This window comes from Primorskyibacter flagellatus (genome assembly GCF_900176485.1).
Taxonomy (GTDB): Bacteria; Pseudomonadota; Alphaproteobacteria; order Rhodobacterales; family Rhodobacteraceae; genus Primorskyibacter; species Primorskyibacter flagellatus.
Genome location: NZ_FWYD01000024.1, coordinates 1 through 51,487 on the forward strand (window position 1 = coordinate 1; position 51,487 = coordinate 51,487).

Consider the following 51,487-nt stretch of genomic DNA (forward strand, 5'->3'; position numbering starts at 1 on the left):
CTCATTCTGAGCGTTCACGAAGGCAAAAACGTCAGCAGAATGAGCCGAGCACCCCACCGCAAGCGAAACACCAATGGGGCCGAGACGGCGCATACCGAGTTCGCGATGCTGCCAAGCGGATCTAGCGCGTGTATGTCGAAAGTACTCGCGCCTATCCACGCGGGCAGTTGGTACTCAGTGGTAAGGAAAAGTCCCTCGCTTGCGCCGCCGTCCGCTTCGGCAACTAGGCGATGATCGACCACATCGAGGCTCCGGCTGATGCAGCTTCCCGCTTCATGCCACGGGGCGTCAGGCAAAGCATCGCATGCCAAGAACGGTTGATGCAGGGCGTATGGGCCAACCGATATTTCCCGATGATCTGGGTTCAGAAATGAGCGCGGTGCAGGTCTCGGACCAATTGCCATAGCCGAGCGCCGGCCAACCCTTGTTTTGCCGGAGCGGCACTCATCCGATCGGCTCCATGTTCTGACGTCTCAGGGCAATCTGCACACCTGGGTCCGCTTCCATCCGCGACATATGCTGTTTCAGCGCCGGATAATCATCATAGGACAGCGGCGTCTGGTCGATCCAGCGGGTCAGGACGTAAAGGAAGGAATCGGCAAAGCTGCGCTTTCCCAGATACCAGTCGCCGCCGTTCTCGCTCAGAATGTCGTTCATGCGCTTGTAGTGGCCATCGAGCTTTTCATAGGTCTTGCGCTTGACCTCTTCGATGGCCGCATCCGTCTCGGCAAAGTTCTGCGGGCCGAAATGGCCGCCATAGGCTGCGTGCACCTCGGAGGTCATGTAAGACAGCGCCTCGGCTTCCTTGCGGCCCAGCGCCGTATCGCGGCCATAGCCTTCGCTGCCATGTTTCGCCCCCAGCCAGGCAAGGATCGCTGCCGCCTCGGTCAGCACGTCACCATCCTCGAACCGCACCGCCGGCACCTTGCCCTTTGAGTTGATCGCCAGGTAGGCATCCTTCTTGTGATCGCCGTAGGCCATCGTATGCACGTCGACAGGAGCGTCGAGCCAGGCCACGGCGATATTGGGCGACAGCGAACAGGTTCCGGGCATTGTATAGAGGGTTGGCATAATGAATTTCCTTCCAGTTATTATGTAAGCTGTTCCGGGTCGATCAGGAGGCGGTTTTGCCGGTGGGCACCGGAGGCTGGCGCAGATCCTGAAACCTCCTACGGGATCGTCACGGGGCTTTATGTCAATCTGTCGGCGTCGCGGCGAACGCCACGAAGCCGGTAAGAAATTTCTCCAGCCGTTTGCGCATCACCTCGTCCGTCATCCGACCCTCTTCGTCGAAAACATTGCCGGCCCGGGCCAGCATCAAACGCCCTGACCACCAAGGGCGTGTCCCGAGCGTCCGCAGCACGGAAAGCCAACTGTCTTGGGACAAAATCGTTCCAAACCCTCCGGGCGACGCGCCCAGAACCGCAACCGGTTTGGCACCGTAAACCCGCGAGATGTCGCCCGCCGGGCGGCTGGTCCAGTCGATCGCGTTTTTGAAGACGCCTGGAATCGAATTGTTGTATTCCGGTGAAAACAGCAGCAGACCGTCGGCCTCCTCGATCTGCGCTTTCAGCGTTTCGACCGCTTCGGGTACACCGTGGGCCAGTTCGTCATCGGCATTGTAAAGCGGGATGTCTGCGATGCTGCCTTGGGTCAAGGTGCTGCCATCGGGCATCAGGCCCTGCGCCGTGCGCAACAGCGCCGTGTTGAAGGAGGCGCGTCGCAGGCTGCCGGAAATTCCCAGAATACGGGTCATTTTGGTTCCACTTCACTTGTCGGACGGCCATTGGACCGGATTGCGTTTGTCGCCTGTCCTGCCGAGGGCGGGACAGGCCTTCGAAGAAGATGTGCCGTGTCATGGCATCTCTTTGGGGTGAGGTAACGCGACCAATCAGGCCTTCAACGCTTGCGGGACGTAGGCGTCGATGACGGGCAGCCGACGCAGGGCGAAAGCCCCGCCGCCCTGGATGGCCACCGCGACGGCCAGAGCGACCAGCAACGCCGGGAATTCCCAGCCGCCACCCTCACCACTGAACAGCCAGCCATTGCCGGCATGCGCCCAGAGCGAGCCGAGCAGAACCGGCAGCGACAGGATCGCGGCGAGTCGGGTGTAGAGCCCGGCGATGATCGCCACGCCGCCGACGACCTCGGCGAAGATGGTCAGGTAGGCGGCGATCGCGGGGAGCCCGAGGCTGCCGAAAAAGGCGACGGTGCCGGGAAGGGTGAAAACGAACAGCTTGAGCAGGCCGTGCGCCAGAAGGACGGCACCAAGCGAAAGTCGGGTGAAGGTTGCGCCGACGTTGGTGCTGGATTCGAAGGTCATTGTGTGTCTCCTGTGGATGGGTCTCTTGTTTCTCTGCCCCCTATATCGGTCATTGCGCCTGAGTTGATAATATAGATATATGGCATCTCACTCATTCCATTAAGTTGATAGTCGCATGGATCAGATAACGCGTATCGGCATCTTCGTTGCAGTGGTGAAGGAACAGAGCTTTGCCGGGGCGGCGCGACGGCTCGGGATGACCAGTTCCGCGGTCTCCAAGCAGATCCAGAACCTCGAGCAGGACCTGAAGGTCAAGCTGCTCAACCGCACCACCCGCCATGTTGCCGCGACCGAAGAGGGCGCGATCTATTTTGAAAGGGCAAAACGGGCGCTAATCGATTTGCAGGAGGCCGAGGAGGAAATCCACGCGTTGAAATCGCATCCCCGCGGCCCCCTGCGGGTGAGCTTTCCGCAAAGCCTCGGGGTCAAATACCTGACCGGATGTGCTGCACGGTTCGCGCGGACCCACCCGCATGTGGCGCTTGATGTCAGCTTGAACGACCGGTTCATCGACCCCGTGAACGATGGCTATGACGTGGTGGTGCGGATCGGATCGCTCGCCGATTCCTCGCTGATGACGCGGCGGTTGGCGTCATGCCCCTTCATGCTTTGCGCCAGTTCCGATTATATCGAACGCTGTGGCCTGCCCGAGGCACCCGAGGATCTGGCCGGGCATGATGTGCTGGCGTACTCTGGCAATAGCGCCTCGCATGAATGGCGCTACAAGGATGCGGCGGGGCAAGTGGGGCGGGTGTCGCTTGGCGGCTCGCTGCGGTCCGATTCCGGTGACATGCTGTGCCGCGCGGCGGTTGAAGGTGTCGGCATCGCCATCCTGCCGGTCTTCTATGTCGCCGAACATCTTCGGGCAGGCCGCCTGCAACACCTTCTGCAAGATCATCTGACCTGGCCGGAACGGGATATTCATGTGCTGTTCCGGCCGAACCGCTATCAGCCCGCCCGCCTGCGGCTGTTTGTCGATCATCTGGTGAGGACCGCCAGCGATTTCCCGTGGGAGCGTGGGTAAGCGGCCCTGTGCGCGCTCGCACTCAAACCTCGATCTTCTCGATATCTTTCAGGACCGCATGCACTGCGAGGCCCGTCTTGGTCAGCCCGTAGGTCACCTTGGGCGGGATCGTGTTTTCCTGTTCGCGCCAGACCAGACCATCCGCCTCCAGCTCGCGCAGGCGTTGTGTCAGGACCTTGGGCGAAATACCCGTGATCGTCCGGCGCAACACGCCAAAGCGGCAGGCTTGCCGTTCGCCCAGCACATAGATCACATGGGTTTTCCACTGGCCCCAAAGTTTGCGCAGCAGCGTATCGGCTGCACAGGGCAGGCCCATTTCAACGCTGGCATCTTCTCTCAGGTCGGTTTCAGGGGTGGTTTCCATTTGGTAACGACTTTCGCTTGGTAACTTGGGACCTACATATGCTTTCAACCGTTGATCGCAATATCCGTTTCGGCTGTATTCAGTCCGGTGCGGTGTTCCAAAGGAGAAAGCACCATGTCCCGATCCACATCCCAAGCCATCCCCGGCCTGCACCACGTCACCGCCATTTCCGGCCCGCCGCAGGACAACCTCGATTTCTGGATCGGGACGCTGCACCAGCGGCTGGTCAAACGCACGGTGAACTTCGACGATCCGGGCACCTATCACCTTTATTACGGCGATAACGATGCGGCACCGGGGTCGATCATGACCTTCTTTCCTTTCGTGGACGCAGGCCCGGGCCGCGCTGGCGCGGGCATGGCCTCTGCCGTTGCCTATGCCATTCCAGACCTTGAGCAGCGTATGGGCGACCTCGCCGAGGCCGCCATGGATTTCGAGGGTCCGTTCGAACGCTACGGCGAACGCGCGATTGCCCTGAAAGACCCGGACGGTCTGCGGGTGGAGTTGATCGAAGGCGGCGCGCGCGACGATGGATTTCATTCGGTGACGCTCTGGCTCGACGAGGTGGAACCCACCGCCAGAGTGCTGGAGGCGATGGGCTATGTGCGTGAGGCCGAAGATGCCACCGCAACCGGCGGCACGGGAGGCACAGAGACCCGTGTGCGTTATCGTTCCACTGACCCTGAGCGGGGATCGGCCGTGGATCTGATGACCTCGGATAGCCGTTCTATCGGGCGGCCCGGGGCAGGCACCATTCACCATGTGGCTTTTCGGGCGCGGGACGGTGAGGAACAGCAGGAATGGCGCAAGCGGCTGTCTGACGTGGGCATGCAGGTCACGCCGGTAATCGATCGGCAGTACTTCGACGCGATCTATTTCCGCACCCCCGGCGGCGTATTGTTCGAGATCGCGACCGATCCGCCGGGCTTTGCCGTGGACGAAGACGCTGACCGTCTGGGCGAGGCGCTGAAACTGCCCGAGAAATACGAAGCGCATCGCGCAAGAATCGAGCAGGTCCTGCCCGAAATCCGGGTGCCCTCATGAGCGGCGCGCTGGAGGCAAAAACCCGCGGCACCGGTCCGCATGCGGGGCAACGGCTGGTCACGGCCGGGGCTCCGCTGCACCGGGCGCGACTGGCTGTCGTGATGCTGCATGGTCGCGGCGGGGAGCCTGAAGATATGATCGGTCTTGCCGACCACCTCGCCCTGCCGGATCTGGCGGCCCTCGCCCCGGCGGCGGCGGGCCGCTCCTGGTGGCCCGACTCTTTCCTCGCCCCGCTTGACGCAAATGAACCGGGCCTTGGCAGCGGGCTAAGTGTCATCGCTGCGCTGTTGGAGGATCTCGCAGAGCAAGGCTTTGGTCCGGAGCGGATCGCCCTTGTGGGATTCTCACAAGGGGCCTGTCTCGCCATTGAGGCAGCGGCGCGCCTTGCCCGCCCGTTCCGCGTCGTCGCGGCCCTTTCGGGCGGTCTGGTCGGCACAAGTGACGCAGACGGGCCACCATTGGCAGAGCTTTACAATCGTCCAGCCAAGCGGTTCGACTACGAAGGCCGGCTCGACAATGTGCCGCTGCTGCTGGGCTGTCACGAACAGGATCCGCATATCCCGCTGGTCCGGGTGCGCGAAAGCGCCAAGGTTCTGGGCGACATGGGCGCGCAGGTCGACACGATTATCATTCCCGGTGCCGGTCATGGCATTGTCGCCGACGAGGCGGCGTGGCTGCGCAAACATTTGAACAAAAAGGAAGACACTGATGAGCGCTGATTTCGAGATCACCCGCGAAGAGACCGAGAGCAAAGGTCGCTACGCGACCATAGTGGACGGCCATGAGGCCGAGATGACCTATTCCCGGGCCGGAACCAGCACGATTATCATCGACCACACCGGCGTGCCGGATGCGCTGCGAGGCCGGGGCGTCGGCCAGGCGCTGGTGCGCCGCGGGGTCGAGGATGCCCGCACCGAGGGCCGCAAGATCGTGCCGCTCTGCCCCTTCGCCAAGGCGCAGATTGCCCGGCACCCCGAATGGCAGGACGTTCTGCAAGGCTGAGACTGCAAAACCGAACAACAAGGAAAGAGAGATATCATGAGCTGGAGCCCTTGCCCCGATCCCGTTCCGGGAGACGCCAAAAGCGTCGATTCCGTAGAAACCCTGATCGTGCCCCGTGCAGTCGATCTGGGCGAAATGGAGGTGCGCCGCGCGCTGCCTTCCGACAAGCGCCAGATGGTGGGGCCGTTCATCTTCTTCGATCAGATGGGCCCGGCGGAGTTTCTGACCGATCAGGGCATCGACGTGCGCCCGCATCCGCATATCAACCTTGCCACACTGACCTATCTGTTCGAGGGTCAAATCCTGCACCGTGACAGTCTAGGGTCCGACATCGCGATCGAGCCGGGGGCGGTGAACTGGATGAAGGCGGGCAAGGGGATCGTGCATTCCGAACGCACCGCGCCTGAACGGCTGACCAGCGGCCAGCGCCTGTTCGGGTTGCAGACCTGGATGGCCTTGCCCGAGAACGAAGAAGAATCCGACCCTGCTTTCATGCACCACGGCAAGGCAGACCTGCCGCAGGTCGAGGCCGAAGGTCTGACCGCGCGGCTGATCGCAGGCTCCGCCTTTGGTGCCACTTCGCCTCTCAAGACGGCGTCCGACACGCTCTATGCGGATGTAACGCTCGCACCTGGCGCAAAAGCACCGATCAGGCCAAATGCCGAAGAGCGGGCGCTTTACACCATCCGGGGCAAGATCGAGATCGCAGGATCTACCTTCGAGCCCGGCCAACTGCTTGTCCTGCGTCCGGGGGACGAGATCACCGTCACCGGGGTGTCTGACGGCACCGGGGACCACGCACGGTTCATGCTGTTCGGCGGCGCGCCGATGGACGGCCCGCGTTATATCTGGTGGAATTTCGTGTCCTCCCGGCCCGAGCGTATCGAGCAGGCGAAGGAGGAATGGCGGCGCGGGCGGTTCGAAACCGTGCCGGGCGATGAGGAAGACTTCATCCCGCTGCCCGAGGATGACCGCAAGGTCATGCGCGCCGAGGGCGGGGTACATTACCCGTGAGGGCTTTGCCGATCCTGTGTGCTGCCGTTGCCCTGCTCGCGGCAACGGCGGGCTCTCCCGCATTCGCTGCCGACCCTGACGAGGGTCGGGCAATGTTCGGTCTTGTCGGCATGGAACTGGCGTTTCTCGAAGCTTTGGCGCTTATTGCTCTCGCCTGCATTTTCGTGCCGTTGTCACGCAGGCTGGGTCTGGGCACGGTGATCGGCTATCTCGTGGCGGGGGTGGTCGCGGGCATCGGTCTGTCGATCTCCTTCACCCGCGATCCCGGAGAGCTGCTGCATTTCGCCGAGTTCGGCGTGGTGCTCTTTCTCTTTGTGATCGGCCTTGAGTTCCGCCCCGCGCGGCTCTGGGAGATGCGCGGTACGATCTTCGGCCGGGGGCTGGCTCAGGTCATGGTCTGTGCCGCCTTGCTGACCACGGCAGCCCTCGTCGTCGGACTGGATTGGCGCGCGGCGCTGATCGTCGGGCTGGGGCTGGCGCTGTCCTCCACCGCGCTGGTCATGCGCGGCATTGACGAGAGCGGCGAGCGTAATTCCACCTTCGGGCAGACCGCTATCGCGGTGCTGTTGTTCGAGGATCTGGCAATCGTGCCCTTCCTCCTGCTGGTCACGCTGTTGGCACCTTCGGGCGAGGAAGCGACGCTGTTGGACAACCTTCAGGCTACGGTCATCGGCATCGGCGCCATCGCCCTGCTGATCCTGATCGGGCGTTACGCGCTGGATCCGATATTCCGCATCGTCGCCCGCACTCGCACGCCAGAGCTGATGACAGCCGCCGCGCTTGGCGTTGTGGTCTTTGCCGCGCTGATCATGGCCTCGGCGGGCCTGTCTTACGCCATGGGAGCCTTCATCGCCGGGGTAATGCTGGCCGAATCCTCCTATCGCCACGAGGTGGAAGCCGATATTGAACCGTTCCGGGGCTTGTTTATGGGGCTTTTCTTCGTGGCCGTGGGCCTCTCGCTTGATCTTTCTGCCGTGGCCGACAACTGGTTGATCATCATGCTCGCTGTGCCGATCACGGTGACGTTGAAGGGGATCGGTGCCTATGGCGTGAACCGGGCATTTGGCACGCCGCATCCCACCGCGCTGCGTATAGCCTTTGCCATGGGGCAACACGGGGAATTCGGCTTTGTCCTGTTCGCCGCCGCCAGTTCCGCGCTGATCCTGCCCGGCGACGTTTCCTCGATCGTCGTGGCAATCGTCACGCTGTCGATGGCGCTGTCGTCGCAATCCGACCGCGCCTACGGCATGGTCATGGGAAAGCCCGAGCGCGAGACGATCGACGAGGATTTCACCGACGCCGAAGGATCGGTGCTGATCGTCGGCTTCGGCCGGGTCGGACAACTGGTGGCGCAGCCGCTGATCGCGGAAGGGATTGCCGTGACCCTGCTTGATCATGACGCTGACCGCATTCGCGAGGCAAAGCGGTTCAACGAGCGGGTTCATTTCGGTGATGGTACGCGGGCCGAGGTCCTGACCGCCGCCGGGGCCGCCACAGCCAGCGCCATCGTGGTGGCCACAGATGAGCCTGCCACGACGCTCGATATCGTCAGGACGGTGCGCCGCAAGTTCCCGAACGCCGCTCTGCTTGTCCGCGCGCACGACCGGATCCACGCGGTGCGTCTCGCCGGAGAAGGCGTGCCCAAAGATACGATTCTGCGCGAAACCCTTCTATCGGCCCTGGCCCTCGGCGGGCAGACATTGCGCGCTTTGGGCTATGCAGATGGTGCCGCCGAGGCAGTCGTTACCCGCGTGCGCAAGCGCGATGCCGCACGGCTTGACGAGCAGATCCTCGCGGCCCGTGACAAGGACGAGCGGGACGCCATCATGGCTGCCATTGCTCCCGAGCCGATGGGGCGAGATTAAAGTGAGGCCCAAAGCCCGCAGGACCACTCGGCTCAAAGTCATACTGTTTCTTGCAAAAACGGGTGGTCTTGGTGGATTCTCACAAATATTGCGGGATTGCCAGATCTCAGGGTTTGCAAGCTCTCGATGGTGAAATCATCAAGGACAACGATCCCACTTCGAGAGCGGATGCACCCGATCTGGTCCCCGCAGGCTAACGCGTTATCGTCTTTCGATATGCGTCATGGCACTCATTCCGCCTTCGCTGTCAGACGCCGGCGACTTCAGCCGTACCGAACTACGACATGCGGTGGAGAAATTTGGGCTGCTGCCGTTGATTGCTGTGATCAGCGATTGGTATCGCCCCGTCGGGTGGCTGCTGATCGGGGCCTCCGCTCTCCGATCCTGTGTAACGATGAACAAAAACAAGTCCACCGCGCTGCATCCGTTCGGCCAGATCGCGCGGAACGGACGAGTCGAGGTTTGGAATGCTGTCCGCCGTCGCCAGGACCGCGCCAGTGTCCGGGATGGCGATCATCGGTTCGGGCCGTGACTGCGCGCTGGCGGACGAGCCAGAAGCAATCAACGCAAAGGTCGCGATCACGTTGAGGATTGGCTTGAGCAAGGGCATCGAGTGTTTCCGCCACGATTGTAGCAACATGATAGTTAAAAGGAAAATGCGCTCACGATCAAACCAGGCATCAGCGCGGTCAAAGGCCTGGATCATGCCCCTGAGCGTGATGCTCGGCCGTACCGCGAGCAGGATCACCGGCTGGTTCTGCGTCACCGGATAGACCAAAGGCCGACCATGCATTAGCATTCGGAACGGACCACTCGACAGGAGCAGACCACCTCATGCCAAACGATCTGTCGTCATGAAGATGCTGCGCGGCATATTGAAGTGGCTGATGGTCGTGCTGTTTGCCGCGATAGTCGCTGTCGCCTTCCAGCTCTACCGCAACTCCGGGGACAAAGCTCTTCCGAATGCACCTCTGGCGGGGCTGCGCATAGCGACCTACAATGTGCATTACATCGTCATGGGCCAGGAAACCGGGCCATGGTCGCGCGGGGATTGGGACCGGCGGCGCGGTCCGCTCGATCTGGCGTTCAAAGAGATGGATGCGGATGTCGTTGCATTTCAGGAGATGGAAAGTTTCACCCGCGGCGGTGTAAGCCGCGACAATCTTGCACTCGACTGGTTGCTGGAGTGCAACCCCGCCTTCGCAGCCGCCGCCATCGGCGATCCTGTGGAGTTTCCGTCGACCCAGCCGATCTTCTACAAGACCGAACGACTGGAGATGCTGGAGCAGGGGTGGTTCTTCTTCTCGGACACGCCGGACACCATCTATTCGCGCACATTCAACGGCTCGTACCCCGCATACGCGTCCTGGGCCCGGTTCCGCGAGCGAAGGTCGCAGACGGAGTTCAGGGTCGTCAACGTCCACACCGATTATGGCAGCAGGTCCAACCGTCTGCGCTCGATCGACCTGGTGGCAGCGCGTGTCGCGTCGTGGTTGGTGGCCAAGGAGACGGTGATGGTGGTCGGCGACCTGAACGCGCGGCGTGGCGACCGGGGCGTGAAGATCCTTGAGAACGCGGGTTTCACCTTTGCGCCCGTCGAGGGGGCAACCTATCATTTCAATCGTGGGATAAACCTGTTCGGCGCCATCGACCATGTCGCCTGGGCAGGGGACTTGGTCCTGGCCAGACCTCCGGTGGTTCTCAGACATCGTTTCGATGGCGAATGGCCCACGGACCACTATCCCGTAGTCGTGGACTTCTTGCTGCCACAGAGGCCCAGACAGGAAGCTGAATAAATTGGCGCTCAGCAACATCGCGGACAGCAATTCGCCTTGCAGATGCTTCAGCATCGACTGAACGACATAAGTTGCCGCAAACTTCAATTTCGGCAGCGCAATTAACCGGACATGCGTTCCAGAGAACAGTCGCGCTTGATCAGGTGATGCCATCCGACCGCCATTGCGATGTCCCCGAGCACGAGAAGACCGAATATCCAGCCCAGCGTCGCATGCCATTCTTCCGATGCCCGCATAAAGGCCGTCCTCGTTTCGCGGGGCGGAAATATCTCGATTCCGAGATAGATGAGCCCGCGGATGTCAACTGCCTCGGCATCAAGACCCACTGCCGGAACGATCACCATGAGGGCATAGATTGCCACATGCCCCACGGTCGCGGGCCGTCCGTTGAGGCCCGCATGGGCGGGCACCGATGCATATTCGCCAGCTTCCAAGCGCTGCGTCGCAGGAACAGCAGGCAAAGCGTGACGCCAAGCGTATGGTGATAGCTCCACAATACCTTGCAGATCGTGTCGCCGCGGGGAAACGTCATGCGAGCGCCGACAGAAAGGAATTGCGCGGCGAACAGGACGACCATGCCCCATTGCAAGGGGGTCAGGGGGCGTCTGTAAGGTCAGGCATCGGCACTCCATGTGGTCGGGTTGTCGAGTATTTTTGTGTTTGTCGGGGGTCGGGGCCGGACGATACTGCCACCCGTCGAATAGATATAGCGCCCGCCCGGTTCTGCCACGAGATCGAGGGGTGCGGTTGAGCCAGATCAAATTGTCGAAGAGGTTCCCATGGTACCCTGATCTGCGGCACGGACCCGGGATCTTGCAGAGGCCCTCGGCAATCGGCGCGATCAAGCAGCCGTCATGACCCGACCGGATCGCAACGGCGGAAGTGACCGCGAAAAGTTCGAATCCAGTCCCGTTCCCTCCGCCATTTTCCATCGTGTTTTGTATGATCCAGAGACCAATTCTCTGTCGGCCAGGGTTGTAGATTCATGACGTCCAGCTTTTCCTTTGTGTAAAGTCGATAGAGTTTCTCGTGGTTCATGATCATTCTCTTGCGCTCCGGCATCACTCCGATCCGCTGATAGCCAAACCGGCGGCGCTTGGTCGCGACGGTCTTCATCTCTGCTCTGATCTCAGGATTATCCGGAGGGCATGCGCGCCGGGCCGGCTTTGGATCGACACCCCCTCTCGGGACATTATTTCGCAATGCCCTGCCGGGCAGTGAACAAGTCGGCAGAGGGTCGAAGACGTTACGCAAGATGAGCATGGTCATTGATGCCTCCGCCTGTTCCGCTTACGTTCTCACCATGAGAGTCGAGTTCCACAGCGTCTTCCCTCTACGCCGTGCCCGCGTCCATGAGGTCTGCGGAGCCGGAGCCATCGCCTTTGCCTCGATGGCTGTGCGGGGGCATGTGCTGTGGATCAGGGAAGCGTGGCTTTCTGAGACTCTGACGCCACAGGGGTTGTTGCCGCTTGTCGATCCGGCGCAGCTTTTGCTGGCCCGTCCCAAGGATCAGGTGGATGCACTTGCTGTGGCCGAAGAGGCGCTCAAGGACGGTGCGCTGCCCAATGTTGTGCTCGACGTGACCCGCCCGCTCGATCTGCGTGAGGGGCGGCGCTTGCAACTCGCGGCAAAGGCGGGGCGAACGACAGGTTTATGCATCATCCCGGACGGTATGGGATCGAATGCTGCGGAAACCCGTTGGCGCGCTACCCCGGTCTTCGATCAAGAATGGGAGGACTCGACTTTGATGCGTTGGGAAATTATTAAGAACAAATCAGGAACACTTGGTGTCTGGCATGTTCGGTGGAATCAGCAAACAAGTCGTCTCGATGTGGTTTCCCCGGTTGGCGAGCGACCGGATTTTACGGGCGCGTCCGGTTGACGGGCCTTTTGTACTGACGTTGAAGGCCAATAACACTGAACGGGTTTATTGCCTCAATCAAGCGGCGGAGCGGTCGGGTCTTATCCGTGATATGAGCTTTGCCGATGCCCGCGCCTTTTGCCCCGACTTGATGAGCCAACCGGCCCGTCCCGATCTCGACATGCGCTTCCTTGCCACCCTGCGCCGCTGGGCGACGCGCTATTGTCCTTGGGTGGGTTATGAGGGAACGGACGGGCTGGTGCTCGATGTCACCGGCGTTGCGCATCTTTGGGGCGGTGAGGCCGCCATGCTGGCCGATATGCGGACCCGCGCTGATCGTTCCGGGTTGGGGGTGCGGCTGGGATTGGGCGAGACTCGTGGTGCCGCTTGGGCCCGTGCGCATTTCGGTGACGAGCATAGCACGCTCACAGATTTGCCCGTTGCGGCGCTGCGACTTGAAGATCGGATGGTCACCGCGTTGCAACGCCTGGGGCTTCGCCGTATCGGCGATCTTACCGCGGCTGCGCGCGCACCGCTCGCTCGTCGTTTTGGCCCCGAACTGATGCTGCGGCTGGATCAGGCAACGGGTAATGCGTCCGAGCCAACCGCCCCTGAAAAGGATCCGCCGCATTACGCAACACGGATGAGCCTGCCTGACCCCATTGGTCTGACCGAGGACGTGATGGGCATCGCCGCACGACTGCTCACACCGCTTTGCGACAAGCTCAAAGCACAGGAGATGGGCGCGCGCAGTCTGTGCCTTACCCTGCGACGGGTCGATCAGGGGTGCCAGAAGGTCGAGCTGCGGCTTGCTGCGCCGCTGCGTGATCCGACCCGCATTTTGCCGCTGTTCAAACGGGGCGTGGCCGAGGTCGATGCAGGGTTTGGCATTGACCAAATCCGGGTTGAAGCCACGCAGGTCGAACCGCTTCCTGAGCAGCAAACCGGCAGTCGCCAGAACTCGCCCGATCAGCTCAACGATCTGATCACGCGCATCGGCACCCGGATCGGGCTGGAGAATATCCAGCGTTTTTTGCCCGCTGACAGTCATATTCCCGAACGCGCATTTTCTATTGCGTCTGCGGCTTACAGCAGGCCCGAGAGCGGTTGGAGCGCGCTCCGTTCGCGGCCTATAAGCCTGTTCCCGCCGGAGCCGATCTCGGCCAGTGGATCGCAACCCCCCGTACAATTTCGCTGGCGTCGGATGCGCCTGACAACGGGTCGCGCGGTCGGTCCCGAACGAATTGCACCGGAATGGTGGCTTCCCGACGACAATTGGCGCAGTGGGGTGCGCGATTATTGGAAGGTGGATACACGCGAAGGGCGGCGGCTTTGGCTGTTCTATACCCCGCAAACCCCCGGCTGGTTCGTGCAGGGGGAATTCACATGATCGAGGTTGCCCGCGATCAACGCCAGGCCGAAGCCATCCAGTTCGAGGCGATGCTCCGGCAACGGGGCAGGGCGGGGTATGCGGAACTTTGTGTGACGACGAATTTCACCTTTCTCACCGGGGCTTCGCACCCGGAGGAATTGGTGCTGCGTGCGGCTGAGCTGGGTTTGAATGCCATCGCCATCACCGATCGCAATACGCTTGCAGGTGTGGTGCGGGCCTATTCGGCGCTGAAGTCCCTGCGCGAGAAGGCAAGCCAGAGCTTGCGCGTGCGCTCATCCCATCAGGTGGATTCCTGCTCGCGCCAAGAAGTCGGGCACCCGCAAGATTTACAAACCCCTCAAACGCTGCATCTGCCGAAACTGATCGTCGGCAGCCGACTCGTGCTGCGCGATTGCCCCGTGGAATGGCTGGTCCTGCCCACTGACCGCGCGGCCTATCACCGGCTGTCACGGCTTTTGACTCTGGGAAAGCGGCGGGCGGAAAAGGCCGAATGCCACCTCGATCTGCGCGATCTGGAGGTGGGGTGCCAAGGGATGGTCCTTATCGCCTTGCCGCCGCCTGATCTTGGTCTTGCACAGGCGTCTTTGCTGCGGCTCGCCCGACGTTTTCCAGGCGCGGTCTTTCTGGGTGCGTCGCCGCGTTACGACGGGTCGGATCAGGCGTGGTTCGATGCCTGTGCCGCCACGGCGCTACGCTGCTCGACACCGATGGTGGCGGTGGGGGATGCGCTTATGCATCATGGCAAACGCCGACAGTTAGCGGATGTGCTCACCTGCCTGCGCGAAGGGATCACCATTGACCAGATCGGCACCAAGGCTCTGCCCAACGCCGAACGCCGCCTCAAGAGCGCATCCGATATGGCGCGGCTCTATCGTCGGCATCCGGCGGCGCTCAAACGCACGCTGGAAATCTCGGCGCGCTGTGGATTTGACCTGTCCGACTTAAGCTATGAGTATCCCGATGAGATGTCGGAAGGCGAAACCCCGCAAGCCCGGCTCGAACGTCTTGCCCATGAAGGGGTGAGACGACGCTATCCGGATGGTGCCTCCGAGCGGGTGCATCGGTTGATGGACAAGGAATTGTCGTTGATCGGCGAGTTGCGCTACGCCCCGTATTTCCTCACCGTTCATGACATCGTCGGACAAGCCCGTGCCCGCGGAATCCTGTGTCAGGGGCGTGGGTCGGCGGCCAATTCCATCCTCTGCTATCTGCTGGGCATCACCGATGTCAGCCCCGACATGATCGGCATGGTGTTCGAACGCTTCATCTCCCGCCATCGCGATGAGCCGCCCGACATCGACGTGGATTTCGAACATGAACGCCGCGAAGAGGTGATCCAGTGGATCTATGAGAAATACGGCCGCCACCGCGCCGGGCTATGCGCCACGGTGATCCATTTTCGCACCCGCGCCGCGATCCGCGAGGTTGGCAAGGTTATGGGCCTGTCTCAAGATCTGACTGCGCGGCTGTCGGGCGATATCTGGGGCATGACCAACGCGGGTGTCGATATGGATCGGGTCAGAGAGCTTGGCCTCGACCCGACGAACCTGCGTCTGGCGCAGACGCTTAGACTCATTGGTGAGGTCATCGGCTTTCCGCGTCACCTGAGTCAGCATGTCGGCGGGTTTGTCATCACACGCGGGCGCCTTGATGAGCTGTGCCCCATCGAGAATGCTGCGATGGAGGACCGCACGGTGATCGAATGGGACAAGGATGACATTGATACGCTTGGCATCCTGAAGATCGATGTGCTCTCGCTCGGGATGCTCACCTGCCTGCGCAAAAGCTTTGACCTTCTGGCTGATCACGAAGGCAGGCATCTGGCCCTCGACACCGTGCCACAGGAGGACCCGGCCACCTATGAAATGCTGCAACGGGCCGATGCGGTTGGCGTCTTTCAGGTCGAAAGCCGGGCGCAGATGAACTTTCTGCCACGGATGAAACCCGCGAACTTCTACGATCTGGTGATTGAGGTGGCCATTGTGCGCCCCGGCCCGATCCAAGGCGGCATGGTCAAACCCTATATCCGCAGGCGACAGGGTTTGGAAGCACCCGAACCCTTTGGCCCCGCGCTCGAAGAGGTGACGCACAAGACGCTCGGCGTGCCGCTGTTCCAGGAACAAGCCATGCAAATCGCCGTGGTGGGGGCGGGCTACACGGCGGAAGAAGCCGATAAACTCCGCCGTTCTCTGGCCTCGTTCCGGCGTATGGGCACCATTGGCGAGCATTGCGACCGCTTTGTGCAGGGCATGTTGAAAAACGGCTACCCACAAGTCGTGGCCGAGGCCTGTTTCGCACAGATTGAGGGCTTTGCCGATTACGGTTTTCCCGAAAGCCACGCCGCCGCTTTTGCCATGCTGACCTATGTTTCCTCCTGGCTCAAATGCCATCATCCGGCAGTGTTTGCTTGCGCGCTGCTGAATTCCCAACCGATGGGGTTTTACGCGCCAGCCCAGATCGTGCGCGATGTCCGGGATCACGGCGTGGAGGTGCGGCCGGTCTGCGTCAATCACTCGGACTGGGACAATCTCCTGGAGCGTCGCGCCGATGGAGCACTGGCGCTGCGCCTTGGCTTTCGTCAGATCAAGGGTTTTCGCGAGGAAGATGCGGGCTGGATCGGGGCCGCGCGAGGCAACGGCTATCAGGACCCCGAAAGCGTCTGGCTACGGGCCGGTGTCGCACCATCCGTGCTCGAGCGGCTGGCCGAAGCGGATGCGTTCATCGGCATGGGGCTGATGCGGCGCGATGCGCTGTGGCAGGTCCGCGCGATCCGAGCGCCTGCGCCGCTGCCGCTCTTCTCCGGCCCGCTGGATGGGGAAGGCATTCGCGAGCCGGTGATGCATCTGCCCAATATGCATCTGGGCGAAGAAGTCGTGGAGGATTACATCTCAATGCGCCTCACGCTGCGCGCCCATCCGATGGAATTGTTGCGCCCGGCAATCCCCGGCCTGACACCACATGACCGTTTGCCCGATGCGCCACTGATACGCACCTCTGTTTGCGGTCTGGTCATTACACGTCAACGCCCCGGCACGGCCTCTGGCGTGATTTTCCTGACGCTGGAGGATGAAACCGGCGTCTCCAATGTGGTTGTTTGGCCAAAGGTCTATAAGCGCTTTCGACGCATCGTTATGGATGGCCGGCTGTTGCGTGTCACCGGACGGCTGGAGCGTGAAGGTATCGTCGTGCATCTCATCGCCGATCATATCGAGGACCTTTCCCACAGGCTCTCCGATCTCGGCCACCCGCGCGATGATGCGGTGGGCGTCACCCAGCCACAAGCCGACGACGCCCCCAGAACACGCCAGAAACCCGCCGCCCGCCACCCGCGGGAACAGGCCAAACGCCTGTTCCCGAGCCGGGATTTTCATTGAGAGGCGGCGGCGAATATACGATCAGTCCTGCGCCGTGCGGAATCCCATCCCCAGATATGTTGATCGTACTACATGGGCGGCTTTGGGCCGTTGGCCGATATTGGAACGAAGGCCGCGAAAGCAAACCCGGTCCCGCATTGCGGTTCTGGGGATGTCGAAAATGCCGCATCCGGCGTCGAGTGTCAGCTGTTGTGAAACTGCATGGCGACGAATGATTGTGAGGTGACTGGCTGCTCAGGGCTGGCCTGACCTCTCCACCACGCCCCGCAGTCCGCGCGCGCGGACATAGAGTTGCGGCACCGTGCAGCGTACGAATGCGCTCCAAGACTCATGTAGCAGTGCTTGAGACCGCAGGCGCTCGGGTCTATGTCTGCACGCAACATTGCGTAGGAGCACCCATGCCCGTTTTTCTCGACACCACCCAGCCGGATTTCGAGGCCCAGTTTGCGGCAGTTCTATCAGCCAAGCGCGAGGATAGCCCGGATGTGGATGACATTGTCGCGGGAATCATTGCCGATGTCCGGGCCCGCGGCGATGCGGCTGTGCTGGAATTGACGGCGAAATTCGACCGGTTGGATTTGGCAACCGATGGTTTGGCCTTCACACCTGCCGAGATCGAGGCGGAATGCGCAAAAGTTTCGCCTGAGGATCGCGCGGCGCTGGAAACCGCAGCCCAAAGGATCCGCGCGTATCATGTGCGGCAAATGCCCGAGGATGCGCAGTGGACGGACCCGGATGGTGCCACGCTTGGGTGGCGCTGGACGCCCGTGTCGGCGGCGGGCCTGTATGTGCCGGGCGGGCTGGCAAGCTATCCGTCCTCTGTCTTGATGAATGCCATTCCCGCGAAGGTGGCGGGGGTGCAGCGGCTGGCAATCACGGTGCCGACGCCGGACGGGGTGATCAATCCGCTGGTGCTGCTCGCGGCGCGGATCGCCGGTGTGGATGAGATCTACCGGATCGGCGGCGCTCAGGCGATTGCGGCGCTGGCATATGGGACGCAGACAATTGCGCCGGTGGACAAGATCACCGGACCCGGAAATGCCTTTGTCGCGGCAGCAAAGCGGCGGGTGTTCGGCAAGGTGGGCATCGACATGATCGCGGGTCCGTCCGAGATCCTCGTGATCGCCGATGCGGAGAACGATCCGGACTGGATCGCGCTTGATTTGATGAGCCAGGCCGAACATGATGAAAGCGCGCAATCGCTGCTGATCACTGACGATGCGGCTTTCGGTCAACGCGTGGCGCAGGCTGTCGAGGCGCGTCTGCAAACGCTGGAACGCCGAGACATTGCTGGTGCCAGTTGGCGTGACTATGGTGCCGTGATTGTGGTGCGCGATCTGGACGAGGCCGCGGCGTTGTCGGATCGAATCGCGCCGGAACATCTTGAACTATGTGTGGCGGACCCCGAAGCGCTTGCCGAGAAAACCAACCATGCAGGCGCGATCTTCCTGGGGCAGTGGACACCCGAGGCCATCGGCGATTATGTCGGTGGTCCGAACCATGTGCTGCCGACGGCGCGCTCTGCGCGGTTTTCTTCGGGCCTGTCGGTGATGGATTTCATCAAGCGGACGACAATTGCAAAGATGACACCGGCGGCGCTGCGGGTGATCGGACCGGCGGCGGAACGGCTGGCGCAGTCGGAATCGCTTGAAGCACATGGGTTGTCGGTGACGGCAAGGCTGAACAAGCTGAACGAGAAGTAGCGCGAAGCAGGTTAACCGCTGACGCGGTCCCGTTCCTCGTTGCCTGCGGATTCTATTGGCAGAGTGCCCGTTTCGCCTTGCCAGAGGTTCATCCGAATGCAACTTCCGTAGATTTCACCCTTTATAACGACACATTTTCTTGGCGAACTACGGCAGCATTGTGCTGCATTGCAGCACAAGCTAGTATTGCGCGGATAACCTGAGGAACCGCGCCCATGTCCCGCATCAGCCATATTGAACTGGACGACGCCAATCTGCCGCCGCCAACCCCTGAGATCGATCAGGAGCGGCGCGTTGCGATGTTTGATTTGCTTGAGGCCAACAGCTTTGTCTTACCCGCGCGCGATGATCGGCTTGTGCCATCCGGTCCTTATCATGTGGGGCTTTCGATCCGCGATAAGCGGCTTGTATTCGATGTCGTGACCGAAGAACACGAAAAGGCCGCAGAGTTCCATCTTTCGCTGTCGCCGTTCAGGCAGGTGGTCAAGGACTACTTCCAGATATGCAAAAGCTATTTCGACGCGGTGAAATCCCTGCCGCCCAGTCAGATTGAGACCATTGATATGGCACGCCGGGGTATCCACAACGAAGGCGCACGCATTCTGGAAGAACGTCTTGACGGCAAGGCAGAGGTTGATGCCGACACCGCCCGCCGCTTGTTCACTTTGATCTGCGTCCTGCATTTCGGGGGTTGACGCCGTATGTCGGCACTCCCTCAATCTGTCCTTTTCTGCTGCGATCACAATGCTGTACGTTCGCCCATGGCCGAGGGCATAATGAAGCATTTTTACGGACATGATGTCTACGTCCAGTCGGTTGGCGTCGTGAATGATCTGGAAATTGACGGGTTTGCTATCGCGACCTGCGCCGAGATCGGGGTAGAGCTTGCGCGCCACCGCTCGCGCAGCTTTGACGAGATGGAGCAGTTGGGAGACACGCTGTCATCCTTCGATCTCGTCGTGGCATTGTCACCGGCGTCACAGCGGCGTGCCCTGGATCTGACCCGATTTTACCATCTGACGGTGGAATATTGGCCTGTCATGGACCCGACCAGCCTGGGTGAAACCCGCGACACCAAGCTGAGCGCCTATCGTCAGACACGCGATCAAATCATAGACCAATTAACGCGCAAATGGGGGGCTTCACGGCGATGAGTTTTGCCCCTGTCTTTGCCTGTCCGGCGACGGGCGCGGCGCGCTATATTTTGGTGATGCCATGAGGATCGCCACAGCCTCTTATCCGCTCGACGTGCTGGAATGCTGGGATGGCTACGCCGCCAAACTGTCGGGCTGGGTGGCAGAGGCCTCTTCCAACGGGGCTGATCTGCTGGTCTTTCCCGAATATGCCGGGATGGAATTGGCAACTTTGGCGGGGCCGTCCGTGGCGGGCGATCTGGAGGCGTCGTTTCGCGCCGTGTCTGATCTGGTGCCTGAGGCAGATGCGCTGCATGCCGATCTGGCCCGCCGCTATAAGCTGCACATTCTGGCAGGCTCTGCCCCGGTTTTTGACCCATCGCTTGGGCACCGTCCGGTCAACCGGGCGAGGTTCTTTGCGCCGAACGGTGCAATGGGCATCCAAGACAAACAGATCATGACCCGTTACGAACGCGAGGTCGCGGATATCGTACCCGGCGCGCCTTTGCGCCTGTTCGACACGTCTTTGGGACGAATCGGCGTTCTGATTTGCTATGACAGCGAATTTCCTTTGTTGGGCCGGGCGCTTGCCGAGGCCGAATTTATGCTGGTTCCGTCCTGCACCGAAGCTCTTGCCGGTCACTCGAGGGTGCGTATCGGGGCGATGGCGCGGGCGCTGGAATCGCAATGTGTGACGGTCGTTGCGTCCACTGTTGGTACTGCACCCTGGACGGATCTGATGGATGTAAGTGTTGGAAAAGGCGGTATTTTCTGTCCGCCTGATACAGGGTTCCCAGCAACCGGCGTGATGGCGGAAGGGCAGCTTGACGAAGCGGGCTGGGTCTATGCCGATGTGGACCCGGCGGCCATTGCGCATGTCCGCCGCGACGGTGTGGTGCTGAACCGCGCCCACTGGTCTGAACAGGAGGGCAGGGCAGGCCCTATCACAATTGAACGAATGGGCTGAGATAGCCCTTGAAAATCTGGGGTTTTACGCCCATTTAAGAGCGCGCTTCGCATACTGGCGGAGTCGTTCACTTAGGAGAGAACATGGCCAAGGAAGATACGCTCGAATTCCCCGGTGTCGTGAAGGAACTCCTGCCGAATGCGACGTTTCGGGTCGAGCTTGAAAACGGCCATGAGATCATCGCACATACGGCAGGAAAGATGCGCAAGAACCGCATCCGTGTCCTTGCAGGCGACAAGGTGCAGGTGGAAATGACACCTTACGACCTGACGAAGGGTCGCATCAACTATCGCTTCAAGTAGCCGTACTTGCAGTGAAATTCATTCTCGGATCGGGCAGCCCGCGACGGCTGGAGCTGTTGGCTCAGCTTGGGCTGACGCCAGACGCCGTGCGCCCGCCCGATATCGATGAAACCCCTGTGAAAGCTGAACTGCCGCGCCCCTATTGCGCGCGCATGGCGGTCGAGAAAGTGCGCGCAGTCAAGGCGAACCCCGACGATCTGGTGCTCTGCGCCGATACGACGGTCGCATTGGGGCGGCGCATACTGGGCAAACCCGCCGATGCGGGCGAGGCCGCGCAATTCCTGCTGGCAATGTCGGGCAGGCGGCACCGCGTCATCACGGCTGTTGCCGTCAGGCGCGGTGATCGCGTCTGGGAAAAGGACGTGGTCACGCAGGTGCGGATGAAGGCGATTTCCGATCTGGAATTGAACTTTTACCTTCAAACCGGCGAATGGCGCGGCAAGGCAGGGGGCTACGGCATTCAGGGGCCTGCACAGGCCTTTATTCCGTGGATTTCCGGCAGCTTTTCCGCAGTTGTCGGTCTGCCGCTTGCGGAAACCGCAGGTTTGCTTCAGGCGGCCGGCTACCCATTATTCAAGGACGCGCCATGAAGGGCCGACAGATCATCCTCGATACATTGCGCGACCGCGAGGCGGCGGCACTGCTTGTCGATGGCGTGCTTGACGATCTTCTGGTCGAACCGGATGGCCCGCGCCCCGGCACGATCTACCGTGCGATTGCGGACCGGCCTGTGAAGGGCATGGGGGGCATGTTTCTCAAGACGCCGGACGGGATGGCGTTCCTGCGCAAGGGCACGGGCCTTCGGCCGGGCCAGCCGGTGCTGGTGCAACTGACCGGCTATCCCGAACCCGGCAAGGCGCTGCCCGTCACGCAACGCGTCCTGTTCAAAAGCCGGTATGCGATCGTCACGCCGGATGCGCCGGGAATCAACCTGTCGCGCAGCATCCGCGACGAGGAAGCCCGCGTCGAGATCTTGGCGCTTGCGCATGGGGTGATGGACGGTCCTTACGGGCTGATCCTGCGTTCTGCCTGCGAACATGCCGAACCGGAGGAGATTGGCGAAGACATCGCCTCTGTCCTGGCGCTGGCGACGCAGGTCATGGGCGATCTTGAGGGTCAAACGGAACTGCTGGTTGAAGGCGACGGGCCGCACAGTCTGGCGTGGCGTGACTGGACTGATCCAGCAGATGTCGAGACCGACCCCGGCGGGTTCGAACGTCTCGACGTGCTGGATCAGATCGACCGGCTGGCAAGCCCCGCTGTGCAGCTGGGCGGCGGCGCTGAAATGTATGTGGAACCCACACGCGCTCTGATCGCGATTGATGTGAACACCGGCGGCGATACGTCACCAGCGGCGGGGCTGAAGGCCAATATGGCGGCAGCACGGCTGCTTCCGCGGGCGTTGCGGCTGCGTGGCCTTGGCGGGCAGGTGGTTCTGGATCTCGCGCCGATGCCCAAGAAGGACCGTCGAGGATTCGAGGCCGCATTGCGCAAGGCGTTCAAGGCCGACAGCGTCGAGACCGCTTTGGTTGGCTGGACCCCGCTTGGCAATTACGAACTGCAACGTCAGAGAGGCCGCGCGCCGCTGAACTGGACCGTGTGATGAGCTGCCCGATCTGCGAAAAACCCACTGACCCGACCTACCGGCCGTTTTGTTCGAAACGCTGCGCGGATGTGGACCTGGCCAAATGGCTGACCGGGTCCTATGCGATCCCGTCGACCGATCCGGACGATGTGGACGAACTGCTCGACGCGTTGGAAGAGGCGCGCGAAGAGGATGATCCCAAACCGCACTAGGCCGCTATGGCCTTGTCGCGCCTCGATTTGCGCCTTAGGCCTTGCGGAGCTTTGAAAGGTCGGGCGATGCAAGGCAATGCGATGATACAGATGCGCGATGTCGTCCTTGTGGGCGGTGGCCATACCCACGCGCTGCTGCTGCGCATGTGGGCGATGAAACCGCTGGCAGGCGCGCGACTGACCCTTATCAACCCGGATCCGACCGCCGCCTATTCCGGCATGTTGCCCGGTTTTGTCGCCGGACATTACAGCCGGGATGCGCTGGATATAGACCTTGTGCAGCTTGCGCGTTTCGCCGGGGCGCGGCTGATCCTTGGTGCGGCGAGCGCGCTGGATGTCGAGCGTGGCGAAGTCCATATCCCAGGTCGCCCATCCATTGGATATGACCTGTGTTCGATTGATGTTGGGATCACATCCGCCATGCCGGATCTGCCGGGCTTTGCCGAACACGGGATCCCGGCCAAACCGTTGGCGGATTTCGCCGCCCGTTGGCACCAGTTTCGCACCGGGACAAACCCCGCGCGCATCGCCGTGATCGGCGGCGGGATTGCCGGTGTCGAGCTGGTTCTGGCGATGACCCATGCGCTGCGGGAACTGGGGCGCGACGCCGAGGCGCATCTGATTGATCGCGGCGCGATCCTGAAGGGGATGGCCGCGCAGACGGTTGCCAAGATGCGCGCAGCGCTTGACGACTATGGTGTCACGGTGATCGAAGACGCCGAGGTTGCCAGTGTCGGGCGGGATCATGTGACGCTGACCGACGGTCGCCAGATCATCAGCGATTTTACGACCGGTGCCGCGGGGGCAAGGCCTTACGGTTGGCTGACACGGACCGGGTTGGACCACACTGACGGGTTCCTCAATATCTCGGCGGAGTTGCAAACCTCTGACCCTCGGGTGTTCGCGGTGGGCGACTGCGCAGCGATGACCCATGCGCCGCGCCCGAAGGCCGGGGTCTACGCCGTGCGACAGGCTCCGGTATTGCTGGCCAACCTGCGCGCATGCCTGATGGAGAAGCCGCTGCGTAGTTACCGCCCGCAGAAAGACTACCTCAAGCTGGTATCGATGGGCGGCAAGCGCGCCCTGGCAGAGCGGACGGGCTATGCAGTCTCCGGCGGGCTGATGTGGCGCTGGAAAGACCACATCGACCAGAAATTCATGGCCCGGTTTCAGGATTTGCAGCCCATGCCCCCCGCACCCTTGCCGCGCGACCGGGTGGCTGGGTTGGCGGACGCCTTGGGGCCGAAACCGCTCTGCGGTGGGTGTGGGTCAAAGGTGGGGCGGGGCGCTTTGCGCGAGGTGCTTGCCGCCTTGCCCGCGCCCTCCCGTGCCGACATTCACGCGCTACCGGGCGATGATGCGGCGCTGTTGCGGGTCGGCGGGCAGCAACAGGTGCTGAGCACGGATCACCTGTCCAGCCTCACGGATGACCCTTACGTCATGGCGCGGATCGCCGCCATTCACGCGCTGGGTGACATCTGGGCGATGGGGGCCGCGCCTCAGGCGGCCACGGTCTCTGTCATCCTGCCGCGCCTGTCCGATGCGCTGACCAAGCGCACCCTGTCGGAAATCATGACCGGCGCATCTGAAGTGCTGCGCGAGGCCGGTGCCGATATCGTCGGTGGGCACAGTTCTGTTGGCGCGGCGCTGACCATCGGCTACAGCATCACCGGTCTGACCGAAGCCCCGGTAACGCTGGCCGGTGCCCGTCCCGGAGACGTGCTTATCCTCACCAAACCCATCGGCAGCGGCACAGTCATGGCCGCCGAGATGCAGTTGCAGGCCAAAGGCGCGTGGGTGGCCGAGGCCGTGCGTTACATGCAGCGGTCACAGGCAGAGGCGTCGCGTCTGCTGGCCCGTGCCCATGCCATGACCGATGTGACCGGATTCGGCCTGGCGGGGCATCTGTTGAATATCTGTCAGGCATCAGGCTGCGCGGCAGAGTTGCAAACCGGCCATGTCCCATTGCTGCCCGGCGCGTTGGAGCTTGCGCGGCAGGGCGTCCGCTCGACGCTTTTCCCTCAGAACACTGCGATGCATCCCGGTCTGCAAAGCGATCCGCTGACCGATCTGATGCTTGACCCGCAAACAGCGGGCGGTCTGCTTGCCGCCATCCCAGAGGCCGATTGCCCCGGTGTGCTGCGTGACCTGCGCGCCGCCGGGTTTCCTGCCGTGAGGGTGGGGCATCTGCTGGCGGGTGCGCCGATGGTGAAATTTGTGACTGGCTAAGACAGATCACCCGGCCGGACTGTCTTTCATATCCCAGCTCGCCACTATGGCCTCAATTCGCGCGGCGGCGGCGTCCAGCGCGGCATCATCCAGCGCATTCATGGCGACCTCCCCCAGCGTTCTCGGGTCGACCCCCTTTCGCGACTTGGCATAGGCCGGATCGTAATGCTGCTCCATCAACGCCTGCGTCAGCGCCAGCCGGTCATTGGCATCTATCATCGCGAACCAACGGTCCACGACCTCGCGTCCGCGAAAGCTCCTCAATGGGGCAAGCCGTTCGCGCAGCCTGTCAGTGTCCGAAAGGATGTCGTCATACGCGTGGTCAAGATAGACAGCCCGTGCCTTGATCGGTGCTGAAACCTCGATCCAGGGTGCCGCGCGCATCACGGCCCAAAGGCTGGGCGGCACAAGACACTCGCCCACCTTGCTTGATTCGGCCTCGATCACCACAGGGCGCGCAGGGTCCAGCCTGGCAAGCACTTGCGCGATGGCGGTCTCAAACCCTTTTTGACTGGGCTGCGGCGCGTCCATCTCGCCCAGCAACGACCCCCGATGCCTCGCCAAGCCTTCGAGATCAAGCACTTGCACGCCCCGCGCTGACAGCCGATGCAAGAGATCCGTCTTGGCTGTCCCAGTATATCCGCCCAGCAACACTGCCTTGAAGGGCAGGGGGGCAAGATGCAGCATTCGGTTCACTGCACGCCGATAGCTGCGATAGCCCCCCTCCACCGTTTCAGCTTGCCATCCGATCTGCCGCAACATCCACCCGAATGCGCCAGAGCGTTGTCCGCCCCGCCAGCAATAGACCAGTGGCCGCCAATCCCGCTCCCGATCCGCGAGCGGCCCTTCGATATGCCGGGCGGCATTCTGGAAAACCAGTGCAGCACCGATCCGGCGGGCGAGAAAGCGGCTTTCCTGCACATAGATCGTACCGACCCTGGCGCGCTCCGCGTTGTCGAGCACCGGAAGATTGATCGCCCCCGGCACATGATCCTCGGCAAATTCCGCCGGGCTGCGCACGTCAATCACGTCGTCGAACCCGTGGGTGAGAAATTGTGAAAAATCAAGGAAGTCCTGTGTCATGCGCGGCATCATATAGGCATGGCGCTCCGCCGAAAGGGCGAAGTTGACGGTGTCGCACCTCACCATCGCTCTTGCCGTGTGTCGGTCTGAGAAACTTGTTGCCAGAAGTCCCCGATTTTTACCGCTTCCCCTCTGGACACGCCCGAAGCACAGGTCTAGAAGGCCTGCACCCGAACGTCGAGACGTTCCCCATGCCCGGGTAGCTCAGGGGTAGAGCAGTGGATTGAAAATCCTCGTGTCGGTGGTTCGATTCCGCCCCCGGGCACCACATTATTAGTGTAAGAAGTTGTTTTTAAGGTTATTTTTAGAAAGAAGTGTTTTTCATCTCCTCAATTATCCACCCTTCAGTTGTGGCTGGTTTTTTACATTTGATCCATGACACTTAGTAACTGTGTCTATCGGTTGGGCTGAAGCTGCTAAGGTATGCCGGTTTAGATGATCGCGTTGGCGATTGTGACCAGCCTTCGTGCGATTGCGATAATGACGAGTTTATGTGGTTTTCCGTGCTCTTTGAGACGTTTTGCGACCGGATTGAGAACTGGATTATGACAAGCTGCGGCGAGCGCAGCCTGAAACAGCACATGTCGCAGCGATCGTCGTCCGCCAGCAATCGTTCTCCTGCCTCGCATTGCCCCGCTGACATGTGGGACCGGTACAAGGCCAGTCACGACAGCGACTTCGCCTGACGTGTTTCAGCCGAGTTCAGGCAATTCGGCGATCAACATCGCCGCAGAGATGGGACCAAATTTTCGGAATTGATCGCAGTAGGTTCGCCTTTGTGGAAAAAGCTTCCACTTGCGCGAAGATGGTTTCGATTTGCCGTTCGAGATTCTCGATGTGGGGTTGGAGCACGTATTCCAGATCGTCGTCCAAGGTCTCGACGTCGGCAGAAACACCCTGCTTCTTGCGAGCTCCCACTTGGGCTCTGAGCCGCTTGCGCATATCGACGATTTGCCCCCTTCGCGTCGTCAAGGTTCTGAGAATACTTAGATCATCTGGCAGTTCTCGCCCGACCTCAGGTCTGAATTCCATGAACCGTGCGATGAGTTCTGCATCGATCCGGTCAGTCTTCGCCCGCGTGTCCCGGTAAAGTGCGAAAGCCTTGATCTGTGCTGAAGGCAATTGGACAGCGACAATTACTGCGGCGGCAAGTTTCGTCCAGACTACCCATAGCCACAAATCCCACTTTAAAAGCGTCGGGTAGCTGCTGGATCATCGCGACCAACGCAATTTGGCTGCCCGCCGTGTTGGTATACCGGAACCGCATCTGGCCCGGAAGGCAGAACCCGTCCAGTCAATCGCGCGATACGTCTATTCCAGTGAGGGTTGAACTGATGCGGTTGTCTAATCCCTGTTGCTACGTCAATCCTTTTGCGCTTTGAAATGCACCTGCCGGATGCATGGATTCTCCGCGGTCGGCATTGGGTCGCCGCATGTTGCGGCTTCGCGGGGGCTTCAATGTGGATGACGCACTCGTTCTGAAGGACTGTGCAACCCCATCAACGGAATGTCCCGGCAGGGACAGATCAAGCGTTTTGGTTTTGAACGCTATCTGTTCGGATTCAGGTTGCGGAGCCTATCGTTGGATCGAAGACGTTCCCGGATTTCAACATCGCATGCATGATCACGGCGAGCTTGCGCGCCACAGTGACAGCGGCGCGTTTGAAGCCGGCCCTTTCGCGCAGCCCGAGACCCAAAGTGCGCAAGCTGCTTGCAGCTGAGACACGAGCCAGAATGGTCGATGCGGCCTCGTAGAGTAGACATCGCAGCTGTTTATCTCCACGACGGGAATTGTGGCCGTCAAAGTCAAGCCTTTTGCGCGAACTGCCCGGTAGAAGCCGACTTCGGCAAGATGCGCGGATGGCAACATTAGGCCGTCCCTGAACACGGCCTCTGTCTTTAACAGGCTGCTGAAAAACACCGGGCTCGACGCGGTTTCGAGAACATGATTCACCTCGGTCACAGTAGCGGCGGTGAGGGTGACGATGCGCGGGACGGACGAGGCGAGCGGATCGCTGTTCAGCTATGTGGACCTTGATGAGCGGGTTCCGGGGGGTCATCCGCTTCGCAAGGTCCGTCAGATTGTGAACGACGCGCTGTCGAGTCTCGATGCCGAGTTCGCCGTGCTCTACACCGACTTCGGCCGCCCCTCCATCGCGCCGGAGCGACTGATCCGGGCCAGCCTTCTCCAGATCCTGTTTTCGATCCGCTCGGAGCGGCAACTGATGGCGCAGATGAACTACAACCTGCTGTTCCGGTGGTTCGTCGGGCTTGGCATCGACGACGCCGTGTGGGTCCCGACCGTGTTCACCAAGAACCGCGACCGGCTGCTGACCACGGACATGTCGCGCAAGGTCATGGCCGCGATCCTGGCGCACCCTGAGGTGAAGCCACTGCTGTCGGACGAGCACTTCTCGGTGGACGGCACCCTGGTCAAGGCGTGGGCCTCCATGAAGAGTTTCCAGCCGAAGGTCAGCCCGCCACCCGATCACGACGACGATCAGGGCGACCCACCGCCGCCATCAACCCAAGAGACCCCGGCAGACACCGACCAGCCGCCCCAGCAGACCGAGACCCAGCCGATGCCCGACACAGCCCGCCAGCCCCGCAACGCCGAAGTGAACTTCCGGGGCGAGAAGCGCTCGAACACCACCCATGCCTCCGTCACGGACCCCGATGCGCGGCTCTACAAGAAGGCATCGGGTGCTGCGGCGACGCTGTGTTTCATGGGGCATACGCTGATGGAGAACCGCAACGGCCTCGTGGTGCAAGCAGATCTGACCCACGCTGATGGCCGCGGCGAGCGAAAGGCGGCGCTCGAGATGATCAATCGCCACTCCCCCGGCTCGACCCGGCACCTGACGCTCGGGGCGGATAAGGGATACGACAGCGCCGACTTCGTCGCCGATCTCAGGCGCATGGTCGTGACGCCACATGTCGCGCAGAAAGTCCGGCATTCCGCCATCGACGGGCGGACTACCCAGCATTCCGGCTACGCCTTGTCCCAGCGGTGCCGGAAGAAGATCGAGGAACCGTTCGGCTGGGCCAAGATCGTCGGCGGCATGGCCCAGACCGTTCACCGCGGCCTCGACAGGGTCCGCGCGCAGTTCACGATGACAATGGCGGCCTGCAATCTGGCCAGGTTGCCGAAACTCTTGGCAGCGTGACAAACGGAGCATCCCAGACCCGGCCACCGCAGCCGATGCCGCAGAGGACCGCCTTCAAATCGTGGCAGCAGGAACAACATCCTTCGAGTCCGACTTCTTCAGCAGCCTGTTAAGTCAAGCTTTCACTGATGATCAGTTTATCCAACTGAAGCTAAACCACCCATCGCGCCGAACTGCTTCCGCCGATTGTAATATGGAGCGGCACTAATACCAACGCTGCAACATGCAGATGCAATATTATCTCACCCGGACAGCCTCAGCCCAATCTCACGCAGAAGCCTCAGGTTGTCTTCGTCTGAATGCCGTTCCCGAGCCAATCCAAGTTTCCTCCTCTCAAGGCTTATGAACTGACCCAGTTCTGTGGGGGAAGAACAGGTGCGCCGCCTGATCGACGCGCTCTGCCATGCCCGGCTGCGCATGATGCTTCGGCTTTTCCTATCCAAAGCATAGCCAGACATTTCTTTCTCGCGGCGTTGCCCTCGGCCATTGTCCTGCCTACTGAGAGACATCTTCGCCAACATAGCGAAACGAGAGGAAATTCGATGAGCACCACACTTACGCGGCGCCACTTCATGCAGTCAACCGCCGCCCTCGGCCTTGCCTCACCCATGGTGATCACCGGCACGCGCGCTCGCGCTCAGAGTTCGTTGATCGTCGGCGACATGGGCGGCGCTTTCTATGAAGGGTTCAAGACAGGTTTCTACGATGATTTCGAAAAGGATTTCGATATCTCGATTTCGGCTACGACCATGCAGCCCGATCCGCTGCCACAGTTCAAGATGGCCGTCGATACCAATACCAATCTGTTCGATGTCGCGTTGATGACGCCGGAACACATGCTTCGTGTCCAAAATCTGGATGGAGAATATTTCGAACCACTGAACCTGACCATCGACAATCCCGAAGATTTTATCGACGGCAACTTTACCGAGTATTTCGCCGGCATCGGGATCTATGCGATGATCATGGGCTGTCGTCAGGATTCGATGGGCGAAAATTACCCCAAGACCTGGACCGAATTCTGGAACACGGAAAGCTTCCAGGGCCGTCGTGGACTGTGGCGCAGCCCGGTCACCACGCTTGAAATCGCGCTTCTGGCCGATGGTGTCGCGCCCGCGGATATCTACCCGCTGGATGTGGACCGCGCCTTTGCCGCGCTCGATCGCATCCGCAAGGATATCGACATCTGGTGGACCAGCGGTGCCCAGGCGACCCAACTTCTTCAGAACGGAGAACTGGACATGATGTCAGCCTGGTCGACGCGGGCCTATACCGCGATCGCCAGCGGAGCACCGGCCGGCCTTACTTGGGAAGGGGTCTATAACATCGATGGATGGACGATCCCGAAGGGCACCGAGAAGGTCGATCTGGCGCGTGAGTTCATCCAGTACACCATGGATCCCGAGCGGCAGGCCAAGTTCACCCAGAAGCTGGCCCTCGGACCGGCCAATCAGAAGGCCTATGACTTTATTGATCCGGATCTGGCCAAGCAATTCCCGACCGCGCCGGACAATTTCGACGGGTTGATCCTGCTGAATGCCGAATACTGGGCCGAGAACCAAGATGCTCTGACCGAACGTTTCGAGCAGTGGATTCTTTCGTAACCGACTCAACCAGGCACATTTTTGCATTGAACGGGAGCGCCCCCGCGCTCCCGCACAGGGGGACTTAGCCAATGAGTATTGCATCCGAGCAGGTGCCCGGCACGCGCCGTCCGGCCCGGCGAAAACTCGACACGATATTTCTTGCCGGTCCGGGGCTGCTGTATGTCGCGCTTTTGCTTCTGGTGCCGGCCGGGGCGCTGATCCTGCTGTCGTTCAAGAACCCGGAGACCGGTCAGCTTGAACTGACCGTGTACCGCGATCTTTTCTCGGCCGGTATCTATGTGCAGACACTCATCAATACATTCGTCATCGCTGCTCAGGTCACGCTGGTTTGCGTCGTCGTGGGGTATGTGGTGTCGGCCTGGCTGACGATGATGTCGGAAAAACGCCGCAGACTTGCGATCTGGCTGGTCCTGCTGCCGGTCTGGGTCAGCCCGTTGTTGAAGAACTTTGCCTGGATCGTGCTTCTGGCGCGCAAGGGCATCGTCGCCCAAATGTTGACCGGCCTCGGCTATGAGGGCGAGATCGACCTGCTGTTCGGGCGCGGAGCGGTGATCTTTGGTATGGCGCACGCCCTGCTGCCGATTGCCATTCTCACAATGCTGCCCACGATGCTCGGGATCGACCGGCGTCTGCTGAGTGCGTCGCAGACCATGGGGGCCGACCGCCGGCAGGCGTTCTGGCGCGTCTTCATGCCGCTCTCCATGCCGGGGGTAACTGCGGCGGGGCTATTGGTTTTCATCATCGCCATCGGGTTCTTCATCACGCCGGCGCTACTCGGCTCGCCCAGAGAGACCATGATCGGGCAGTTGATGATCACCCAGGTGCAGCAATTCTTCAACATGCGGCTGGCCGGAGCGCTCGCGACCCTGTTGCTGGTCGTGACGCTGCTGATAGTCATTCTATACGACCGCATCTTTGGTATTTCATCGGCTTCGGGCGGGGCGGGGCAGCGGGCGCACAGTTCCTGGTTCCGTCGCGGCGGCCACGCGGTGCTGGGCGCAGGTGCGGCCCTGACCGAGCCGCTGTCGCGTCTGGGTCTGGGGGCGATGGCACCCAAAGCGATGTCGGTTGTGGCGATCGTGGTTGTCGCGCTGCTCATCGTGCCGGTCATTGCCTTCCCGCCGATGGCGTTTTCGGGGTCCTCCTTCCTCGAATTTCCGCCCAAGTCGTTCTCTTTGCAATGGTTCGAGAGATACCTGACCGATCCGCAATGGACCGGTGCGACGCTGCGCTCGGTCGGGATTTCAGTGGTGGTCGGCCTGCTCGCGACAATGCTGGCAAGCCTCGCGGCCTATGGGCTGGCGCGCACGAAAACCAAGCTCGGTGGGATCGCGTTCCTTCTGTTCCTGATGCCGATGATCATTCCGAATATCGTGATCGCCGTCGCGTTGTTCTACATCTTCGCCCAATTCGGACTTGTGGCAACGGATTTCGGGATCGCGCTTGGTCATACGCTGACAGCATTGCCGATCGTCTTTGTAATCATGTTGCTTACATTTCGTGGCTTTGACTGGCGACTGGGCGACGCCGCAGCCACCCTGGGCGCATCGCCGATGCAGCGTATCCGCCATGTGCTGTTGCCGTTGATCCGCGGCGGTGCGCTGTCCGCCTTCCTCTTCGGTCTGCTGCATTCCTTCGACGAACTGACCATAGCGCTGTTCGTCGGCGGCGGAGTGAAACAGACGCTGCCCAAGAAGATGTGGGATGACATTCTTCTCAGCGTCAGCCCGACCCTGGCCGCAGCGGCCGTGGTTGTCATCCTTCTTGTGACGATTCTGTTCGTCATTGCCGAAAGAGCGAGGCCGAAATGAACACCTTGACCAAAAGAGACATGACCATGACCAACCTCACAGACTCTGCATCCGCTGTGCAAACACGCGAGGCCAAGTTGAAGGTGCGCGACCTTGCGAAGCTTTACGGAAACGTGACGGCGCTCGACCATGTGTCTCTGGACGTGCAGGAAGGCGAGTTCATGACCCTGCTCGGGCCGTCGGGCTCTGGCAAGACAACGCTGCTGCAACTGATCTCGGGTCTGGTCCATCCCAGCACGGGTTCGGTGATCATCGACGGCAAGGACTGTACGAGGGCACCGATCCACACCCGCGATATCGGCGTGGTGTTTCAGAACTATGCCTTGTTCCCGCATCTGACGGTCAGCGAAAACGTCGGCTTTCCGCTGCTGATGCGTAAGATCGCGCAGAAGGAGATACAGCGCCGGGTGAACGAGGCGCTTGAAATGGTCGGCCTTTCGCATGCAGAGGACCGTTTTCCGCAGCAATTGTCCGGCGGGCAACAACAGCGCGTCGCGCTGGCCCGCTGTCTGGTCTACAAACCGGCGATCATCCTGATGGACGAACCGCTGGGCGCGCTGGACGCCAAGCTGCGCGAGACCATGCAGATCGAGATCAAGCGCATTCACCGCGAAACCAGCACCACTATGATCTTCGTGACCCATGACCAGGAAGAGGCGCTCGCACTTTCCGACCGGATCTGCCTGATGGAGGACGGTCGCATCGCCCAGATCGGCACACCGCAGGAAATGTACGACCGCCCCACCAACCGCTTCACCGCGGATTTCATCGGCCGTTCGACGATCTTCGACGGCACGGTGAAGGGCGGCAAGCTGCACACCGCGTTGGGGGCGCTGGCGCTGCCATCTGAGGCCCGGCCGCAGGAAGGCGAGACCGGTGCCCTGATGGTTCGCCCCAATTACATGACGCTCAGAAAAGGTGATCTTGCCGGGCGCGTGGTCGAAACCGTCTATAACGGTGCCGAAGTGCGCGTGCTTCTGAAGGCTGGTGACCTTGAGATCACGGCCTCAGCCCCGGCGCGCGGAGCACCGCCGCGAATCGGCGAAGACATCGCCTTTGGCTGGGCCACAGATGACGCGCGGTATGTGCGCAATGACTGATGCACGACCAACGCCGATCATCCTTGATTGCGACCCCGGGGTCGACGATGCCATCGCCATCATCATGGCTCTGGGCCTGCCCGACGCGATCCACCTGCGGGCAATTACCTGCGTGGCGGGAAATGTGCCGCTCTCGTCGACCGCACGCAACGCCCGACAGATCCTCGAACTGGCGGGCAGGACGGATATTCCGGTCCATGGCGGCTGTACGCGACCGATCATGTCGCCCACCGGCCGGACCTCGTCCGCGCATGGAACTGATGGGCTTGGCGGCGTGCGGCTGCCGGAACCGGCACTGCAATTGCAGCCCGAACATGCCGCCGACGCGATCAGGCGCATCGCCCGCGAAACGCCGGGCGGTATCACCCTTTGCGCCATTGGCCCGCTCACCAACGTCGCGCTGGCCCTGCTGCGCGACCCTGCTTTGGCCGACCATGTGCGCCGGATCGTGCTGATGGGCGGTGCCTGTTTTGGCCCCGGCAATATCACGCCTCTGGCAGAGTTCAATTTCTACGCCGATCCCCACGCCGCGCAGATCGTGTTCGACGCCGGCGTCCCGATCGTGCTGTTCGGTCTTGATGTAACGCGCAAGGCGCTGCTGAGCGAAGGCTACAGCGCTGCGCTGGCGACCTCGTCAGACCAAAGACGCGAGGCGATCGGCCGGATGCTGGGCGCTTATGAAAGCCGCGATCCCTGTCTGCATGATCCCTGCGTCATCGCCTGGCTGGCCGATCCTGACCTGTTCGAGCTGATCGAGGCGCATGTGGAAATCTCGCTGGCCGATGGCGTCGCTTCGGGCCAGTCGGTGACGCGCGTCCGCGATCGGCACCTTGAGGGGCGCAAGCCCAATTGCCGGGTAGCCGTGGATGTGGACAATGCGGCGCTGGAGCGGATGTTGAGCGATTGCATTGCCGCGCTGGACGCGCCCGCCGGGACTGTAATGTGATGATTACGGTCTTCGGCTCGCTCAACGCGGATCTTTGTTTCGACATCGCCCGCTGTCCCGATGCAGGCGAAACCCTGGCCTCTGACGGTCTTCGCACCCAGGCCGGCGGCAAGGGGGGCAATCAGGCGCTGGCGGCGGCAAAGGCCGGTGCGGCGGTGCGTTTTGTCGGTGCCGTAGGGGCCGATACCTTCGGCGACGTGGCGCTGTCGGGATTGCAGCAGGCCGGAGTCGACCTTTCCGGGGTGCGGCGCGATGCGGCCGAGACCGGCTGCGCAATCGTGATCGTCGAGAAAAGCGGCGACAATCGCATCATCCTCAATGGTGGTGCGAATGCCGGGGTCAGTGCGGATCAACTGACACGAGAGAGCTTGCAAGGTGTCAGCAATCTGGTGATGCAGATGGAGATCCCCGCCACGGCCGTTGCCGCCGCCGTCGAACTTGCGGGGCAGGCGGGGGTACGCAGTATTGTGAACCTTGCTCCGGCCATGCCCTTGCCGCTGGAGACTTTGAAGAAGATCGACCTGTTGGTGGTCAATGAGTCCGAGGCGCAGATCGTCTCGGAAATCATCTCCTGCGCCAGCGATGCCGCCTCACTGGCACACAGGCTCGGGACCGATGTAATCCGGACGTTGGGCCCGGATGGGGCCGAGGCCTGCGTCGCCGGCACGGTTCGCCACGCGCCGGGCCGGGCGGTCCGGGTGGTGGATACCACGGCGGCCGGGGATTGTTTCATCGGAGTGCTCGCTGCGGAGCTTGATGCCGAGCGAGACTTTGACCTCGCATTGCAACGCGCTGTTGCGGCGTCCGCGCTGACCTGCACCGGGCCGGGAAGCCAGTCCAGCCTGCCTTCGGCAGCCGAGGTCGACGCCTTCTTGGCGACGTGGGCGGACTGATCAGAACATACGCAACTGACCGCAGCATGACCGCGAACGGATGACGGTCGACGACGCCCGGATCATGCGCGCCAACCCTGATGTCCGGGCCAAAAACTGGCGAGATTCAAAATGCGCACCGGGCTGGATCCAGGTTTAGGGACAACCTAACCAATGCTGCAATAATTCGTAATTTTCGCCGACGCCACCGTCGTTTACACCATTCGGAATAGCCCTTTACCGGGCGCGGGATACAATTTGACCAAAGAGGGAATGCTGAAATGCCCGTAGAAAAGACCGATACGCTGGTTGTCGGGGGCGGACAGGCTGGCATCGCCGTCAGCGAGCATCTGAGCAACGCCGACGTTCCGCACGTTGTGCTCGAGAAAAACCGGACCGCCGAAGCGTGGCGCACCGGCCGCTGGGATGCGCTGGTGGCAAATGGTCCCGCTTGGCATGACCGGTTCCCGAACCTGGAATTCGACGGCAACGACCCCGATGAATTCGTCTCCAAGGACTGCGTTGCGCAATATCTGGTGGACTATGCCGCGATGATAGAGGCACCGATCCGTGAAGGGGTCGAAGTAATCGAGGCGACCCGACAGCCTGGCAAGAGCGGCTTCCTGGTCAGGACCAGTCACGGTGATATCGAAGCCAATCGCATCGTCGCGGCCACCGGTGCCTTCCAGCATCCGGTGATCCCGCCTATCGTGCCCGAAACCGAGGGTGTCGAGCAAATGCACTCGTTTCACTACAAGAACCCTGATCGACTGCCCGAAGGGGCGGTGATGGTCGTCGGTGCGGGGTCCTCGGGGGCGCAGATTGCCGATGAACTGCAACGCGCGGGGCGCAAGGTATTCCTTTCGGTGGGTCCGCATGACCGCCCGCCGCGCCGTTATCGGGGCCGGGACTTCGTCTGGTGGCTCGGCGTTCTGGGTCTGTGGGACAAGTCAGCACCTGCGCCGGGAACCGAGCATGTGACGATATCGGTCAGCGGGGCATATGGCGGGCGCACCATGGATTTCCGCCGTCTGGGCGGTGAGGGCGTGACCCTTGCCGGGCGGACCAATGGCTATGCAGACGGCGTTCTGAGTTTTGGCGACGATTTGCAGGCCAATGTGGCGGCGGGCGATGCGAACTATTACGAGCTGCTGGACATGGCCGATGCCTATTTGGCCCGCACCGGTCTCGAACTTCCGCAAGAGCCCGAAGCGCGCGAGGCCTATCCCGACCCGGATTGTCTGACCAATCCGCTCACCTCGCTCAATCTCGCGAAGGAGGGCGTGACCTCGATCATCTGGGCGACCGGGTTCCGGCAAGATTTCAACTGGCTCAAGGTGGATGCGTTCGATGCGAAAGGTGCGCCGATCCACCAGCGCGGCCTCTCCGTCGAGCCGGACGTGTATTTCCTGGGCCTGCCCTGGCAGTCGCGGCGCGGGTCTTCGTTCCTTTGGGGCGTCTGGCACGACGCGAAACACATTGCCGATCAGATCGCCATCCAGCGTTCTTATCTGCAATATGACGGCGCTGCCGCCATCATTCCCGCCGCCGCAGAATAACCAAAGGATTCTTTATGATGACCCACACACGCATTCGCAAGTTCAACACCAGCGACACCTATCCCGAACAGAACCTCGACAACGATCTGTGTCAGGCTGTGGTCACCCAGGGCGGCAAGATCGTCTGGTTGCGCGGCCAGTGTCCGCAGAACTTAGAGGATGCCAAGAACATCGACAGTCACGATCCGGTCGAGCAGACCCACAAGGTGATGCAGAACATCCGCCAGTTGATCGAGGAGGCCGGCGGCGAGATGGCGCATCTGGTCAAGGTCGTGGTCTATATCACCGATGTGCGCCACCGGGAGGCGGTCTACCGGACTATGGGCGAATACATCAAGGGCGTGCATCCGGTTTCGACCGGGTTGGTGGTGCAGGCGCTGGCGCGGCCGGACTGGCTGGTCGAAATCGACGGTACCGCCGTCATTCCGGAGTAGGCCAATGACATTCTCTCTCGTGGCGCGATGCGCTGACACCGGGATGTTCGGCATGGCCGTGTCTTCTTCCTCTCCCGCCGTCGCAGCCCGGTGCGCCTATGTCCGCGCCGGCGTCGGCGCGGTTGCGTCCCAGAACATCACCGACCCGACTCTGGGGCCACTGATGCTCGATCTGATGGAGCGGGGTATGTCTGCTGAAGAAGCGATCGCCGAAATTCAGCAAACCAGCCAGTTCATGGAATACCGTCAGGTGCTGGCGGTTGATGTGAGAGGTGGCACGGCAATCCATTCCGGACCGAAATCCTTGGGCATCTGGACCCAGGCGCAGGCGCAGGACATCGCCTCTGGCGGCAATTTGTTGGCCAATGATGGCGTGCCACAGGCCATCGTCGATGGCTTCCTGTCCGCGACGGGCCATATCGGCGACCGGCTGATCGCCGCGATGCGCGCGGGGCGTGCCGCCGGGGGCGAGGCCGGTCCGGTGCATTCGGCAGGCATGAAGATCGTCGACAAGGTCGCCTGGCCGGTTGCCGACCTGCGTTGCGACTGGACCGAAGACTGTCCGATCGAGAGTATCGCCACCGCCTGGGAGGTCTACAAGCCGCAACTTAAGGCCTATATCCAGCGCGCGATCGACCCGCGCGAGGCACCGTCCTATGGTGTGCCGGGCGACGACTAGAACAGGAACAACCCGGCAGGTCGCGGAATGAACACCGAATCCCACCATGCGCGGACGCTTGAAATACTCGAGCGTCTGATCGCCTTTCCGACGGTGAGCGCGACTTCGAACCTCGCGCTGATCGATTATGTCGAAAGCTTGCTGGTTGAGGCGGGTTTTGAGACCCTGCGGATACCCGACCCAGAGTTGCCGAAAAGCGGGCTGGTCGCGCGAATTGGCGGTGATGGCCCGGGGGGGCTGCTGCTATCGGCTCATAGCGACGTGGTGCCGGTCGAAGGCCAGGCCTGGACAAGGCCGCCCTTCGAACTGACCCGCGAGGAGGACCGGTTTTACGGCCGCGGCACGACCGACATGAAGGGCTATCTTGCCGCGATGTTGTCGATGGCCGAACGTGCGGGCAAGACACCGCCCGAACGGCCACTGATGCTGGCGATTTCCTATGACGAGGAGGTTGGCTGCCAGGGGATCCGCAAGATGCTGCCCGGCATCGAACGCCTCGGCTGGTGCCCGGATCTCTGCATCGTGGGTGAACCCACCTCCATGCATCCTGCCATTGGGCACAAGGGCAAGGCGGCATTTCGCGCCATTTGTCGCGGCACGGCAGGTCACTCGGCACTCGCGCCGCGCTTTGTAAACGCGCTGCACCTGGCCGGCGAGGTGATTGCGGTCCTTCGTCGGTTGCAGGACGATTTCGTGAAGTCCAACGTCCGCGACGCTGCATATGATATCCCCTATTCCACCGTTCACGCCGGACGGATGCAGGGCGGAGCCGCACTGAACATCGTGCCGGACCGAGCCGAAATCGAATTCGAACTGCGCCATCTTGCTGCTGACAACTTCGAAGATTTCCAGCGGGCGCTCAGGCGCGAGGTCGACCTGCTCGCCGAGGGCTGGCACCAACGCGATCCGGCAGCCAGTATCGAGATCGCACTGACCAACAGCTATCCCGGCCTCAATGTTGCGCCTGACGACCCGGCCGTAAATCAGGTTGCGACGTTGTGTGGTTCAGATACGCGGGTCAAGGTTGCCTTCGGCACCGAGGCAGGTTTTTTCGCGCATCTCGGGATCCCGACAATCGTCTGCGGTCCGGGAAACATGGAAGGACAGGGGCACAAGGCGGATGAATATCTGGAGGCAGGCCAACTGGCGGCCTGCGACAGAATGATGGACCGGGCTCTGTCCGGCCTGGCCTGACCCTCAGCGCGCGCCCAGAAGCCGATCGGTCCGGGCCTCGACCCAGTTCTGCGCATGGCTTAGAAATGTCTTGTGCAACAGTGTGTGATCCGAACCCGAACTCGTCAAAATACCCAGCTTCATCGGCCGCTTATCACCTGTCATCGGAACGAGCCGCAGCGGTTTGCCATCCGGAGCCAAGTCGTTAAACGGGCGCAGATTCACGATGGAATAGCCAAAGCCGTTGGCGACGAGCGCGCGCATCATGGCCATATCGCGCGTCCGTTCAGAGATATTTGCCCGCAGCCCAGCGTCCGTGAAGAACGACAAAAAGTACTCTGCGCTATGCGGCAGATCGAGCAGCACCATGGGAAACGGGGTGAGTTCCTCGACCGAGACTGCAGGCAGATGCGCGAGCGGATGAGTTTCGCTCAGCGCCACCAGTGGCGGCAACTCGAGGATCGGAACGAAGGTCAGGTCGCGCGGCAAATCGAGATCGTAGGTCAGGGCAAGGTCGATCTTGGCCTGGCGCAGCAGGCCGAACAGCCCGGATTGGTCAGCCTCGATCTGTCTTATGCGCACGTCGCTGTGTTGCTCCACGAAGCTGCGCCTGAGTCCCGGCAAGAGAACCTGTGCGAAGGTGCTCAGGCAGCCGATCGCCAGCGGTCCGCGCACCGAGCCCGATAGATCGCCCGCCAGGTCGTGCAGCGCCGCGGCCTGGCGCAGCACCATCTGCGCGTGATCCAGAAGTTTGCGGCCTGCGAGTGTCGGGGTCAGGCCCTGGGCATGGTGGCGCACGAACAACTTCACGCCCAGTTCATCCTCGAGATGTGAGACCGAAGCTGAAATCGACGGTGACGACACGTTCACCTGCTGCGCGGCCGCCGCGATGCTGCCGGTCTCCCCGACGGCGACAAAGTATTCCAGTTGCCGCAGCGTATAGCGAAGTGGCATCTCACCCCCAGTCCAGATATTTCTGCCGCAACCGACGGCGAATCTTGCGGGCCGACGGCAATCGATTTGCAGACAGCCACGGCGGATCATTGTTCAATACCAGTCGCTAAGGCAAGTTTTTCTCAATCCTGTCGGAGTCTGCCTGAGATCTGTTGCGCTTGGGCAGCTCCGGCGCATACCAATCGCGATTCTTCCCGCTGTCGGGCAATCCGCGCCCCGCGCCCAGCACCGTGTTTTCCAGTCCCGCCGCATCCCGAACCAGCGCCAAAGGGCCCTCCCAATCGAAATGGTGATAGACCGAAGCCTGATGCGCATGCGGCGGCGATTGGCCGAAAAGCTGGAAGGCCAGCCTATGGCCGGCATGATCGGAACTCACCAGGTCGCGGGCAAAGGCCATCAGCTTGCGTCGCTCCTCGGCGGTCCAGTCGTCGTTCAGGGTGTAGTATTTCTGCAACCAGCCGGCGGTTTCGGGCGCGTCGAACGCGGCGGCGCTCGGGGTAAGAGACAATTGACCGCCGCACAGCTCGCGCGTCACTTGCATCATCTCGTGGATCTGCGAACAGGCCAGCATGCGACCCGCGTAAAGCAGAGACTGGTTCGGCATCATCAGCCCTGCGGGGGATTTCTCGCCCAACGCGATGGCCGCCGTCAGGTGGGCATGGATGCCTTCGCGCCAGACCGCCAGCTTGACCAGCTTGTCGCGCACGCCCTGTTCCTTGTCGAGCCCGGTCTGGCGACAGTTCATGAGCGCTGTGCCGATCAGCATGTCGGCAAAGATCAGAATGCGGTGAACGAACGCGAAGGCCGAATAGCGGTGCAGAGTGGCGCGGATCAGCGTCGCCGCGCGCGGCCGACGATGAAACAGAACGTGTTCCCAAGGGATCAGCACGTCATCGAAGACGATCAGAGCCTCGATCTCGTCGAACCGGTTCGACAGGGGATAGTCGCGGTCGGTGCCCGGTCGGGCAAATCCGGACCGACAAATGAATTTCAGCCCCGGCGTGTTCAGATCGCTGACGAACCCGACGGCGTATTCCTCGGGCAGGGCGTCGCCCCAGTTGGCCAGGTTCGGCTTGGTGTAGGCCAGGTCGGCATAGGGCGCGCCGGTCTCGAACTTCGCTCCGCGCAAGATGATCCCTGCGTCGGTTTCGCGCACGACGCGAAGCAACATGTCCGGGTCCTGCTCCTGCGGCGGGCGCGACCGGTCGCCTTTCGGGGCGGTGTTGGCCGAGATCCGGAATAGGTCGTCCTGCCGAGAGGCTACGATGTGGGCGTCGATGTTTCGCGCAAACTGCGGATCCATATCCACCAGCGCATCCCGGCAGTCGTAGAGCGACCAGAATTCGCCGATCGTTTCGTCCCCGACACATGTAGCGATGCCGCCGACCTGCGCGAAGATGCGATCGGTCGCGCGACGCTTTGCCCACCAGTCCGCTTGCGAGAATGGCAACGCGCCGGCCACCGTACAGGTCTGCCCATTCACTGTGTTGGTCAGAACGTTGTTGTGGTCTGGGTCGTGCTGCATGTCGTAGATCTGCGCGCGAAGGTCCACTAGCGGAGCGAAAGCCGGGTGCACTGTTACATCATCGACCCGTTCGCCATCCACGTAGATATCCCGATGGGTTCGGATCGCATCGCGATATTCTTGGCCTGTGCGGATCATGCTCTTCTTTCCTTTTCTTGCGCGTTCTTGCGCGCCCGTTCCTGCGGGCATCATGCTGGCACGGCGCGCGAACCAATCAAAAGAAGGTGTTTCCTCAGCGCCGCTTCGGCTGTACCTAATCGGATCGGGCCGGATTGCTTTCCAGCGGCGCAAGTATGACCGCACTGCCGCTTCGAACGTCGGATAATATCGCCATAGGCCGCTGTATTGAATTAGTGTTACCGCTGGTCATGGTCCTTGGGTCTGCAGAGGTCGAGCAACCGCTTGAATGGCATTGGGCGCGGAGCAGGTTTAGCGACCCCTGACGCTCGCGCCGTCACGAAGGGCCGCCGCATGATGACAGGGCCATCTACTTCACTGACCCCGATCCGAACTGATCCACCGTTCCGGAAACCGAGCCCCCGTGCGCCTGCCGACTTTCACGGACGAAACAACACCGTCGAGGCAACATCGCAGACCGTTCGTTGGCTACGGATAACTCCCAGAGGACTTGGGAAAAGTTGTTCATTACCGCTTTCTGATCAAGCACTAAGTGTGCCACCAGAGACAGCGTACAGGCACGGCTAGACGCCCGCAGTTTCTCCTTGTTGCGTTTTCCAACCCGGGCCGCAATCATCGTCACGCGGCAGTCCGCATAGCGAAAAACGTCCGACAAAGGTGCTGCGAATGGTAGGTTTGAAAACGTCTAACGGCATGGCTTGTAATGACCGGTCTGGTGACGTCAACTGCAACGCAGCGACGGTCGCGCCGCAGCCGCAAAGAATTGCTGCATAAGAAAACATGGGAAATTCGAGGTCGGATTCGTCTCGCTTGTCAATTGTGCCGGCACCGCGCAACGAAGATGCGGTTTACATTTGAAGTCATAAAATGAGGTTGGATGGCCGCATTGGCGACATGAGCCGCATCGCAGCGACAGACATGTCGCGAGCGCGAACCGATGCTGCCGAAGGAGCTGTGTGTTTCGGTGTTATAGCCGCCTTTTGTGACACTGGAAATGAACAACCACACACCGTTCGGACCAAACCTGCGGAGTGGAGTTGGTTGTTTTCTGTGACGACTGACAAGCGATGTGTCATGCCGCCTGCTCCCTTGGTGGTGCGCGCGACATCGGTTTTTGCCCGCGTCGGAAGATGTCGATGTTACGCATGGCCGAGGTGAAAGCTTGGTTCAACCGCCGTGGCGAAATCGGGTTGATCTTGGGCTTGCCAGGGAAGAGCCAGCCTTCTGGTCGCGTCTCGCGCCAGCAGGCGCGCAGCAGCTCCAGCAAGCCGGGCGACAGTATGACCTTGCGGTCTTTCTGACCCTTGCCCAGCTCAACATGGATCAGCAGCCGTTCGTTGTCGATGTCGCCGATCTCGAGGTTGCAAACCTCGGCGGCGCGCAGATCTGCGCCATAGGAAATGCTGAGCGCGGCGCGATACTTCAACACAGGCCCGGGTGCTGCCATCAGGATGTCGGAAACCTCCTCGACGCTGAAGACCACAGGCAACTTGCGTGGTTCGGTGCGGAATTGCATGTAGCGCTTCATCTCTTCGCGCCCGCAGGGCATGCCGAAGAAGAACCGCAGTGCCACGATGCGCGTGTTGAAGGTCGATGGTGTGACCCCAGCATCCGTCATGTAGAGCTGATAGGCGCGTAGATCCTCCGGCGTCGCGGCATCTGGTGATCGCCCAAGGAACGCCGCAAAATCCTTGATTGCCCGAATATGAGACTTTTGGTGTTTGTCGCCCATCCCATGGATGCGCATGTCCTTGATCATCCGCTGGCGCAGCGGGCTCATCTTCTTCTCTGTCATGAGAACCTCCTGATTGACGATTGAGAAACTCCAATCGTCAATCAGGTCAGCCAGATCACAAAACGCGCACAGCTATGGCCGACTCACCCATAAGCCAAAGGCACCAATGCCGCGGAGCGGCTTCGTTCATGGGCTGTTTCTGCTTCTCAATGAAAATCCCGGCTCGGGAACAGTTTTTTCGCCTGATCGCGGGGATGGTGTGCCGTCGATCTGATGCTGCCACCTGCGGGGCGGCGGGTCTCGTCGGCGCGGCCGTCATTCGGCTCAATCGACGCACCCTGGCCAAGCGTTGAAAGAAGGGGCGAGATATCCTCGATCCTCTCCCCAATCAGATGAACAACCTGCCCCTCGCGCTGGACCCGGCCGGTCACCCGCAGGAGGCGGCCGGCGATGACGGCCTTGCGGAAAGCGCCATAGACCTTTTTCCAGACCACGATGTTGGCAGTGCCGGTTTCGTCCTCCAATGTCAGGAACACCACACCCGAGGCGGTGCCGGGGCGCTGGCGGGTGATGACGAGGCCGGTCACGGTGGTGCGGCCCGTGGCTTGCGCCAGGCGCTCATGGGGCGTGCTCTCGGGCAAGTGAGGGCGGAGCAGTTCCAATGGATGCGCGCGTAGGCTGAGGCGCAGGGAGAGGTAATCCTCGATCACCTCCTGGCCCAGGGTCATGTCGGGCAGCGCGACCTCGGGTTCAATTCCACCTTCGCCCTCGCCGCCGAACAGCGGCAGTGGCTTTGGCGCGCGCAGCGCACGGGCGGCCCAGAGCGCAGCGCGGCGGCTGAGGCCGGTCTGCGCGAAGGCATCGCCTTCGGCCAGCCGCTCCAGCGCTTTGGGAGGCACACCTGCGCGGTGCCAGAGGCTTTCCACATCCGGGTAGCCATTGCCGCGTCCGGCTCCGATCCAGGCGGCATCCTCCTCGCGCATGCCCTTGATCTGGCGAAACCCCAGCCGTAGTGCCAGCGTGCCGTCGGGGCGCGGCTCCAGCGTGCAGTCCCAGCTTGAGTGATTGACCGAGACCGGGCGCACCTCGACGCTATGCTCGCGCGCATCGCGCACCAGTTGCGCCGGGGCATAAAAGCCCATCGGCTGACTGTTCAGCAGCGCACAGGTGAAGACCGCCGGGTGGTGGCATTTGAGCCAGGCGGAAACATAGACCAGTCGCGCGAAGCTGGCGGCGTGGCTTTCGGGAAACCCGTAAGAGCCGAATCCCTCGATCTGCGCGAAACAGCGCTCGGCAAAATCCGCCCCGTGGCCGCGCGCCAGCATCCCCGAGACGAACCTCTCGCGAAAGGCACCGATGGTGCCCATGCGTTTGAAGGTGGCGAGCGAGCGGCGCAGGCGGTCGGCTTCGGCGGCCGTGAACCCGGCGGCGACCACGGCGATCTGCATCGCCTGCTCCTGAAATAGCGGCACACCGTAAGTGCGTTCCAGCACCTCCATCAGCGCGGGGCCGAGATCCTCGATCTTTTCCTTTCCCTGACGGCGGTTGATGAAGGGATGCACCATGCCGCCCTGGATCGGGCCAGGGCGCACGATGGCGACCTCGCAAACCAGATCATAGAATTTGCGTGGGCGCATCCGGGGTAGGAAGTTGAGTTGCGCGCGGCTTTCGACCTGGAAGACCCCGATGGCATCGGCGCGGCAGAGCATGTCGTAGACGGTGCTGTCCTCGGGCGGGACATCAGCCAGCGTGAGGTGCTTCTGGCGGTGATCGGCCAGCAGGGCAAACGCCTTGCGGATGCAGGTCAGCATGCCCAAGGCCAGCACATCGACTTTCAACAACCCGAGCGCGTCGATATCGTCCTTGTCCCACTCGATGATGGTGCGGTCCTCCATCGCCGCGTTCTCGATCGGGCAGAGCTCATCCAGCCGCCCGTGGGTGATGACGAAACCGCCGACATGCTGGGAGAGGTGGCGGGGAAAGCCGATGATTTCGCCGATCAGTTTTGCCGCCAGCGCCACGCGGCTGTCGGCGGGATCAAGCCCCGCGTCGCGCATGCGGTCCTCGCCCGGCGCGCTGGATGACCAGCCCCAGATCTGCCCCGACAGCCGCGCGATCACGTCCTGGCTCAATCCCATCACCTTGCCGACCTCGCGGATGGCGGCGCGCGAGCGGAAATGGATCACCGTCGCGGTCAAACCGGCACGGTGGCGGCCATAGCGCGCATAGATCCACTGGATCACCTCTTCGCGGCGCTCATGTTCGAAATCGACGTCGATATCGGGCGGCTCGCCGCGTTCCTTGCTGATGAACCGCTCGAAGATCAGGGTGATGCTCTCGGGCGGCACCTCGGTCACGCCCAGCAGATAACAGACCACCGAATTGGCCGCCGAGCCGCGCCCCTGGCAAAGAATGCCGCGAGAGCGCGCGAAGGCCACGATATCATGCACGGTCAAAAAATAGGGCGCATAGCCCATCTCGTCGATCAGTCGCAGCTCTTTGTCGACGCGCGCGGTGATCTTTGCGGGCGGCCCGTCGGGATAGCGCCAGTGCAGCCCGTCGCGTGCCAGCCGTTCGAGGCGTGTTTGCGCGGGCTCGCCATCCTCGGCCTCATCGGGGTATTGATAGCGTAGATCGTCGAGACGGAAGGCGCAGGCGTCGGCGATCTCCAGCGTGCGGCGGATCGCGGCAGGGTGGCGGTGGAACATGCGGGCCATGTCGCTTGGTGATTTCAGCCGGCGCTCGCCATTGGTCAGCCGCTGCGTGCCGATATTATCGATGGTGCAGCCGATCCGGAGGCAGGTCAGCACATCGGCCAGCGGGCGGCGGGCGGCGCGGTGCATCAGCACATCGCCCATCGCGACCATCGGCAGGCCGGTATCTCCCGCAAGCCGCGCCAGATGGTCGAGCCGCGCGGGATCGCACCCGTCATAGCGCGGGGCAGCGCCCAGAAAGCAGCGCCCGGGAAAGGCGCGCAGCATCCGGCGTAGATCGGGGGCGGTATCGCTCGGGTTTGATGGCTCCAGAGGGTCGGGCGGCAGCGCAATCAGCACCATATCCTTGCCCCAGTCCAGCAGATCAGCGCGCGTGAGATGACAATCGCCCTTTTCGGCGCGCCGCTTGCCCAAGGACAAGAGCCGCGTCAGCCGCGCCCAGGCGGCGGCATCGGTGGGCAGGGCAAGCCAGTCTACCGTGCTGTCGCTCAATACGATCCGCGCACCCGCGATCAGTTTTGGCAACGGCCGGTCGGCGGGGATCAGCGGGCCGTCCTCGCGCAGGCGAAGGGCCTGACGGCTGGAGTGATCCATCACCTGCCGCGAGCGAATATCCGGCGCGTCGTGCGGCGCACCGGTGGTCTGCGCCTCCTCGCGCAATCGCTCCAGCTCCTTCAGCGCCGAAAATGCCCGCACCACGCCCGCCACCGAATTGCGGTCGGTGATGGCGATGGCGGCAAGGCCCAGTTCGGCTGCGCGGGTGACCAGTTCCTCGGGGTGCGACGCCCCGCGCAGGAAGGTAAAATTGGAGGTCACGCACAGCTCGGCATAGGTGGTCATGCGAACTCCCCCTGCGCGAACCAGTGTTGCGCGGCCCACGCGGCGGCCTGTGGCGTGTGAAAGAGCCAGAGGCGCGGCCCCTCGCGCGTCTCGATCCGCCAGTAGTCGCGCAGGCCCGTGCGCCAGGCGGGATCGTCAAACCACCATTCCGGCGCGATCCGTTCCGGCCCGGTGGCGCGCAGGGTGGTGAAGGCCATGCGCCGCCAGCGAAATGCCGAGGGCGGATGGCCGGGCCTGCCACCGCCCCGTGTCGTTACCGGCTCGGGGGGAAAGATGGTGATTGGCCGTGCCGGGCCGCACTGCGGCGGTGATTCCTCGGGCGCGCTGTGGGCGGCGGGGGCGATGATGAAGCTGCGCTCGGGGATGTCGCTTTGCGCGGGGAGCAGACGCAGCACCCGGTCGAATCCCAGCCGATTGCCGAGCGTCGAGAAGAGATCGGCTAGGGCGTCTTCCTGGCGCAGGGGTCGGCCCTGGCCGATCTGCTCAGGTGCGAGGCGTTCCGTCACATGGGCCGTCAGGCGCAGCGCCTCGATCCCGAAGCCGGCATCGACCTCATCGACGCCCTTGGTAAAGAGCGCCTTGATGCGGCCCGCATCCCGCATCGGCCGCGCGAGACCGATCTCGACCTGCGCGGTTTCGTGATCCACCCGGTGCAATTCCAGCCGCAGACGCCGCGCGCCGCGCTGATGCTGCGCGAGCGCCACGCAAACCCGTTCCAGCAGCCGGGCCAGCCCTTTCATCACATCCGCCTGCAGGCCGATGGGGTCTGGAAAAGTCATGCGCGCACTGAACTGCGGCAGATCCGCCTCGGGCGAGACGGGCTCGGGCTGATGTCCCAGCGCCTGATCGAGCCGCAGCACCAGACCAGTCCCGAAGCGACGCGCAAGCGGCGCGCGGGGTTGCGCCATCAGGTCACTGATGCGCTTCAGCCCCATGCGGGTGAGCGCCTGCGCCGTGTCGCCGTCGATCCGCAGGGCTGTGACAGGCAAAGGACCGATGCCATCCGTCAGCGCGCCTTCCTCCACGATGCCTTCGCCGTGGCGGGCCAGCGCATGGGCCGCACCGCGGGTTTCAGCAATGGCGCTTGTCGCACTCATCCCCGCGCGGGTCAGGCGGGCGTGCAGATCGCCGCGCAGATCGGCCTCGCCGCCGAATAGATGCGGCACGCCAGTGATATCGGCCACCAGCCCGTCGGCCCCGTCGCGCGCCACCATCGGCGAATACCGTTCCACCCACCGCCGCAGGGCCGCGAGCGCCGCCGCCTCGCGCGCCAGATCGGCGGGCCGGGTGACGAGGCCGGGGCAGATCGCGCGCGCATCCGCCAGCGCCATGCCGCGCTGCAGTCCCTGCGATTCGGCCGCCACGTTCAGGCAATGCACATGATCGGCGTTCCCTGACCGGTGGATCAGGGCGAAGGCCCCTTCAACGGGACGTTTCCGCAGACTGGTCTCGCTTGCCAGCCGCGGGAACCAAATGCAGAGCAGACGTCTTGCCATTCCAATTTGCGGTCCAGAATCTTAAAGTTCCCTTTTTGTTCTTTTTAAGATCCCAGCGGTGCAAAGTCGAGTCCCGGCTTTCGCCCGCCAGCGGCGCACACTGCCAGCGCGTCTCGGCTGCGTTGCTGCCCTGACCCTCGAGGATCAGCATCAGGCCGGTTGTCTGCCCTGTCTCCGCTGCCAGTTGCAGCCGCCGCCCGGCAATCAGCGACAGCGGGCTTGAAGGCTCGGCGATCACCAGCGCGACACCGGGCGAACGTAGGCATTCCTCGACACTCCACAAAAGATCGACCTCGCTGCCGGGGCGGATGACATGCAGCCGCGCGCCCACCTCCTCGGGCAGACCGCGCAGCATCGGCAGGTGCGGCGCATGGGCGGGCAGCGCCCAGATCAGCGGACCATCATGCCGCGCCGCCTGCCAGAGTGCGAAGGCGCGCCGGCCCGGCCCCTCGGCCTCATGCACCCGCGCCGGGGCAAGGGCGAATGTCGCGGCCTCATCCGCCATCTTCGCGCACCCCTTCCGCCACGATTCCGAGCATCCCATCCGACAGGGGGCGCTGGAGCGTCAGCGCGATCTCCGAGGGTGCCGTCAACCAGATGCGCCAGTCCTCGGGTTTCGCGAGGATCACCGGCATCGCCTTGGGATGCACCGGGGCTACCTCCGCATTGGGCGGGCAGGTCAGGAAGCCAAAAAGCTCGGTCGTCACCTCGCCCTCCTTCAATTTGCGCACCGAGGTCCACTCCGTGCGCAGCCCCGCGAAAAAGGCCAGCGGACGCTCCTCGCCCAGGGCAAACCACACGGGCGAATTGCGCGGCGCGCCCCGGCGCTGGTCAAGCTCGGAAAAGCTGGTGAACGGCACAAGGCAGCGGTGTTCCACCCCCAGCCAGCGGCGCCAGTGTGGCGAGGCCACGTTGCGGATGTTGGTGACACCCTTGTCGGTCTTCTTGCCTTCAAGGTATTTCGGCGGCGTCGGCATCCCCCAGCGCGCCATGCATAGCCGCCATCCATCCGCACCGCTTCGAATGATCGGCGCCGGATAATCCGGCCAGATGCCCGAAAGCGCTGGCAGGTTGCCGGTCTCGTCGATCAACCTTTCGCCATCCTCCAGCAGGTCATCGAAGACGTGCCGCATCGCGTCCTGGCTCTTGGTCTGGGAATAAAGATTGCACATTCGGGGCGCTCGCTGGAGTCGAGGTGATGTTACGATCCGGAACAATGGCAGAACATGGTGTCTCTGAACAGACCGGATATGGCTGTACGCCCGGCTCATATCCCTTACGGCCTTGGCCATCGCCTGCGCCGGGCAAACCGCCGCTGACAAGCTTGGGATGTCAATGGCGGAGTAAAAACCGGCTATGTGGCGGCACGAAAGCGTGACAGGTCCATCTTGCCGGTGCCGCTTGGCCCGAGGGCGATGACATTCTCGTGCCGCTCGATCCATTCGCAGCGGGCGAGTTCCAGCACCTGCATCTTGTTGAGCTTCGGGATTTGGGGCAGATGCACTGCAGTATTGCCAGTGGTTCGTAAGGCAGCTTCGGGCCGCTACTGCCTTACATACGTAACATAGAATCCCTTCAACATGCGGTGCTCTTGTAAGCGATCTCCAAGATTAAAACCTTCTCGGCGCAGCGGGGCCTGAAAGATGTCCAATCCGCGATCGAGCACGATTTTCCAACCTGTATCTGTCACGATGTCGCGCGCATGGGCCTTGCCTGAGGTGTCGAATGCCCAAGTGAAATCCACGCCGGATCCGGTGCAAGCTTCGGTGATACTTTCCAAGAGCTCACGCTGCTTCTGAATGTCACCGTCATGTGGCCCTGTCACGAGATGAATGGCCACCTGATCCTCCGGCGCTTTCCTCCGGATGACCATTTCGACCAGCTCCATCATATTCCTGATCTGGTAGAAATACCGGATATAGGGGTCGGTGACCACAATCCGGCTGGCACCATCGGTATAGGGGCCGAAGATTTGGTCGTAGCTGACGCCTTTTCGGTTTTCGGCGAAGACGTGATGGCTCTCTTCAGGCTTCGGTTTTTTCGGGGCGCTGGTCGGCCCGGAAGGCGTATCGCCGGGCTCGACATCAACCACGTCCGTTTCAGGGGCATCCTGCTGTCCGGGGTCCTGCGCCGGTTTTCGGTGATAGAACTGCGGAAACTCCTGCTCTTCGACGGTTTGGATACGCCGCTTTTCGCCATCAGTTCCAGTGTAATAGAAATCGACATTCGGATAGGTCGCATCGATCCGCAACAGCTGGTCCTTGACCCTTTTGCGGCTCTCCAGGGCCAGCTGGAGCAGCTCTTCGACATCTTCGGCACTTTCGCCGCCGGCCGGGAAAATGATCTTCAGCAGCCCCGACATGGTCTTGTGTCTGACGTCAGCACCTATGGGACAGATATGGCGATTTGAACAACGGAGGGTTTCTGGTTCATCGTAGCCTTTAAGGAGCGAAGATGAACAAG

The 51,487-nt window shown here is 61.9% G+C and carries 46 protein-coding genes, 1 tRNA gene and 5 pseudogenes; 30 read left to right on the plus strand and 22 right to left on the minus strand.

The window, feature by feature from the left end; genetic code table 11:
- Positions 1–223: 223 nt before the first annotated feature.
- The 4 genes from B8991_RS22355 to B8991_RS18135 all read right to left on the minus strand — a co-directional run bounded on the left by B8991_RS22355 (position 224) and on the right by B8991_RS18135 (position 2,323).
- Positions 224–340: a hypothetical protein gene (locus B8991_RS22355; protein ID WP_412781083.1), complete on the minus strand. Its 117-nt coding sequence runs from the start codon at positions 338–340 to the stop codon at positions 224–226.
- Positions 341–444: 104 nt separating this feature from the next.
- A complete protein-coding gene (locus B8991_RS18125; RefSeq protein WP_218673253.1) occupies positions 445–1,053 on the minus strand; it encodes a glutathione S-transferase in 609 nt (202 codons plus the stop codon).
- A 142-nt stretch (positions 1,054–1,195) separates the two neighbouring features.
- Entirely contained in the window at positions 1,196–1,756 is a 561-nt protein-coding gene (locus tag B8991_RS18130; RefSeq protein ID WP_084354455.1) for an NADPH-dependent FMN reductase, read from the minus strand.
- A gap of 135 nt (positions 1,757–1,891) precedes the next feature.
- The gene (locus B8991_RS18135; RefSeq protein ID WP_084354458.1) at positions 1,892–2,323 is read right to left on the minus strand and encodes a DoxX family protein; all 432 of its coding nucleotides are present in this window, start codon (positions 2,321–2,323) and stop codon (positions 1,892–1,894) included.
- A 115-nt stretch (positions 2,324–2,438) separates the two neighbouring features.
- Between B8991_RS18135 and B8991_RS18140 the strand changes: the two genes are divergently transcribed.
- Entirely contained in the window at positions 2,439–3,347 is a 909-nt protein-coding gene (locus B8991_RS18140; RefSeq protein WP_084354461.1) for a LysR family transcriptional regulator, read from the plus strand.
- A 22-nt stretch (positions 3,348–3,369) separates the two neighbouring features.
- On the opposite strand, the gene B8991_RS18145 is transcribed toward B8991_RS18140, so the two are convergent.
- Positions 3,370–3,711 carry a winged helix-turn-helix transcriptional regulator gene (locus tag B8991_RS18145; protein ID WP_084354464.1) on the minus strand — a complete coding sequence of 114 codons (342 nt, stop codon included), beginning with the start codon at positions 3,709–3,711 and terminating at the stop codon, positions 3,370–3,372.
- A gap of 114 nt (positions 3,712–3,825) precedes the next feature.
- On the opposite strand from B8991_RS18145, the gene B8991_RS18150 reads away from it, so the two are divergent.
- The 5 genes from B8991_RS18150 to B8991_RS18170 all read left to right on the plus strand — a co-directional run bounded on the left by B8991_RS18150 (position 3,826) and on the right by B8991_RS18170 (position 8,636).
- Complete coding sequence (locus B8991_RS18150; RefSeq protein ID WP_084354468.1) at positions 3,826–4,755, plus strand: ring-cleaving dioxygenase; 930 nt, start codon at positions 3,826–3,828, stop codon at positions 4,753–4,755.
- Positions 4,752–5,474, plus strand: coding sequence for an alpha/beta hydrolase (locus B8991_RS18155; RefSeq protein WP_084354471.1), 723 nt, complete (start codon positions 4,752–4,754; stop codon positions 5,472–5,474). The genes B8991_RS18150 and B8991_RS18155 overlap by 4 nt, the downstream gene beginning before the upstream one ends.
- Complete coding sequence (locus B8991_RS18160; protein WP_084354475.1) at positions 5,464–5,757, plus strand: GNAT family N-acetyltransferase; 294 nt, start codon at positions 5,464–5,466, stop codon at positions 5,755–5,757. Before B8991_RS18155 ends, B8991_RS18160 begins: the two co-directional genes overlap by 11 nt.
- A 36-nt stretch (positions 5,758–5,793) precedes the next feature.
- On the plus strand, positions 5,794–6,771 hold the full coding sequence (locus B8991_RS18165) for a pirin family protein (RefSeq protein WP_084354477.1): 978 nt from the start codon (positions 5,794–5,796) through the stop codon (positions 6,769–6,771).
- Positions 6,772–6,863: 92 nt separating this feature from the next.
- On the plus strand, positions 6,864–8,636 hold the full coding sequence (locus B8991_RS18170) for a monovalent cation:proton antiporter-2 (CPA2) family protein (protein WP_084354480.1): 1,773 nt from the start codon (positions 6,864–6,866) through the stop codon (positions 8,634–8,636).
- Between the two features lie 277 nt (positions 8,637–8,913).
- Here B8991_RS18170 and B8991_RS18175 read toward each other — a convergent pair whose 3' ends face one another.
- Positions 8,914–9,414 carry a hypothetical protein gene (locus tag B8991_RS18175; protein ID WP_143514663.1) on the minus strand — a complete coding sequence of 167 codons (501 nt, stop codon included), beginning with the start codon at positions 9,412–9,414 and terminating at the stop codon, positions 8,914–8,916.
- 76 nt (positions 9,415–9,490) lie between these two features.
- Here B8991_RS18175 and B8991_RS18180 point away from each other — a divergent pair, with 76 nt between their 5' ends.
- On the plus strand, positions 9,491–10,432 hold the full coding sequence (locus B8991_RS18180; RefSeq protein WP_179141539.1) for an endonuclease/exonuclease/phosphatase family protein: 942 nt from the start codon (positions 9,491–9,493) through the stop codon (positions 10,430–10,432).
- Positions 10,433–10,533: 101 nt separating this feature from the next.
- Here the strand turns inward: B8991_RS18180 and B8991_RS18185 are convergent, their stop codons facing one another.
- Together B8991_RS18185 and B8991_RS18190 are read right to left on the minus strand one after the other, a co-directional pair.
- Positions 10,534–10,926, minus strand: coding sequence for a cytochrome b (locus B8991_RS18185; RefSeq protein WP_235866688.1), 393 nt, complete (start codon positions 10,924–10,926; stop codon positions 10,534–10,536).
- 451 nt (positions 10,927–11,377) lie between these two features.
- A pseudogene (locus tag B8991_RS18190) lies at positions 11,378–11,611 on the minus strand (IS3 family transposase); the annotation flags it as partial.
- Between the two features lie 124 nt (positions 11,612–11,735).
- Here B8991_RS18190 and B8991_RS18195 point away from each other — a divergent pair.
- The 12 genes from B8991_RS18195 to selD all read left to right on the plus strand — a co-directional run bounded on the left by B8991_RS18195 (position 11,736) and on the right by selD (position 25,191).
- A complete protein-coding gene (locus tag B8991_RS18195) occupies positions 11,736–12,314 on the plus strand; it encodes an ImuA family protein (RefSeq protein WP_084354563.1) in 579 nt (192 codons plus the stop codon).
- Entirely contained in the window at positions 12,229–13,683 is a 1,455-nt protein-coding gene (locus B8991_RS18200; RefSeq protein WP_084354486.1) for a Y-family DNA polymerase, read from the plus strand. Before B8991_RS18195 ends, B8991_RS18200 begins: the two co-directional genes overlap by 86 nt.
- A gap of 50 nt (positions 13,684–13,733) precedes the next feature.
- On the plus strand, positions 13,734–17,060 hold the full coding sequence (locus B8991_RS18205; protein ID WP_235866692.1) for an error-prone DNA polymerase: 3,327 nt from the start codon (positions 13,734–13,736) through the stop codon (positions 17,058–17,060).
- A 398-nt stretch (positions 17,061–17,458) separates the two neighbouring features.
- Positions 17,459–18,763 carry a histidinol dehydrogenase gene (gene hisD / locus B8991_RS18210; RefSeq protein ID WP_084354491.1) on the plus strand — a complete coding sequence of 435 codons (1,305 nt, stop codon included), beginning with the start codon at positions 17,459–17,461 and terminating at the stop codon, positions 18,761–18,763.
- 215 nt (positions 18,764–18,978) lie between these two features.
- Entirely contained in the window at positions 18,979–19,458 is a 480-nt protein-coding gene (locus tag B8991_RS18215) for a UPF0262 family protein (protein ID WP_084354494.1), read from the plus strand.
- A 6-nt stretch (positions 19,459–19,464) separates the two neighbouring features.
- Entirely contained in the window at positions 19,465–19,917 is a 453-nt protein-coding gene (locus B8991_RS18220) for an arsenate-mycothiol transferase ArsC (RefSeq protein ID WP_084354497.1), read from the plus strand.
- Between the two features lie 61 nt (positions 19,918–19,978).
- Complete coding sequence (locus B8991_RS18225; protein WP_084354500.1) at positions 19,979–20,863, plus strand: carbon-nitrogen hydrolase family protein; 885 nt, start codon at positions 19,979–19,981, stop codon at positions 20,861–20,863.
- Positions 20,864–20,946: 83 nt separating this feature from the next.
- Positions 20,947–21,165 carry a translation initiation factor IF-1 gene (gene infA, locus B8991_RS18230; protein ID WP_005978431.1) on the plus strand — a complete coding sequence of 73 codons (219 nt, stop codon included), beginning with the start codon at positions 20,947–20,949 and terminating at the stop codon, positions 21,163–21,165.
- Positions 21,166–21,176: 11 nt separating this feature from the next.
- The gene (locus B8991_RS18235; protein ID WP_084354503.1) at positions 21,177–21,755 is read left to right on the plus strand and encodes a Maf family protein; all 579 of its coding nucleotides are present in this window, start codon (positions 21,177–21,179) and stop codon (positions 21,753–21,755) included.
- On the plus strand, positions 21,752–22,768 hold the full coding sequence (locus tag B8991_RS18240) for a ribonuclease E/G (protein WP_084354506.1): 1,017 nt from the start codon (positions 21,752–21,754) through the stop codon (positions 22,766–22,768). The genes B8991_RS18235 and B8991_RS18240 overlap by 4 nt, the downstream gene beginning before the upstream one ends.
- Entirely contained in the window at positions 22,768–22,962 is a 195-nt protein-coding gene (locus tag B8991_RS18245; protein WP_084354509.1) for a DNA gyrase inhibitor YacG, read from the plus strand. The genes B8991_RS18240 and B8991_RS18245 overlap by 1 nt, the downstream gene beginning before the upstream one ends.
- A 66-nt stretch (positions 22,963–23,028) precedes the next feature.
- Positions 23,029–25,191, plus strand: a complete 2,163-nt coding sequence (gene selD / locus B8991_RS18250) for a selenide, water dikinase SelD (RefSeq protein WP_084354513.1) — start codon at positions 23,029–23,031, stop codon at positions 25,189–25,191.
- A gap of 6 nt (positions 25,192–25,197) precedes the next feature.
- On the opposite strand, the gene mnmH is transcribed toward selD, so the two are convergent.
- The gene (mnmH, locus tag B8991_RS18255; RefSeq protein WP_084354566.1) at positions 25,198–26,274 is read right to left on the minus strand and encodes a tRNA 2-selenouridine(34) synthase MnmH; all 1,077 of its coding nucleotides are present in this window, start codon (positions 26,272–26,274) and stop codon (positions 25,198–25,200) included.
- Between the two features lie 193 nt (positions 26,275–26,467).
- Between mnmH and B8991_RS18260 the strand changes: the two genes are divergently transcribed.
- Positions 26,468–26,542 (plus strand) — tRNA-Phe (locus tag B8991_RS18260).
- 163 nt (positions 26,543–26,705) lie between these two features.
- Here the strand turns inward: B8991_RS18260 and B8991_RS22360 are convergent.
- From B8991_RS22360 to B8991_RS22050, 3 genes and pseudogenes are all read right to left on the minus strand, one after another.
- A pseudogene (locus tag B8991_RS22360) lies at positions 26,706–26,951 on the minus strand (transposase); the annotation flags it as partial.
- 25 nt (positions 26,952–26,976) lie between these two features.
- Positions 26,977–27,453 (minus strand): IS110 family transposase, encoded by a 477-nt coding sequence (locus B8991_RS21755; RefSeq protein WP_218673255.1) that lies wholly within the window; start codon positions 27,451–27,453, stop codon positions 26,977–26,979.
- A gap of 383 nt (positions 27,454–27,836) precedes the next feature.
- Positions 27,837–28,082, minus strand: a pseudogene (locus B8991_RS22050) (IS110 family transposase); the annotation flags it as partial.
- Positions 28,083–28,259: 177 nt separating this feature from the next.
- Between B8991_RS22050 and B8991_RS18275 the strand changes: the two are divergent.
- The 10 genes from B8991_RS18275 to argE all read left to right on the plus strand — a co-directional run bounded on the left by B8991_RS18275 (position 28,260) and on the right by argE (position 39,643).
- On the plus strand, positions 28,260–29,441 hold the full coding sequence (locus tag B8991_RS18275) for an IS5 family transposase (RefSeq protein ID WP_084354516.1): 1,182 nt from the start codon (positions 28,260–28,262) through the stop codon (positions 29,439–29,441).
- Positions 29,442–29,740: 299 nt separating this feature from the next.
- A complete protein-coding gene (locus B8991_RS18280) occupies positions 29,741–31,045 on the plus strand; it encodes an ABC transporter substrate-binding protein (RefSeq protein WP_218673256.1) in 1,305 nt (434 codons plus the stop codon).
- Positions 31,046–31,116: 71 nt separating this feature from the next.
- On the plus strand, positions 31,117–32,859 hold the full coding sequence (locus B8991_RS18285; protein ID WP_084354523.1) for an ABC transporter permease subunit: 1,743 nt from the start codon (positions 31,117–31,119) through the stop codon (positions 32,857–32,859).
- Positions 32,860–32,885: 26 nt separating this feature from the next.
- Positions 32,886–33,959, plus strand: coding sequence for an ABC transporter ATP-binding protein (locus B8991_RS18290; RefSeq protein WP_235866690.1), 1,074 nt, complete (start codon positions 32,886–32,888; stop codon positions 33,957–33,959).
- Positions 33,952–34,905, plus strand: coding sequence for a nucleoside hydrolase (locus B8991_RS18295; protein ID WP_084354526.1), 954 nt, complete (start codon positions 33,952–33,954; stop codon positions 34,903–34,905). The genes B8991_RS18290 and B8991_RS18295 overlap by 8 nt, the downstream gene beginning before the upstream one ends.
- Complete coding sequence (locus B8991_RS18300; RefSeq protein ID WP_084354529.1) at positions 34,905–35,798, plus strand: ribokinase; 894 nt, start codon at positions 34,905–34,907, stop codon at positions 35,796–35,798. The genes B8991_RS18295 and B8991_RS18300 overlap by 1 nt, the downstream gene beginning before the upstream one ends.
- A gap of 260 nt (positions 35,799–36,058) precedes the next feature.
- Positions 36,059–37,336, plus strand: a complete 1,278-nt coding sequence (locus tag B8991_RS18305; RefSeq protein WP_084354533.1) for a flavin-containing monooxygenase — start codon at positions 36,059–36,061, stop codon at positions 37,334–37,336.
- Between the two features lie 17 nt (positions 37,337–37,353).
- Positions 37,354–37,770, plus strand: a complete 417-nt coding sequence (locus B8991_RS18310; RefSeq protein ID WP_084354570.1) for a RidA family protein — start codon at positions 37,354–37,356, stop codon at positions 37,768–37,770.
- A 4-nt stretch (positions 37,771–37,774) separates the two neighbouring features.
- A complete protein-coding gene (locus tag B8991_RS18315) occupies positions 37,775–38,449 on the plus strand; it encodes a DUF1028 domain-containing protein (protein ID WP_084354537.1) in 675 nt (224 codons plus the stop codon).
- A 27-nt stretch (positions 38,450–38,476) separates the two neighbouring features.
- Positions 38,477–39,643 carry an acetylornithine deacetylase gene (gene argE, locus B8991_RS18320; protein ID WP_084354540.1) on the plus strand — a complete coding sequence of 389 codons (1,167 nt, stop codon included), beginning with the start codon at positions 38,477–38,479 and terminating at the stop codon, positions 39,641–39,643.
- Positions 39,644–39,646: 3 nt separating this feature from the next.
- On the opposite strand, the gene B8991_RS18325 is transcribed toward argE, so the two are convergent.
- The 10 genes and pseudogenes from B8991_RS18325 to B8991_RS18365 all read right to left on the minus strand — a co-directional run.
- The gene (locus B8991_RS18325; protein WP_084354573.1) at positions 39,647–40,576 is read right to left on the minus strand and encodes a LysR substrate-binding domain-containing protein; all 930 of its coding nucleotides are present in this window, start codon (positions 40,574–40,576) and stop codon (positions 39,647–39,649) included.
- Between the two features lie 106 nt (positions 40,577–40,682).
- Positions 40,683–42,239, minus strand: coding sequence for a 4-hydroxyphenylacetate 3-hydroxylase family protein (locus B8991_RS18330; RefSeq protein ID WP_084354576.1), 1,557 nt, complete (start codon positions 42,237–42,239; stop codon positions 40,683–40,685).
- A 1,072-nt stretch (positions 42,240–43,311) separates the two neighbouring features.
- The gene (locus tag B8991_RS22415) at positions 43,312–43,788 is read right to left on the minus strand and encodes a tyrosine-type recombinase/integrase (protein ID WP_459562011.1); all 477 of its coding nucleotides are present in this window, start codon (positions 43,786–43,788) and stop codon (positions 43,312–43,314) included.
- Positions 43,789–43,791: 3 nt separating this feature from the next.
- Positions 43,792–44,034 (minus strand): annotated as a pseudogene (locus B8991_RS22420) (site-specific integrase); the annotation flags it as partial.
- A 146-nt stretch (positions 44,035–44,180) separates the two neighbouring features.
- Positions 44,181–47,528, minus strand: coding sequence for an error-prone DNA polymerase (locus B8991_RS18340; protein ID WP_084354546.1), 3,348 nt, complete (start codon positions 47,526–47,528; stop codon positions 44,181–44,183).
- Complete coding sequence (locus tag B8991_RS18345; protein WP_084354549.1) at positions 47,525–49,024, minus strand: Y-family DNA polymerase; 1,500 nt, start codon at positions 49,022–49,024, stop codon at positions 47,525–47,527. The genes B8991_RS18340 and B8991_RS18345 overlap by 4 nt, the downstream gene beginning before the upstream one ends.
- Positions 48,951–49,529, minus strand: a complete 579-nt coding sequence (locus B8991_RS18350; RefSeq protein ID WP_084354552.1) for an ImuA family protein — start codon at positions 49,527–49,529, stop codon at positions 48,951–48,953. Before B8991_RS18350 ends, B8991_RS18345 begins: the two co-directional genes overlap by 74 nt.
- On the minus strand, positions 49,519–50,196 hold the full coding sequence (locus B8991_RS18355; protein WP_084354555.1) for an SOS response-associated peptidase: 678 nt from the start codon (positions 50,194–50,196) through the stop codon (positions 49,519–49,521). The genes B8991_RS18350 and B8991_RS18355 overlap by 11 nt, the downstream gene beginning before the upstream one ends.
- A gap of 215 nt (positions 50,197–50,411) precedes the next feature.
- Positions 50,412–50,513: pseudogene (locus B8991_RS18360) on the minus strand (ATP-binding protein); the annotation flags it as partial.
- A gap of 54 nt (positions 50,514–50,567) precedes the next feature.
- On the minus strand, positions 50,568–51,487 hold a 920-nt coding region (locus tag B8991_RS18365; RefSeq protein WP_218673257.1), incomplete at its 5' end, for a BREX system Lon protease-like protein BrxL.

Excerpts from the sequence above, each read along its gene's own strand:
- B8991_RS18125 (WP_218673253.1), bottom strand. The coding sequence starts at position 1,053 with ATGCCCGGAACCTGTTCGCTGTCGCCCAATATCGCCGTGGCCTGGCTC.
- B8991_RS18130 (WP_084354455.1), bottom strand. The coding sequence starts at position 1,756 with ATGACCCGTATTCTGGGAATTTCCGGCAGCCTGCGACGCGCCTCCTTC.
- B8991_RS18135 (WP_084354458.1), bottom strand. The coding sequence starts at position 2,323 with ATGACCTTCGAATCCAGCACCAACGTCGGCGCAACCTTCACCCGACTT.
- B8991_RS18140 (WP_084354461.1), top strand. The coding sequence starts at position 2,439 with ATGGATCAGATAACGCGTATCGGCATCTTCGTTGCAGTGGTGAAGGAA.
- B8991_RS18145 (WP_084354464.1), bottom strand. The coding sequence starts at position 3,711 with ATGGAAACCACCCCTGAAACCGACCTGAGAGAAGATGCCAGCGTTGAA.
- B8991_RS18150 (WP_084354468.1), top strand. The coding sequence starts at position 3,826 with ATGTCCCGATCCACATCCCAAGCCATCCCCGGCCTGCACCACGTCACC.
- B8991_RS18155 (WP_084354471.1), top strand. The coding sequence starts at position 4,752 with ATGAGCGGCGCGCTGGAGGCAAAAACCCGCGGCACCGGTCCGCATGCG.
- B8991_RS18160 (WP_084354475.1), top strand. The coding sequence starts at position 5,464 with ATGAGCGCTGATTTCGAGATCACCCGCGAAGAGACCGAGAGCAAAGGT.
- B8991_RS18165 (WP_084354477.1), top strand. The coding sequence starts at position 5,794 with ATGAGCTGGAGCCCTTGCCCCGATCCCGTTCCGGGAGACGCCAAAAGC.
- B8991_RS18170 (WP_084354480.1), top strand. The coding sequence starts at position 6,864 with ATGTTCGGTCTTGTCGGCATGGAACTGGCGTTTCTCGAAGCTTTGGCG.
- B8991_RS18180 (WP_179141539.1), top strand. The coding sequence starts at position 9,491 with ATGAAGATGCTGCGCGGCATATTGAAGTGGCTGATGGTCGTGCTGTTT.
- B8991_RS18195 (WP_084354563.1), top strand. The coding sequence starts at position 11,736 with ATGAGAGTCGAGTTCCACAGCGTCTTCCCTCTACGCCGTGCCCGCGTC.
- B8991_RS18200 (WP_084354486.1), top strand. The coding sequence starts at position 12,229 with ATGTTCGGTGGAATCAGCAAACAAGTCGTCTCGATGTGGTTTCCCCGG.
- B8991_RS18205 (WP_235866692.1), top strand. The coding sequence starts at position 13,734 with ATGCTCCGGCAACGGGGCAGGGCGGGGTATGCGGAACTTTGTGTGACG.
- hisD (WP_084354491.1), top strand. The coding sequence starts at position 17,459 with ATGCCCGTTTTTCTCGACACCACCCAGCCGGATTTCGAGGCCCAGTTT.
- B8991_RS18215 (WP_084354494.1), top strand. The coding sequence starts at position 18,979 with ATGTCCCGCATCAGCCATATTGAACTGGACGACGCCAATCTGCCGCCG.
- B8991_RS18220 (WP_084354497.1), top strand. The coding sequence starts at position 19,465 with ATGTCGGCACTCCCTCAATCTGTCCTTTTCTGCTGCGATCACAATGCT.
- B8991_RS18225 (WP_084354500.1), top strand. The coding sequence starts at position 19,979 with ATGAGGATCGCCACAGCCTCTTATCCGCTCGACGTGCTGGAATGCTGG.
- infA (WP_005978431.1), top strand. The coding sequence starts at position 20,947 with ATGGCCAAGGAAGATACGCTCGAATTCCCCGGTGTCGTGAAGGAACTC.
- B8991_RS18240 (WP_084354506.1), top strand. The coding sequence starts at position 21,752 with ATGAAGGGCCGACAGATCATCCTCGATACATTGCGCGACCGCGAGGCG.
- B8991_RS18245 (WP_084354509.1), top strand. The coding sequence starts at position 22,768 with ATGAGCTGCCCGATCTGCGAAAAACCCACTGACCCGACCTACCGGCCG.
- selD (WP_084354513.1), top strand. The coding sequence starts at position 23,029 with ATGCAAGGCAATGCGATGATACAGATGCGCGATGTCGTCCTTGTGGGC.
- mnmH (WP_084354566.1), bottom strand. The coding sequence starts at position 26,274 with ATGACACAGGACTTCCTTGATTTTTCACAATTTCTCACCCACGGGTTC.
- B8991_RS18275 (WP_084354516.1), top strand. The coding sequence starts at position 28,260 with ATGCGCGGGACGGACGAGGCGAGCGGATCGCTGTTCAGCTATGTGGAC.
- B8991_RS18280 (WP_218673256.1), top strand. The coding sequence starts at position 29,741 with ATGCCGTTCCCGAGCCAATCCAAGTTTCCTCCTCTCAAGGCTTATGAA.
- B8991_RS18285 (WP_084354523.1), top strand. The coding sequence starts at position 31,117 with ATGAGTATTGCATCCGAGCAGGTGCCCGGCACGCGCCGTCCGGCCCGG.
- B8991_RS18290 (WP_235866690.1), top strand. The coding sequence starts at position 32,886 with ATGACCAACCTCACAGACTCTGCATCCGCTGTGCAAACACGCGAGGCC.
- B8991_RS18295 (WP_084354526.1), top strand. The coding sequence starts at position 33,952 with ATGACTGATGCACGACCAACGCCGATCATCCTTGATTGCGACCCCGGG.
- B8991_RS18300 (WP_084354529.1), top strand. The coding sequence starts at position 34,905 with ATGATTACGGTCTTCGGCTCGCTCAACGCGGATCTTTGTTTCGACATC.
- B8991_RS18305 (WP_084354533.1), top strand. The coding sequence starts at position 36,059 with ATGCCCGTAGAAAAGACCGATACGCTGGTTGTCGGGGGCGGACAGGCT.
- B8991_RS18310 (WP_084354570.1), top strand. The coding sequence starts at position 37,354 with ATGACCCACACACGCATTCGCAAGTTCAACACCAGCGACACCTATCCC.
- B8991_RS18315 (WP_084354537.1), top strand. The coding sequence starts at position 37,775 with ATGACATTCTCTCTCGTGGCGCGATGCGCTGACACCGGGATGTTCGGC.
- argE (WP_084354540.1), top strand. The coding sequence starts at position 38,477 with ATGAACACCGAATCCCACCATGCGCGGACGCTTGAAATACTCGAGCGT.
- B8991_RS18325 (WP_084354573.1), bottom strand. The coding sequence starts at position 40,576 with ATGCCACTTCGCTATACGCTGCGGCAACTGGAATACTTTGTCGCCGTC.
- B8991_RS18330 (WP_084354576.1), bottom strand. The coding sequence starts at position 42,239 with ATGATCCGCACAGGCCAAGAATATCGCGATGCGATCCGAACCCATCGG.
- B8991_RS22415 (WP_459562011.1), bottom strand. The coding sequence starts at position 43,788 with ATGCCCTGCGGGCGCGAAGAGATGAAGCGCTACATGCAATTCCGCACC.
- B8991_RS18340 (WP_084354546.1), bottom strand. The coding sequence starts at position 47,528 with ATGACCACCTATGCCGAGCTGTGCGTGACCTCCAATTTTACCTTCCTG.
- B8991_RS18345 (WP_084354549.1), bottom strand. The coding sequence starts at position 49,024 with ATGGCAAGACGTCTGCTCTGCATTTGGTTCCCGCGGCTGGCAAGCGAG.
- B8991_RS18350 (WP_084354552.1), bottom strand. The coding sequence starts at position 49,529 with ATGGCGGATGAGGCCGCGACATTCGCCCTTGCCCCGGCGCGGGTGCAT.
- B8991_RS18355 (WP_084354555.1), bottom strand. The coding sequence starts at position 50,196 with ATGTGCAATCTTTATTCCCAGACCAAGAGCCAGGACGCGATGCGGCAC.